General features: G+C 73.0%; 49 protein-coding genes, 1 tRNA gene and 2 pseudogenes (1 of these 52 only partly in view). 20 read left to right on the forward strand and 32 right to left on the reverse strand.

What is annotated here, in order from left to right:
* Both IF61_RS0126915 and IF61_RS0126920 read right to left on the reverse strand, forming a co-directional pair.
* A pseudogene (locus tag IF61_RS0126915) lies at positions 1-286 on the reverse strand (N-acetyl-gamma-glutamyl-phosphate reductase); the annotation flags it as partial.
* Positions 287-576: 290 nt separating this feature from the next.
* A complete protein-coding gene (locus IF61_RS0126920) occupies positions 577-1,338 on the reverse strand; it encodes a PLL family lectin (protein ID WP_030369119.1) in 762 nt (253 codons plus the stop codon).
* Between the two features lie 837 nt (positions 1,339-2,175).
* Here IF61_RS0126920 and IF61_RS0126925 point away from each other — a divergent pair.
* From IF61_RS0126925 to IF61_RS0126945, 5 genes are all read left to right on the forward strand, one after another.
* Complete coding sequence (locus IF61_RS0126925; protein ID WP_030369120.1) at positions 2,176-2,373, forward strand: hypothetical protein; 198 nt, start codon at positions 2,176-2,178, stop codon at positions 2,371-2,373.
* A 184-nt stretch (positions 2,374-2,557) separates the two neighbouring features.
* Entirely contained in the window at positions 2,558-3,109 is a 552-nt protein-coding gene (locus IF61_RS0126930) for a MauE/DoxX family redox-associated membrane protein (protein WP_043190919.1), read from the forward strand.
* Between the two features lie 41 nt (positions 3,110-3,150).
* Positions 3,151-3,705: a TlpA family protein disulfide reductase gene (locus tag IF61_RS0126935; RefSeq protein WP_030369122.1), complete on the forward strand. Its 555-nt coding sequence runs from the start codon at positions 3,151-3,153 to the stop codon at positions 3,703-3,705.
* Entirely contained in the window at positions 3,702-5,576 is a 1,875-nt protein-coding gene (locus IF61_RS0126940; RefSeq protein WP_052393085.1) for an ABC transporter ATP-binding protein, read from the forward strand. The genes IF61_RS0126935 and IF61_RS0126940 overlap by 4 nt, the downstream gene beginning before the upstream one ends.
* Positions 5,573-6,082 carry a S26 family signal peptidase gene (locus IF61_RS0126945; RefSeq protein ID WP_107043143.1) on the forward strand — a complete coding sequence of 170 codons (510 nt, stop codon included), beginning with the start codon at positions 5,573-5,575 and terminating at the stop codon, positions 6,080-6,082. Before IF61_RS0126940 ends, IF61_RS0126945 begins: the two co-directional genes overlap by 4 nt.
* On the opposite strand, the gene IF61_RS0126950 is transcribed toward IF61_RS0126945, so the two are convergent.
* Positions 6,051-6,563, reverse strand: coding sequence for a DUF3515 domain-containing protein (locus IF61_RS0126950; protein ID WP_030369125.1), 513 nt, complete (start codon positions 6,561-6,563; stop codon positions 6,051-6,053). The two genes, IF61_RS0126945 and IF61_RS0126950, sit on opposite strands and share 32 nt — an antisense overlap.
* Before the next feature lie 131 nt (positions 6,564-6,694).
* Here IF61_RS0126950 and bla point away from each other — a divergent pair, with 131 nt between their 5' ends.
* Positions 6,695-7,612 carry a class A beta-lactamase gene (gene bla / locus IF61_RS0126955; RefSeq protein WP_030369126.1) on the forward strand — a complete coding sequence of 306 codons (918 nt, stop codon included), beginning with the start codon at positions 6,695-6,697 and terminating at the stop codon, positions 7,610-7,612.
* Between the two features lie 50 nt (positions 7,613-7,662).
* Here bla and IF61_RS0126960 read toward each other — a convergent pair whose 3' ends face one another.
* From IF61_RS0126960 to IF61_RS0127015, 12 genes are all read right to left on the reverse strand, one after another.
* Entirely contained in the window at positions 7,663-8,529 is an 867-nt protein-coding gene (locus IF61_RS0126960; RefSeq protein WP_030369127.1) for a universal stress protein, read from the reverse strand.
* 132 nt (positions 8,530-8,661) lie between these two features.
* The gene (locus tag IF61_RS0126965; protein ID WP_078660527.1) at positions 8,662-11,925 is read right to left on the reverse strand and encodes a DEAD/DEAH box helicase; all 3,264 of its coding nucleotides are present in this window, start codon (positions 11,923-11,925) and stop codon (positions 8,662-8,664) included.
* A 43-nt stretch (positions 11,926-11,968) separates the two neighbouring features.
* On the reverse strand, positions 11,969-13,996 hold the full coding sequence (locus IF61_RS0126970; protein ID WP_052393086.1) for a M6 family metalloprotease domain-containing protein: 2,028 nt from the start codon (positions 13,994-13,996) through the stop codon (positions 11,969-11,971).
* A 155-nt stretch (positions 13,997-14,151) separates the two neighbouring features.
* Positions 14,152-14,622, reverse strand: a complete 471-nt coding sequence (locus tag IF61_RS0126975; RefSeq protein ID WP_030369130.1) for a hypothetical protein — start codon at positions 14,620-14,622, stop codon at positions 14,152-14,154.
* 50 nt (positions 14,623-14,672) lie between these two features.
* A complete protein-coding gene (locus tag IF61_RS0126980) occupies positions 14,673-15,218 on the reverse strand; it encodes a flavin reductase family protein (protein WP_078660528.1) in 546 nt (181 codons plus the stop codon).
* 6 nt (positions 15,219-15,224) lie between these two features.
* On the reverse strand, positions 15,225-16,103 hold the full coding sequence (locus tag IF61_RS0126985) for a DODA-type extradiol aromatic ring-opening family dioxygenase (RefSeq protein WP_030369132.1): 879 nt from the start codon (positions 16,101-16,103) through the stop codon (positions 15,225-15,227).
* A gap of 12 nt (positions 16,104-16,115) precedes the next feature.
* Positions 16,116-17,090: a quinone oxidoreductase family protein gene (locus IF61_RS0126990; RefSeq protein WP_030369133.1), complete on the reverse strand. Its 975-nt coding sequence runs from the start codon at positions 17,088-17,090 to the stop codon at positions 16,116-16,118.
* Positions 17,090-18,967: an asparagine synthase (glutamine-hydrolyzing) gene (asnB, locus tag IF61_RS0126995; RefSeq protein ID WP_030369134.1), complete on the reverse strand. Its 1,878-nt coding sequence runs from the start codon at positions 18,965-18,967 to the stop codon at positions 17,090-17,092. The genes IF61_RS0126990 and asnB overlap by 1 nt, the downstream gene beginning before the upstream one ends.
* Before the next feature lies 1 nt (position 18,968).
* Positions 18,969-20,480, reverse strand: coding sequence for a 4-hydroxyphenylacetate 3-hydroxylase family protein (locus tag IF61_RS0127000; RefSeq protein ID WP_030369135.1), 1,512 nt, complete (start codon positions 20,478-20,480; stop codon positions 18,969-18,971).
* Positions 20,477-21,364, reverse strand: coding sequence for a TauD/TfdA dioxygenase family protein (locus tag IF61_RS0127005; RefSeq protein WP_052393087.1), 888 nt, complete (start codon positions 21,362-21,364; stop codon positions 20,477-20,479). The genes IF61_RS0127000 and IF61_RS0127005 overlap by 4 nt, the downstream gene beginning before the upstream one ends.
* A gap of 54 nt (positions 21,365-21,418) precedes the next feature.
* Positions 21,419-22,405 (reverse strand): L-tyrosine/L-tryptophan isonitrile synthase family protein, encoded by a 987-nt coding sequence (locus IF61_RS32785; RefSeq protein WP_211264942.1) that lies wholly within the window; start codon positions 22,403-22,405, stop codon positions 21,419-21,421.
* A gap of 257 nt (positions 22,406-22,662) precedes the next feature.
* Complete coding sequence (locus tag IF61_RS0127015) at positions 22,663-25,662, reverse strand: AfsR/SARP family transcriptional regulator (RefSeq protein WP_052393088.1); 3,000 nt, start codon at positions 25,660-25,662, stop codon at positions 22,663-22,665.
* A 133-nt stretch (positions 25,663-25,795) separates the two neighbouring features.
* On the opposite strand from IF61_RS0127015, the gene IF61_RS36050 reads away from it, so the two are divergent.
* Positions 25,796-26,206 carry a hypothetical protein gene (locus IF61_RS36050; protein ID WP_157848684.1) on the forward strand — a complete coding sequence of 137 codons (411 nt, stop codon included), beginning with the start codon at positions 25,796-25,798 and terminating at the stop codon, positions 26,204-26,206.
* Here IF61_RS36050 and IF61_RS0127025 read toward each other — a convergent pair.
* Positions 26,142-27,215, reverse strand: a complete 1,074-nt coding sequence (locus tag IF61_RS0127025; protein WP_030369140.1) for a chitinase — start codon at positions 27,213-27,215, stop codon at positions 26,142-26,144. The genes IF61_RS36050 and IF61_RS0127025 overlap by 65 nt on opposite strands.
* A 175-nt stretch (positions 27,216-27,390) precedes the next feature.
* On the opposite strand from IF61_RS0127025, the gene IF61_RS37635 reads away from it, so the two are divergent.
* Positions 27,391-28,161 (forward strand): Rieske 2Fe-2S domain-containing protein, encoded by a 771-nt coding sequence (locus IF61_RS37635; protein ID WP_052393089.1) that lies wholly within the window; start codon positions 27,391-27,393, stop codon positions 28,159-28,161.
* Here IF61_RS37635 and IF61_RS0127035 read toward each other — a convergent pair.
* The 4 genes from IF61_RS0127035 to IF61_RS0127050 all read right to left on the reverse strand — a co-directional run bounded on the left by IF61_RS0127035 (position 28,080) and on the right by IF61_RS0127050 (position 31,874).
* Positions 28,080-29,141, reverse strand: a complete 1,062-nt coding sequence (locus IF61_RS0127035) for a terpene synthase family protein (protein WP_030369142.1) — start codon at positions 29,139-29,141, stop codon at positions 28,080-28,082. The two genes, IF61_RS37635 and IF61_RS0127035, sit on opposite strands and share 82 nt — an antisense overlap.
* Before the next feature lie 11 nt (positions 29,142-29,152).
* Positions 29,153-29,878 (reverse strand): hypothetical protein, encoded by a 726-nt coding sequence (locus tag IF61_RS0127040; RefSeq protein ID WP_030369143.1) that lies wholly within the window; start codon positions 29,876-29,878, stop codon positions 29,153-29,155.
* Between the two features lie 532 nt (positions 29,879-30,410).
* Positions 30,411-31,514 (reverse strand): calcium:cation antiporter, encoded by a 1,104-nt coding sequence (locus tag IF61_RS0127045; RefSeq protein WP_030369144.1) that lies wholly within the window; start codon positions 31,512-31,514, stop codon positions 30,411-30,413.
* 287 nt (positions 31,515-31,801) lie between these two features.
* Positions 31,802-31,874, reverse strand: a tRNA-Ala gene (locus IF61_RS0127050).
* 473 nt (positions 31,875-32,347) lie between these two features.
* Here IF61_RS0127050 and IF61_RS0127055 point away from each other — a divergent pair.
* Positions 32,348-33,469 carry a PP2C family protein-serine/threonine phosphatase gene (locus IF61_RS0127055; RefSeq protein WP_030369145.1) on the forward strand — a complete coding sequence of 374 codons (1,122 nt, stop codon included), beginning with the start codon at positions 32,348-32,350 and terminating at the stop codon, positions 33,467-33,469.
* A gap of 329 nt (positions 33,470-33,798) precedes the next feature.
* Here IF61_RS0127055 and IF61_RS0127065 read toward each other — a convergent pair whose 3' ends face one another.
* Positions 33,799-35,094, reverse strand: coding sequence for an MFS transporter (locus IF61_RS0127065; RefSeq protein WP_245684640.1), 1,296 nt, complete (start codon positions 35,092-35,094; stop codon positions 33,799-33,801).
* A 102-nt stretch (positions 35,095-35,196) separates the two neighbouring features.
* Here IF61_RS0127065 and IF61_RS0127070 point away from each other — a divergent pair, with 102 nt between their 5' ends.
* Positions 35,197-36,105, forward strand: coding sequence for a LysR family transcriptional regulator (locus IF61_RS0127070; protein WP_030369147.1), 909 nt, complete (start codon positions 35,197-35,199; stop codon positions 36,103-36,105).
* A 167-nt stretch (positions 36,106-36,272) separates the two neighbouring features.
* Positions 36,273-36,974, forward strand: coding sequence for a lipoprotein (locus IF61_RS0127075; RefSeq protein ID WP_030369148.1), 702 nt, complete (start codon positions 36,273-36,275; stop codon positions 36,972-36,974).
* Between the two features lie 11 nt (positions 36,975-36,985).
* Here the strand turns inward: IF61_RS0127075 and IF61_RS0127080 are convergent, their stop codons facing one another.
* Both IF61_RS0127080 and IF61_RS0127085 read right to left on the reverse strand, forming a co-directional pair.
* Complete coding sequence (locus IF61_RS0127080) at positions 36,986-38,119, reverse strand: permease (RefSeq protein ID WP_030369149.1); 1,134 nt, start codon at positions 38,117-38,119, stop codon at positions 36,986-36,988.
* Between the two features lie 156 nt (positions 38,120-38,275).
* Positions 38,276-38,707, reverse strand: coding sequence for a hypothetical protein (locus IF61_RS0127085; RefSeq protein ID WP_030369150.1), 432 nt, complete (start codon positions 38,705-38,707; stop codon positions 38,276-38,278).
* Between the two features lie 178 nt (positions 38,708-38,885).
* Between IF61_RS0127085 and IF61_RS0127090 the strand changes: the two genes are divergently transcribed.
* Positions 38,886-40,106, forward strand: coding sequence for a beta-ketoacyl-[acyl-carrier-protein] synthase family protein (locus tag IF61_RS0127090; protein WP_030369151.1), 1,221 nt, complete (start codon positions 38,886-38,888; stop codon positions 40,104-40,106).
* A 58-nt stretch (positions 40,107-40,164) separates the two neighbouring features.
* Here IF61_RS0127090 and IF61_RS32790 read toward each other — a convergent pair whose 3' ends face one another.
* The gene (locus tag IF61_RS32790) at positions 40,165-42,168 is read right to left on the reverse strand and encodes a glycosyltransferase family 2 protein (RefSeq protein ID WP_030369152.1); all 2,004 of its coding nucleotides are present in this window, start codon (positions 42,166-42,168) and stop codon (positions 40,165-40,167) included.
* 151 nt (positions 42,169-42,319) lie between these two features.
* On the opposite strand from IF61_RS32790, the gene IF61_RS0127100 reads away from it, so the two are divergent.
* Both IF61_RS0127100 and IF61_RS37860 read left to right on the forward strand, forming a co-directional pair.
* Complete coding sequence (locus IF61_RS0127100) at positions 42,320-43,285, forward strand: alpha/beta fold hydrolase (protein ID WP_078660529.1); 966 nt, start codon at positions 42,320-42,322, stop codon at positions 43,283-43,285.
* 39 nt (positions 43,286-43,324) lie between these two features.
* Positions 43,325-43,402, forward strand: a complete 78-nt coding sequence (locus IF61_RS37860) for a 50S ribosomal protein bL37 (protein WP_483855231.1) — start codon at positions 43,325-43,327, stop codon at positions 43,400-43,402.
* A 61-nt stretch (positions 43,403-43,463) separates the two neighbouring features.
* Here IF61_RS37860 and IF61_RS0127105 read toward each other — a convergent pair whose 3' ends face one another.
* A complete protein-coding gene (locus IF61_RS0127105) occupies positions 43,464-44,666 on the reverse strand; it encodes a saccharopine dehydrogenase family protein (protein ID WP_030369154.1) in 1,203 nt (400 codons plus the stop codon).
* Between the two features lie 348 nt (positions 44,667-45,014).
* Here IF61_RS0127105 and IF61_RS0127110 point away from each other — a divergent pair, with 348 nt between their 5' ends.
* On the forward strand, positions 45,015-45,557 hold the full coding sequence (locus tag IF61_RS0127110; RefSeq protein WP_157848685.1) for an RICIN domain-containing protein: 543 nt from the start codon (positions 45,015-45,017) through the stop codon (positions 45,555-45,557).
* 101 nt (positions 45,558-45,658) lie between these two features.
* Here the strand turns inward: IF61_RS0127110 and IF61_RS0127115 are convergent.
* Positions 45,659-46,270 (reverse strand): annotated as a pseudogene (locus IF61_RS0127115) (saccharopine dehydrogenase); the annotation flags it as partial.
* A 66-nt stretch (positions 46,271-46,336) separates the two neighbouring features.
* On the opposite strand from IF61_RS0127115, the gene IF61_RS0127120 reads away from it, so the two are divergent.
* Positions 46,337-47,002 (forward strand): LysE family translocator, encoded by a 666-nt coding sequence (locus IF61_RS0127120; RefSeq protein ID WP_030369156.1) that lies wholly within the window; start codon positions 46,337-46,339, stop codon positions 47,000-47,002.
* Between the two features lie 21 nt (positions 47,003-47,023).
* Here the strand turns inward: IF61_RS0127120 and IF61_RS0127125 are convergent, their stop codons facing one another.
* The 4 genes from IF61_RS0127125 to IF61_RS0127140 all read right to left on the reverse strand — a co-directional run bounded on the left by IF61_RS0127125 (position 47,024) and on the right by IF61_RS0127140 (position 50,808).
* Entirely contained in the window at positions 47,024-47,839 is an 816-nt protein-coding gene (locus tag IF61_RS0127125) for a hypothetical protein (protein ID WP_030369157.1), read from the reverse strand.
* A gap of 79 nt (positions 47,840-47,918) precedes the next feature.
* A complete protein-coding gene (locus IF61_RS0127130) occupies positions 47,919-48,314 on the reverse strand; it encodes a hypothetical protein (protein WP_157848686.1) in 396 nt (131 codons plus the stop codon).
* Positions 48,315-48,580: 266 nt separating this feature from the next.
* Positions 48,581-49,912 carry an alpha/beta hydrolase gene (locus tag IF61_RS0127135; RefSeq protein WP_052393090.1) on the reverse strand — a complete coding sequence of 444 codons (1,332 nt, stop codon included), beginning with the start codon at positions 49,910-49,912 and terminating at the stop codon, positions 48,581-48,583.
* 281 nt (positions 49,913-50,193) lie between these two features.
* On the reverse strand, positions 50,194-50,808 hold the full coding sequence (locus IF61_RS0127140) for a TIGR00645 family protein (protein WP_030369160.1): 615 nt from the start codon (positions 50,806-50,808) through the stop codon (positions 50,194-50,196).
* Positions 50,809-50,976: 168 nt separating this feature from the next.
* Between IF61_RS0127140 and IF61_RS0127145 the strand changes: the two genes are divergently transcribed.
* The 3 genes from IF61_RS0127145 (at position 50,977) to IF61_RS0127155 (ending at position 54,266) form a co-directional block, all read left to right on the forward strand.
* The gene (locus tag IF61_RS0127145) at positions 50,977-52,326 is read left to right on the forward strand and encodes an erythromycin esterase family protein (protein WP_052393091.1); all 1,350 of its coding nucleotides are present in this window, start codon (positions 50,977-50,979) and stop codon (positions 52,324-52,326) included.
* A 109-nt stretch (positions 52,327-52,435) separates the two neighbouring features.
* Positions 52,436-53,755: an aminotransferase-like domain-containing protein gene (locus IF61_RS0127150; RefSeq protein WP_030369162.1), complete on the forward strand. Its 1,320-nt coding sequence runs from the start codon at positions 52,436-52,438 to the stop codon at positions 53,753-53,755.
* Positions 53,756-54,032: 277 nt separating this feature from the next.
* Positions 54,033-54,266 (forward strand): hypothetical protein, encoded by a 234-nt coding sequence (locus IF61_RS0127155; protein WP_052393092.1) that lies wholly within the window; start codon positions 54,033-54,035, stop codon positions 54,264-54,266.
* 72 nt (positions 54,267-54,338) lie between these two features.
* On the opposite strand, the gene IF61_RS0127160 is transcribed toward IF61_RS0127155, so the two are convergent.
* Both IF61_RS0127160 and IF61_RS37790 read right to left on the reverse strand, forming a co-directional pair.
* Positions 54,339-54,866: a hypothetical protein gene (locus IF61_RS0127160; protein ID WP_245684641.1), complete on the reverse strand. Its 528-nt coding sequence runs from the start codon at positions 54,864-54,866 to the stop codon at positions 54,339-54,341.
* Positions 54,812-55,342, reverse strand: a complete 531-nt coding sequence (locus IF61_RS37790; RefSeq protein WP_157848687.1) for an MFS transporter — start codon at positions 55,340-55,342, stop codon at positions 54,812-54,814. Before IF61_RS37790 ends, IF61_RS0127160 begins: the two co-directional genes overlap by 55 nt.
* Before the next feature lie 977 nt (positions 55,343-56,319).
* On the opposite strand from IF61_RS37790, the gene IF61_RS0127165 reads away from it, so the two are divergent.
* Positions 56,320-56,730 carry the 5' portion of a beta/alpha barrel domain-containing protein gene (locus tag IF61_RS0127165; protein WP_281178050.1) on the forward strand. It continues 573 nt past the right edge of the window, so the window shows 411 of its 984 coding nt (coding positions 1-411); it begins with the start codon at positions 56,320-56,322; its stop codon lies beyond the right edge, outside the window.

Consider the following 56,730-nt stretch of genomic DNA (forward strand, 5'->3'; position numbering starts at 1 on the left):
AGTCCACCACCAGCACGCCCTCACCCAGCTCAGCAGCCACCGCCGCCGACTGACCGTGCGGCAACGCCAGGAACACCACGTCATGCCCGGCGAGCACGTGCGGAGTGGTCTCCTCGAAGACCCGCCCGGCCAGCGGGGCGAGGTGGGGCTGGAGTTCGGCCACGGGCCGGCCGGCGTTGGAGGCGGCCGTCACCGCGCCGATCTCGACGCCGGGATGCCCCAGCAGCAGCCTCAGCAACTCACCGCCCGCGTAACCACTCGCGCCTGCCACTGCTGTGCGCACCATGTTCCGTCCTTGCGTCGTTCCGTGCCGGGGCAGGCCGGACCGGCGCGAGAGCGCGCGCGTCCGTCCGCCGGAGAAAGGCCGAGGCCGGCATCGGATTCCGCGCAGCACTACCACCGCCCTGCAGGAGGCAGGGCGGTCACGGGGAGTGCGTCACGACACCCGAGGCGGGACTTAGCTTAGGCTAACCTAACCTGCCTCGGGCGAGAAGATCGACTCGTCCCTTCAGTCGTCTCTCCGGTCGTCTCTCCGGCAAGATCGCGCAAGGGCACGACGGGGATGATTCCCGCCCGTCAGGCGCACTCGCGCGTCGCGCAGAGCTGCCACTGCGCGGGCCACCAGCCGCTCGGCAGGCCGTCGTTCGGCGCGACTTCGGTGATCTGCCAGTAGCGGTCGCGGTTCCACTCGCGGGCCGTCACCTTGAGCCGATGGTCGGCCAGTTCGGTGACGGTGTCCGGCTGGCTCAGGCCCACGAGCTCGTCGGGGACCTTGCCCAGGCTGTCCGCGGGGCGCCAGACGCCGTCGGAGCTCAGCTGGGTGCGCGACTCCATGGAGCGGTCCGGCTTGCCCGACGACGCCATGGCTATGAGGGTCCCGTTCGACCTTTTGAACAGGACGAGGAAGCCGTGGTACGGCGACGGCCGGAGACCGAAGTCCTCCGGAGCGGACCACGGCCCGCCCGCCGGCCCCTGCACGGAGTGGCAGAAGCCGCCGTGGTCGAGCCAGAAGACCTCCAGTCCGCCGGCGGCGTTCTCCACGGCGGTCACGAAGCTCGCCTTGGGGCCGACCGTGCCCGCGCTGACGCGCTCCCAGGCGCCGTAGGACCCGCCGGGCGCCGCCTGGGCCCGGTGCCACACGAACGGCAGCCCTTGCGTCGCGGTGGAGTCGTAGAACACCTGGAACTGATCGACCCGGCCGTCCGCGCGCGGCACGGAGACCGGGCTTCCGGACGGGGCCGTGGCGATGCCCCGGGCGGCGGTGTCCACGCTGCAGGCACCCGCGGTCACCGCGCTCTGCGCGGCGGGCGCCGCCGGCGCGGCGGCGAAGGTTCCCACACAGGCGATGGCGAGTGCGGCAGCAGCACGAGTGACTCTCCGGAAGGCTCTCCCCATGAGCCAACACCTACCCCAGCAAGGCCGGTTCATACACGAGTTCGCGTCTCGCTCACGCGGCACGGCAGTACCTCGGAACGCGGACGTCCGCTACGGCGGAACCGCCTGAACCGGCCGACGCGCCCCCGGCTCCCGGGGCGGAAGCCGCCGCACCGGGGCATGACAACGGCACGTGCGTCTGTAATGCAGCCTCCACACGCTCGCAACAAACCCGCACGGCCTACGAGGAACGGATGCCGGACGTCGACATGCGGTCCGCCGCCGACCGCCCCGCGGGGGGCGAGGGCGGCCACGAAGTCCTGAACCGCGTCTGGGCGCCGGGCTCTACCATGCCCCGCCCCGAAACGGAACCATGCCGTCGGTCCCTTGCGCGTGATCGGGGAACCACAGGCCGGAAAGCACCTCCACCGCTCCTTCACCCGTTCTGCACCGATGGCGAGAAGCGCGACGGCCACCGGCCTGGCCAGTGTGCGGACCTCGCAGCCGTACGGAGGCACGTATTCACCTTCGGCGGAGGAATCCGCCGGTCCGCGCAGTGCCGGGCGGGGCCCGTACGGCCGCCCGCCCCAGGGCCGCACTCCCGCATCCCTCGCCCGCCGCACCCGCAAGGGCCGCTTCCCGCCACCCGCGGACCTGCCCCGACGCCCCCGCCCGTCCGCCCTCTCGACCGGAACTGCACTGTCCGGGCCGCCGCGGCGCCGTGAGACTCGACCAGCGTGAGCACCGGATGCCGGCCCGGTTCACCGACCCACCCGTTCCGACCACGTGAGGAGCGTGCCGATGTACGCAAAGTTCGCGGAACTGGGCAGCCGCCTTCTCGGGAAGTTCGTGCCCGAGATCGACGCGGCCGCCGCAGAGCTCCTGTCCTGCGGCAACTACCCCGCCTGCTGGCAGTGCAGTGGGAAGTGCGGCTACAACGCCCCCTGCTGGGCCTGCTGCAACTCCAACGGCTGCCCGACGATCGTCTGTCAGTGCTAGCAACCGTCAGGGCTGGTGACCGTCACTGCTCGCGACCGATCAGTACGCGCAACCCCTCGGTGCTCGCGATCGCCAGTGATCACGAGAGCTGAGCACACCCGATAGCAACACCGGAACGAACGCCCCGACCGGGAACGTCACGCAACCACCGGACGTCACGCGAACGCTGGAGGAGGAGAACCGGATGGGCTGTCTGGCCATCGGAATCCAGTGCCTGATCGGCGCGGTGTTCCTCGCCTCGTCGGCCGGGAAGCTGACCGGGCGAAGAGCCTTCGACCGGTTCGTGTCCTCGGTGGCGGGCATGCGGGTCGTGCCCTTCCGCTCGGCCCGGTCGGTGGCGCGGGCCGTGGTGGCGGCCGAAGGCGCGGTGTGCGTGAGCCTCGCCGTGCCCGTGCCGGCCGCCACGGTCGTGGGGCTGGCGATCGCGGCGGGCCTGCTGGCGGTCTTCACCGCCGGCATCGCGCTCTCCGTGCGGCGCGGCGTGCGGACGCCCTGCCGGTGTTTCGGCGCCTCGCAGGCCCCTCTCGGCCCGAGGCACATCATCCGCAACCTCGCGCTCACGGCCGCGGCGGTCACCGGCGCCGCGGCCGTGACCGCGGGCGGCACGGCCACCCCGGGCGGGGTGGCCGTCGCCGTGCTCGGCGGCCTGCTCCTGGGCGCGCTGGTCGCCGCGCTCGACGACATCCTCGACCTGTTCCGGCCCGTCGAGGCGCGCACGCACCCGTACGGAACCTGAGCGAACACGGATTCCGAGCGAACCCGGAGGAGACGACTCCCATGCCCGTCCTGATCGCGGCGGTGGTCCTGGTGGGACTGCTCTGTACGCTGGACCTTCTCCTCACCCTGGGGGTGATCAAGCGGTTGCGGGAACACACCGCGCTGCTGGCCAAGGCGGCCGAGGGCTCGCCTCCCGGCAGACCGCCCGTCATCAAGGTCGGCGAGGAGGTCGGCGAGTTCAGCGCCGTCTGCGTCGACGGCGAGGCGCTGACCCGCGAGTCGCTGTCCGGCGACACCCTGGTGGCGTTCTTCTCCCCCAGCTGCGGCCCGTGCCACGAGATGCTGCCGAAGTTCGCGGAGTACGCGCGGACGGTGCCCGGCGGCCGGAAGCAGGTGCTGGCCGTGGTGGTCGGCACGCCCGAGCGCACCAAGGGGCAGGTCGCCGGGCTGAGCGAGGTCGCCCGCGTCGTGGTGCAGGACACCGACCTGGCCCTGACCGACGCGTTCCAGGTCTTCGGCTTCCCGACGCTGCTGCAGGTCACGATGGACGGCGCGGGCAGGCCCGTGATCGCGCGCAACAGCGTGAACCTGGATGTGCCCGTCGTGGCGGCATGAGCGGGCTCCCGGCCACGGCCCGGCGCACCGCCGCGGCCGCCGCGCTGGTCGCGAGCGCGGCGCCCGCGGCGCTCGGGTGCTATCTGGCGCTGACCCTGGTGGCCGGCGCCCTGCCCGTGGTCACCGCCTGGCTGACCAAGCTGCTGCTCGACGGGCTGGGCTCGGGCGCCTCCTTCGGCGCGCTCGCGGGCCTGGCGGCCGGGCTCGCCGCGGCCGGGGTCGTCATCGCCGTGGCGCCCCAGAGCAGCCAGTACCTGCGGCGCGAACTCGACCGCAGGGTCGGGCTCCTCGCCGACGACCGGCTGTTCACGGCCGTGGAGGGCTTCAACGGCCTGGGGCGCTTCGAGGACCCGCGCTTCCTGGACCGGCTCCGGCTCGCGCAGAGCTCCGGCGGCGGCACACCCAACCAGGCCGTCGACGGCGCCGTCGGCATCGCCCGCAGCGCCATCACCATCGGCGGCTTCCTCGGCTCCCTGTCGCTGCTCAGCCCGTGGATGACCGCCCTGGTCCTGGGCGCCGCCGTGCCGACCCTGGTGTCCGAGGTCGCCATGGCGCGCCGCAAGGCGCGCACCCTCTGGGACATCGGGCCCGTGGAGCGGCGGCAGATGTTCTACAGCGAGCTGCTGTCGAGCGTCGAAGCCGCCAAGGAGATCCGGCTGTTCGGCACCGGCGCGTTCCTGCGGGGGCGGATGCTGGCCGACCGGCGCACGGCCGACGCGGCGAAGCGCGCGGTCGACCGGCGGGAGGCCCTCGTGCAGTCGGGGCTCGGGCTGCTGGCCGCGCTCGTCTCGGGCGGCGGCCTGCTGTGGGCGGTGGGCGCCGCGCACGCGGGCACCCTGTCGGCCGGCGACGTCGTCATGTTCGTGGCCGCGGTCGCCGGCATCCAGGGCGCGCTGGCCACGCTGGCGAGCGAGGTGGCCCGCTCGCACCAGGCGCTGCTGATGTTCGACCACTACCTCGCGGTCGCGGGCGCCGGGCCGGACCTGCCCGTGCCCGCCGCGCCCGCCGCGCTGCCGCCGCTGGCCCGCGGCATCGAACTGCGCGACGTGTGGTTCCGCTACTCCCCCGAGCACCCGTGGGTACTGCGCGGCGCCTGCCTGCGCCTGCAGCACGGCCGGGCGCTCGCCCTGGTCGGGCTGAACGGCGCCGGCAAGTCCACCCTGGTGAAGCTGTTGTGCCGCTTCTACGACCCCGAGCGGGGCGCGATCCTGTGGGACGGCGTGGACATCCGCACCGTCGACGTCGCCGCACTGCGGCGGCGCATCGGCGCGGTGTTCCAGGACTACATGCACTACGACATGACGGCCGCGGAAAACATCTCCCTCGGCGACCTCACCGCACTCGGCGACCGTCCGCGCGTCGAGGCGGCGGCGGAGCGCGCCGGCATCCACGCCAAGGTCGCGGCCCTGCCCCACGGGTACGACACGCTGCTGTCGCGGAGATTCTTCATGGAGGCCGACAAGGACAACCCGGAGACCGGTGTGGTCCTCTCCGGCGGGCAGCGGCAGCGGCTCGCGCTCGCCCGCGCGTTCCTCCGGGACCGGCGCGACCTGATGATCCTCGACGAGCCCTCGGCCGGGCTCGACGCCGAGGCGGAACACGAGATCCACACCGCGCTGCGGCAGCACCGCGGCGAGCGGACCAGCCTCCTCATCTCCCACCGCCTCGGCGCGGTGCGCGACGCGGACGTCATCGCCGTCCTGGAGGACGGCCGCGTCGTCGAACAGGGCCCGCACGCCGAGCTCATCGGCTCCGGCGGCCGCTACGCCCGCCTGTTCGCCCTCCAGGCCGCCGGCTACCGGCCCGGCGAGGAGGCCGGCCCCGCCGGCGGGCCGGCGAACGCGCCCACGTTCACGGGAGAGCCCCGGTGACGGGCGGGCCCGCGCCCCGGCCCCGGCTGCGCCGCGCGGCGGCGGTCGCGGCCGGCCTGGCGCTGGGCACGGCCGTATCGCTGGCGCGCGGCCTGGTCGTGGTCACCGTCCGCGGCACGAGCATGGCGCCGGCCTTCCGTGACGGCGACCGCGTGCTCGTACGGCGCGGCCCGCGCCCGGCCGTCGGCCAGGTGGTGGTGGCCGAGCGGCCGGCGGGCGGCGGCACCTGGCCGGCCCCGCCGGTGCGCCCCGGGGCCGGCACGGCCGGCGTCCGCGGCCGCGACTGGCTCATCAAGCGCGTGGCCGCCCTCCCCGGCGACCCCGTCCCCCGCGACCGTGTCCGCTCCCTGGCCGCGGCGCCGGAGCAGCGCGTGCCGCCGGGGAAGGTCGTCCTCCTCGGGGACAACGGGAGGGTCAGCTTCGACTCCCGGGACGTGGGCTACTTCCCGCTGGACCGCGTCCTGGGCACGGTCGTCACACGTAGCCCTCGGGGATCGTCTTCCTGATGCGGGCGGCGAGTTCGGCGAGGACAGCGGGGCCGTCGGTGTCGCCGCCCCCGCCCGCGTACTCCTTCGGCAGGGTCACCTCGACCCATGCGGCGCGGTGCGTGGCGAGAAAGCGGACGCCACCGTCGGACTGCGGCTCCGCGAACCACTCGATGCCGCCGATGTCCCACGCGGGCGCATAGCGGTCGTAGCTCTTGGAGCCGTACGTGAGCGCCTCGGGCCGGGGCACACCGCAGCGCAGGACGACCGCCGGTGCGCCCCACTGCGCGGTGAACTCCGATACGGGCCGGGGCGTGCCCCGCTCCAGGCCCGCCACGGTGGCGGGCAGTTCCGTGTGCAGGGCACGGCAGTGGGCGGCCTCCTGCGCCGGCGGCCGGGGCACGGCGCGGGCCGCGGCGCCGCCCGTCGAGGCCGATCCGGCGAGGGCGAGGAGCGCCGCGGCGGCGGGCAGGGCGCGTAACCGGCGGGGCCAGGTCTTCACCGGATGATCATACGGGGGCGCCGTAAGCACAAATGAGGCCCGATCGCACTCAAGTGGAACCAGTCGGCCCATTGAGGGCGTAGTACATAGCGTCAAGATCACACAGGACGAGACGCAAGGAGAATACGATCTTGGAACGCACAGGCGCACGTCCCTCCCGCCGCACGGTCCTCACCCTCGGCGCCGGCACGGCCCTGGCCGCCGCCATGGCCACCGGCGGGACGGCCCGCGCGGCGACGCCCGGCGGGGACCGGATCTCCGGCCGGCTGCGCGAGCTGGAGCAGGAGCACTCCGCCCGGCTCGGGGTGTTCGCCCACAACACGGTGACGGGCAGGACGGTGGCCCACCGGGCCGACGAGCTCTTCCCGATGTGCTCGACGTTCAAGACGCTCGCCGTCGCCGCCGTCCTGCGGGACCTCGACCGCAAGGGCGAGTTCCTCGCCAAGCGCATCCACTACACCAAGAAGGAGGTCGAGGACTCGGGCTACGACAAGATCACGGGCACGGATGAGCACGTCGCGGGCGGCATGACCGTCGAGGAGCTGTGCGCCGCGGCCGTCTCCTACAGCGACAACGGCGCGGCCAACCTCCTCCTGCGCGAACTGGGCGGCCCCGACGCCGTCACCCGCTTCTGCCGCTCGATCGGGGACGGGAAGACCCGCCTCGACCGGTGGGAGCCCGCACTGAACTCGGCGGAGCCGGACCGCATCACCGACACCACCACCCCCCGGGCCATAGGCCGCACCTACGCGCACCTCGTCCTGGGCAACGCCCTCGCCCCCGAGGACCGCAAGCGGCTGACCGGCTGGCTGCTCGCCAACACGACCAGCGACCAGAGGATCCGGAAGGGCATCCCCGCGGGCTGGACCGTCGCGGACAAGACCGGCGCCGGCTCGTACGGCACCAACAACGACGTGGCCGTCACCTGGTCCCCGAAGGGGGCGCCGGTCGTCATGTCCATCCTCACGACCAAGCACGAGGCCACGGCGAAGGGGGACGACGCCCTCGTCGCCGGGACGGCGAAGATCCTGGCGTCGGCGCTCGGCTGATCCTCCCTTCCGCAAGCGGCTTCTGACGGGCCGGCACTTCCACCGGCCCGTCAGGGGTGCGGCACCACCGCCACGGGGCACGGTGCGTGGTGCAGGACCGCGTGGGCCACGTGACCGATGCGCGGCAGGCCGTGCGGGCCGGACGCATGGCGCCCGACGACCATGAGGGCGGCGCTCCCGCAGGAGGACAGCAGCACCTGCGCCGCGCTCCCCATCTCCACCTGCTCGGCGACCTCGACCTGCGGATGGCGGGCGCGCCACGGCTCCAGCGCGTCGCCCAGCCGCTTCTGTTCGAGCGCGGCGAGCCCGCCGGTCTCGTCGGCCAGCCGCATGGAGCCGGGCCCCCAGTCGACGACCGGGGGCAGCGACCAGGCGCGTACAGCCCGCAGTCCGGCCCCGCGCGCGGCGGCGGCCCCGAAGGCGAACCCCAGGACTCCGTCCGGCTCCTCGCCCACACCGGCCAGCACCTCGCCGGCCTCCCCCACCTGCTCCTGCCCCTGCTCGGGGCTGCGGACGAGGACGACCGGCCCCTTGGCCTGCCGCAGCACGTGCAGGGCGATGGAACCGATCAGGTACCCGACGAACGCCCCGTGGCCGCGCGAGCCGAGGACGAGCACGTCCGCCTCGGCGGACTCGGCCACGAGCGCGGGCACCGGGTCGGCGTGCAGCAGCCGGGCCGTGACCGGAAGGTCTGGGTGACGCCCCGTCACCCGGGCCCGGGTCTCGCGCAGCAGGTCCCCGGCCCAGCGCTGCTGCGCCTCGGTGTCCACGGTGACCGGGAGGTCCAGGGGCTGCTGGGTCCAGGCGTGGACGAGGCGCAGCTCCATGCCCCGGCGCACGGCCTCGGCCGCCGCCCAGTCCGCCGCGGCACTGCCGTGCTCGCTGCCGTCCACACCAACGGTGATCACGCCGGACACAGGGCCTCCATGGTGCGCGGGGAAGTCTTCTCCTTGTGGCCACTGTCCGGCCGTGGCCGCCCCCGGGGCGGGGGCCGCAGGGGCCGGCCACACGGACGAGTGACTCCAGCTGGACTCGTGGCGCCGGCCGGGTCAGACGACGCTACGGGCCCCGATCGCGTTGTACGCCGCCGCCCAGCCCAGGGCCAGCCGGTCGCCCCGCGTGAAGACGACCGCTCCGAGGCCCGCGGCGTCCGGGGAGCGGTCCTGCGGGCGCGCGACCTCGGCCGGGCTGCCGTCGGAGAAGTGCTCCGTGGTCGTCTTCCCGTTCCAGGCGCGCACAACCGCGCCGGGCGGCGCGAGCACGTGCACGGCGTCGCCGCCGGGCTCCTCGGTGAAGACCGTGCCCGTGGCCCGGTCGGCGAGGAGGGCGCGGTAGCGGTCCGCGGAGAGCATGCAGGACGCGGGCGGGGTGGTGCCCGGCCAGTCGGGGGCGTCGACGCCGCGGTCCCGGGCGGCGCGCCACATCTGCGGTACGAGGCGGCGGGCCGGCGGCGGCGTGGCCATCTGCTCGCACATCCACAGCAGCCGCCCGGCGCCGCGCGGGGGCCCGAGCGTCCGCCAGCGGATGCGGGCAGCGAGGTCAAAGGCGGCGACGGCCGCCCACGGGTGGACGCTGCCGAGCGGGCCCTGGGCGCCGAGCCAGGCGAGGTAGCGCTCGGCCTCGTCCAGGATGTTCGTCATGCTCTCCAGGGGGATGCCGAGCACGTAGGCGCTGCGCGTGCGGAAGGCGTGCGGGCTGTGGGCGACCAGGAGCAGGACGGCGCGGGACAGGTCGCCGGCCGCGGGCTTGGCGCCGTCGTCCTGCGGGCCCGTCCCGTCGAGCTGATCGGTGCGGCCACCGGTGCGCAGGACCCGCAGCAGTGCGGCGCGGGCCCGTTCGGTGAAGGGGGCCTGTTCCAGGACGGGCAGGACGGCGCTCAGCAGGGTGGCCAGCATGTCCTCGGCGGTGTCGGGGTCCTGCGGGACGGGGAGGCCGCGCAGGGCGCTCGTGAGGGTGTCCGCGAGGTCGGAGTCGACCATGAAGCGGCTGGTGAGCTTGCCGAGTTCGGTCGGCACGAGGAGCGCGGGGGCGTCGTCGCCCTCGGGGCCGGGGGTGCGGCGCAGGAAGCGGGAGTCCGCGAGGAAGTCCACGGCGTCGTGGAGGGAGTCGAAGCTCTCCTGGCCCTGGTGGAAGGCGAGGGTCCGCGTCCACCAGGCCTCCGCCTGCGGCAGGGTGCGCAGGCGGCCCTGGACGGCCTCGGCGAGCAGGTGGTCGGGCAGGCGGTCGCGGATGCGGGAGCGGACGGTGTAGCCGGCGGCCAGCCGGGCCTGCCACTCGGCGCGCTCCGCCCCGTCGGCGAGCAGGAAGGCCCAGCCCTCGCGCTCGCCCGCGCCGACGCGGCCGGCGCGCCCGAACATCTGCTGGACCATGGACACTTCGATGCGGTCGAGCCCGATCTGCGTGTCGCGCACGACGACGGTCCGGGCGGGGAGGTTGACCCCCGCGGCGACGGTGGAGGTGGCCACGAGGACGTCGGCCTGCCGGGTGCGGAAGGCGTGTTCGGCCTCGCGCTTGTACGGCCAGTCGCGGTAGTGCAGCCGCACCCCGGCCTCGGAGCAGAGCCGCTCGACGAGTTCGGCGTCGTCCGCGTCGGCTCCGGCGGTGGGCACGCCGCGGTCCGCGGCGAGGGCGAGCGCGGTCGCCCGTACGCCCCGTTTGCTGCCGCAGAAGACCAGCACGCTGCCGCCTTCGCCGGTGACGGTACGGGCGAGGCGTACGGCGGTCTCCGTGCGCGAGGCCGACCGTGCGGACCAGTCGGCGTCGGGCGCGGCGGGGAGGACGGGGATCTGCCAGGTCAGGCGCGTGGGCCGCCAGGGGGTGCGGATCAGACGCGCGCCGAGCCATGCGGCGACCTCGTCCGCGTTGGCGACCGTGGCGGAGAGGCCGACGATGCGCACCTGCCCGCTGTCCTCGCGTACGCGCGCGAGGAGGGCTTCGAGGACGGGGCCGCGCGTGGGGTCGCCGAGCAGGTGGATCTCGTCCACGACCAGGCAGCCGACCTCGGCGAGGGCGTCGCGCAGCGAGCCGGCGCGGCAGATCGCCTCGAACTTCTCGGTGGTGGCGATCCAGACGTCCGCCTTGCGGACGAGCTCGGCGTCGACGGCGGACTCGCCGGTGAGCCGGACCACTTCGAGGCCGTTGCGGCGCCACGTCTCCAGTTCGCGGTCGAGCTCGTCGGTCAGGGAGCGCTGCGGCACGAGCCAGGCCGCCTTGCGGCCGCGGTGGTGGGCGTGCAGGGCGGCGACCATGCCGACGGGCGTCTTGCCGGCTCCGGTGGGGGCGACGACGACCAGGTGGTCGTCCCCGTCGAGAACGGCCGGGACGGCCGCGGCCTGGGCCGGGTTGAAGGACGGGTGGCTCAGGAGCCCGGCCCAGGGCTGCGGGACGAGGTCGGTCACCGGCACGTACGCGTCGGGGTCGCCGGACGGGAGCTCCTCCAGGGCGTCCCACTGGGCCGCGAAGGCGTCGCGGGCGGCGTGGGCGCCGGGGCCGGCCACGGGGGCCGCGTCCCGCGCCGGGTGGGCGACCAGGTCCGTGGGGCTCCCCAAGTCTCCGATGGTGCCGACCTGTTCGCTCTCCTGCCAGTGGCGGACGCTGCGGCAGGGTATGCCCTGCGCCGCGAGCTCCTCGCGCAGGGCGTCGAACGCGGGGGTGTCGGGGACGATGACCCGGACGTCCTCGGCCGCCGCCACGGCCGCCGCGGCGGGCCGCCAGGCCGGGTCGGTGACCTTGCACCACAGCAGGCGGCGCTTCTCCTCCTCCGCGGGCAGCGGCAGGTCCTCGGGCCAGGCGGGCCGCGGCTGCCGCGTGAGGGCGGCGGGACGCAGGGGGACGGCAGGGGCGGCGGAGCGCGGCACCCGGATCGCCGTGACGCCAGCTCCGGCTCCGGCTCCGGCGCGACAGGGCCCGAGGCCCATCCGCTCCAGGACGGCGGAGAGCGCGACGGGCTCGGCCGCGGGCGACGGCCCCGAAGCCGTCGCCGCCCGCCGCGGCGCGCACAGCTTGTCGTAGGTCTTCACCCCGAGGTCGGCCAGGGTGTACGCGGCGGGGCAGGAGGGGCAGACGACGGCGACGTAGCGGTAGACACGGCCCTGGGACTCGTACGGTTTGCGCAGCGCGTGGAGCGCACGTTCGCAGACGGGGCACGTGCGGGGCACCTGCTCCTGGTAGCTCCAGCCGGGTTCCAGGAACCGGGGAAGAAGCGTCCCGGTCAGCCGGGTGCCCCACCGTTCCCGCACCAGTTCCACGACGGTCGGCCCGGTCTCCGTACCGCCGGCCGTCACCGCTTGCGCATCGTCAACGTCACCGTGCATTCCGCAACTGTCTCAGAGGGCCGCGGCTCCGGGGGCGGAACGATCACCTCCCCTTCGGCAGCGAGCACGTGGCCTCGGCGGTCTTGCCGGGATCGCTCTCCGAGCGCGCGGTCAGGGTGACGGTGCCCTTGCGGTCGGCGCCCGGCTTGGAGGCGACGGCGACATCGACGGGGACCGAGGTGCCGGAGGCGGCGGTGGTGAGGCGGTTGGGGAGCCAGGCGGACCAGCCGCGGCCCGAGGCGGTGGCGGACAGGCGGTAGACGTCGGACGACAGGCGGGGGTCGCTCTGCGGCGCGGCCTTCCCGGTGTTGGCGAGGTCGAAGGTGCACACGGCCCGGCCCCGGGCGGGCCCGCTCTTCACCGTGCCCTTGCCGAGGGCGAGTCCGCGGGCCTGCGGCCCCGACCCGTCGAGGGACTTGACGCCGATGTCGTAGGAGAGGACGCCGGTGGCGTCGCGCTGCACGTTCAGGACGTAGAAGTGCAGCCGGTTGGCCTCGTCGACGTACTCGTACGAGCTGCCGGAGTCGGCCCCCGCGTGGAAGAGGGCGTCGCTGAGCTGCCGGTAGTCCCCGATGGTGATCTTCTGAGGGGTGCCGTCAGGACGGGTGAAGTCGGTCAGGCGGATGTCCTCGGGGTGGGCGTCGACCACCCACGCGAAGGGGGCCCGGTCCGCGTTCTTGGTCTTGCTGAGGAGGACGCCGTTGTCCGGGGTGAACGAGTCGGCGCCCATGCGGTCGACGACCTCGACGGTGTAGTTGTCGTAGCCGCCGCCGTCGCAGAGCGGGTCGGTGGTGCGGTCGCACGCCGGGGACAGGTCGCGGCCCATGGTGATGTTGACGCCGGTCAGCCCCTTCTCGCCGGGCGGGGCGGAGCGGGCGGTGACGCGGGCGACGACGGGGCCGGAGTCCTTGAGGGCGTCGCGGTCGAGGCGCAGGACGTTCTTCTCGTCGACGATGCCGAGTTTGAGCTTGTCCCGCAGGACGTGCTGGGCGCCCATGGAGCCGCCGGCGGTGGCGGGTATCTGCCAGCGGGTGTGCGGTCCGCCGGGGCCGTTGAAGGAGCCGCGCGAGAGCATGCCCCAGATGCCGGTGTAGGAGCGGCTGAGCGGTGTCCCGTAGGGGTTGTTGTAGTTGTCGCCGATGCCCAGGATGTGGCTGAGCTCGTGGGCGAAGGTGGCCATGCCGGAGCTCTCGGCCTGGGTGGAGGAGCCGTCCGCGGCGTTGGGCCAGATGCGGGCGGCCGCCTGCCAGGACGTCCACGGCACGTAGCGGGTCTGCGCGGCGTTGAGGCCGGAGGCGATGGGCGAGGGCGGTCCCCAGGCGGCCGGCACGTCCTGCGCGGACCGGAACTTCATCTGCCCGAACTCCTGCCAGGCGGAGGACTCGTCGACGCCGGCGGTCAGGTAGAAGACGAAGTCGAACTCGCGTGTTTTGCCGGCGCCCACGTCGGCGGTCCAGGCCCGCTTGCCGTCGGCGCGGATGTCCTTGCCGCAGGTGTCGCCCACGGGGCAGGCGCCGGGGTTCATGCCGGGCTCGATGCCGTACTGGTGGGACTTCCCCGGCATGCGGTAGACGCCGAAGGCGGTCAGGCCGACGCCGAAGCGGCCCCCGGAGTCCTCCATCCAGTACTCGTTGATGGTGTGCCCGTGGTTGAGCGCGCCGGGCTTGTTGAGGAAGTCCTCGTAGAACTGCGGCACCTGCGCGCGCGGGATGCCGGACGCGCTGGGCAGCGGGTTGCCGAACTTGGCGGCTCCGGCGGGCTTCGTGACCGAGAACTCCTCGTCGGCGTAGTCCAGGAGCACGAGCGCGCCCTTGAACTTGCGCTGCGTGGGCGTGCGGCCGGGGTTCGCCCAGTCCGTTCCGGGCACGGAGCGGTACTCGGCCCAGGTCATGTCGTCGGGGTTGCGCCAGTGCTGCGGATCGATCGGCCGGACGAGGGGCAGCGGGCCCCGGGAAGCGGCGTCGGGCGTCGCCCGGGCGGGCCCGGCGGCGACGGCGGCCACGACGCCGAGGAGCAGGGCGACGACGCCGAGCCGGCGCAGCCGGCGGACGCGTCTGCGGCGCAGGAACACGGCTCACCTCTCAGGAGTGAGTGCGATATGCCAGGTCCATGACAAGCCATGTCGTGCAAGCGTGCCTACCGGGGCCACGGTAGGGCCGGGGCCAGGTGCGACGCCAGAGCGCGTACGTGACCCCGGTGGCGCGCGGCGCGCCCGGCCGCCCGCGTTCAGCCGCCGTGCACCACGATCCGGTAGGCGCAGAGACCGACCACGCCCAGGACACAGGCGATCACCACCCAGGACCCGAGGCCCGTGTGGCGGCCCTTGCGCCCGTGCCGCGCCTTCGCGGCCTTCGCGGTCTTCTCAGCGCGACCGCCCCTCGCCGCACCCGGGTCGCGGGGCGCGGGAGCGGCGGCGGTCTCGGCGAGGAGCCGGCGGCAGGCCGCGGCGAGGTCGCCCATGCCCGCCGACAGCGGTACGACGGTCTCCGAGCGCGCCGGGGCGGTGGTCCCGCCGTCCAGGATGCGGCCCGCGCGGACGAGGACCTCGTCGCTGCCGCCCGCGGGGGCGAGGCTGATCCACCGCTGCACGTGCTCGCCGCGGATGACCACCTCCCCGGCCCGGTCCCGGTAGACGATGTACTCGCGCCACAGCAGCCCGGCCAGCTCTTCCGCGGTCTCTCTCAGTCTCGCCCTCATGTGGTCCCCCCACGGTTCATCACGCCAACGAATCGAACAAACGCCGCATTCTAACGGCGGTCTGACGGTTCGACGGCCCAGGGGCGCCGCACGGGACCGGAGGCAATGATTCCGGTCCTACCCAGGGCCTGCAGCCCCCGGAACTCCCCTTCGTAGAAGACCAGCGGCCGGCCGCCCTCGCGGTACTCGGCCTCCTCGACGCTCCCCACGAAGAGCACGTGGTCTCCCCCGTCGTACGCGGCCCACGGCGTGCAGGAGAGCGTCGCGAGGGAGCCCGCGAGGCGGGGGGCGAGGCCGGCGGGCGGCCGGGCCGCCCAGCGGGGCGGCGCCTGCGTGCGCCGGCCGGCGAAGCGCTCGGCGAGGTCCCGCTGGTCCTCGCCGAGCACGTTCACCGTGAACGGCCTGCCGGCGAGGTGCCGTCCGGCCCTGCTCCGGCGGTGGAGCGAGACCAGGACCAGCGCCGGGTCCAGCGAGACCGCCGTGAAGGCGTTGACGGTCGCGCCGTGCGGGACGCCGTCGACCTCGCACGTCACCACGGTGACGCCGGTGGCGAAGTGCCCCAGGCAGGCCCGCAGCAGCCGTTCATCGGTGATCAACGCCCGTCACCTCCCCCCGCCGGCCGGCAGGTCGAACCAGAGGTGCACCTGCCCGGTGCCGATCCCGTTCTCGTACGCGCTGAACAGCCGTCCCCGCGCCCGGCACGCCTCCCCGCCCAGCGCGCCCGCCAGCATCAGGTAGTGGCCGAAGCGGGCCTCGGGCGCGTACCGCAGGTACTCCGGCATGGACCGGATCACCTCGTCGTGCCGGCCCGCCTCCAGCCAGGCGATCCGCCGCTCGTCCGCGGCCCGGGCCTCGGGGGTGACGATGTTGGCCGGGTCGCCGGCCATGCGGTCGCGCAGTTCGCCGAGCGGCCGGAAGCGGTGGGACAGGCCGCCCGAGGCGAGCAGCAGCACGCGGCGGCCGGCGAGCCCGGCGATCGCCTCCCCCATGACCTCGCCGATCCTGAGGAAGTCCTCGGTGGTCGCCGTCTGGCAGACGGAGACGGACACCCACGGCTTGCCGGTCCGCCCGAGGTACGTCCAGAGGTTGAGCGTCGCGTAATGGATCGGCAGGTGCGGTTCGTCGTTGGCCTCGATCCACACCTTCCGCTCCGCCGCCAGGCCGGCGACCGCGTGCGCGAGCGCGGGGTCGCCGGGCAGGTCGTACGGCAGCCGGCTGATCGCCGACGGCATCTCGTCGGAGGTGAACAGGCCCCGGCGGCGCGGATGGGCCGTGATCACCGCTTCGGTCGTGGTGGCCCAGTGGGAGTCGAACACCACGACGGTGTCGTACCCGGCCGTGTCGGTCACCTCGCGGCGGAGCCGTTCCAGGCCGGTCGCGAGCGTGAAGTCGCTGCCTCCGTTGGCCTCGGTGCGGGCGGGCTCGGGGAACATGATGGCGGGCGCGTGCGAGAGCAGGCCCGCACCGACGATGTCGCCCATGGCGAGTCTCCTTTACGGGACGAGGAGGAGCTTTCCGGACGTGGCGCGGGAGGCCAGGTCGGTGTGCGCGCGGTGCGCCTCGGCGAGGGGGTACGTCCCGGCGACGGTGAACGTGAGCGTGCCGTCAAGCAGGCCCCGGAACACCTCGCCCGCCCGCGCCTCGAACTCCTCGACGGTGGCCCGGAAGTGCTCCAGATAGGGCCGGGTCAGGGTGAGCGAGCCGCCCCACAGCAGCCGCATCACGTCGACGGGCGGCACCGCGCCGCTCGCCCCGCCGAAGAGGACCAGCGTGCCGCGCGTGCGCAGCGAGGCGAGGCTCGCGTCGAAGGTGGCCGCGCCCACGCCGTCGTAGACCGCGTGGACGCCTTCCCCGCCGGTGAGCGCGCGGACCCCGGCGGCCAGGTCGCCGGTCTCGGTGTAGCGGATGACCTCGTCGCAGCCGTTGGCGCGGGCGGTGCGCTCCTTCTCCTCGGTGGAGACCGTGCCGATGACGCGGGCGCCGCGCCGCGTCAGCATCTGGGTGAGCAGGAGGCCCACGCCACCGGCTGCGGCGTGCACGAGCACGGTCTCGCCCGCGCGGGCCGGGTAGGAGTCGTGGGCGAGGAAGTGGGCGGTCATGCCGTGGACGAGCACCCCGCCGGCCGTCCGCAGGTCGATGGCGTCGGGCACGACGACGGCCTTGTCCTCGGGCACGAGCACCCGCTCCGCGTAGCTGCCGAGCACGGTCGTCCAGGCGACCCGGTCACCGGTCTTGAAGCGGGTGACTCCGGGGCCGGTGGCGAGGACGACGCCGGAGCCCTCCTCGCCGGGCACGCAGGGAACGGGCAGCGGATAGCGCCCCTCGCGCCGGTACAGGTCGATGAAGTTCACTCCGGCCGCGGCGAGTTCGACGAGGATCTGTCCTTCGCCGGGCCGCCCGGGGGCGGGCTTCTCGACGTAGAGCTGGACTTCGGGCCCGCCGGTCTCCCGGATCTCGATCGCGTGCATCAGTGCGCTCCCTTCACATCGGTCAGTCCGACGCCGTACGTGCGCAGCCAGTCGTCGAGCCGGACCGTGGACTCCACGAGGATCCGCTCGAATTCGGACAGGCTTCCGGCCGCGGTCCGGGCCGTCATCCGCCGTACCGCGTCGCCGTCGAGGAACGGGTGGAGCGGTGCGTCCCCGTCGCCCGCCGCGGCGGCCAGGCCGGTGATGAGGGACCGGTCGTAGGCGGGGTCCTGGATGGACGGGTAGGCGGCCTTCTTGCGGCGCAGCACCGATTCCGGCAGCAGGTCGGATGCGGCCTCGCGGAGCAGCGCCTTCTCCTGGCCGCTGAAGGTCTTCATCTCCCAGGGGACGTTGAAGACGTACTCGACGAGGCGGTGGTCGCAGAACGGCACCCGGCCCTCCAGGCCGCTCGCCATGCCCATGCGGTCCTTCTTGTCGAGGAGGATGGGCAGCCAGCGGGTGAGGGTGAGGTGGCCGAGCTCGCGGGTCCGCCGGTCCGCAGCGTTCTCGGTGTCTTCGCCCTCCAGTCGCGGCACCTCGGCCAAAGCGGTCCGGTAGAGGTCGGCCTCGTATTCCGCGAGGTCGATGCCGTCCACGAACCACGGGTGGAACAGGGACCGCGGGTCGAGGCCACGGTGGGCGCCCAGTTTGAGCCAGGGGAAGGTCTCGGCGCGGCGCGCCTTTGGGTCGGAGAACCACAGGTAGCCGCCGAAGACCTCGTCGGCGCCCTCGCCGGACAGCGCGACCGTGGCGTGCTGCCGGACGGCGGCGAAGAGCAGGTACAGCGAGACGTCGAGGTCGGCGAAGTTGAACGGCAGGTCCCAGGCGCCGAGGACGGTGCGGCGCACGGCCGGGTCGAGGAGCCGGGCGCGGTCGAGGACGATCGCGTGGTGCTCGGTGCCGGCGTGCCGGGCGACTTCGAGGGCGTACGGGCCGTCCGGCGTGGGCCGGATGGCGTCGGCGCGGAAGTTCTCGGTGTGGCCGGTGAAGTCGACGGAGAAGGTGGCGAGGCGGTCGCCGCCGGCGGCGCGGGCCCGTGCCGCGAGGGCGGTCACCGTGCTGGAGTCGAGGCCGCCGGAGAGCAGCGAGACGAGGGGGACGTCCGCGGTCATCTGCCGGGGGACGATGTCGTCGAGCAGCTCGCGGACGCGGGCGACGGTGGTGGAGAGGTCGTCGGTGTGCGGGCGGGCCTCCAGCGCCCAGTAGCGCTCTTCCTTGATGCCGTCGCGGCCGGCCCGCACGAGGTGTCCGGGCTTGACCTCGCGCATGCCGCGGAAGGGGACGTGTCCGGGGGTGCGCAGGAAGAGCAGGGCGTCGCAGAGCTCCTCCGCCCCGGCTTCGGCGCGCGCCAGGGGGTTGGCGAGGATCGCCTTGGGCTCGGAGCCGAAGAGGACCCCGTCGTCCGTCGGGTAGTAGAAGAGCGGCTTGACGCCCAGCCGGTCGCGGACGAGCAGCAGCTCTTCGCGGACGGTGTCCCAGATGGCGATGGAGTACATGCCGTTGAGGCGGTGGACGAAGTCCGTGCCCCACTGCAGGTAGGCGCGGAGCGCCACTTCGGTGTCGCTGCGGGTCGCGAAGCGGTGCCCGAGCAGGACGAGTTCCTCGCGCAGCTCGCGGAAGTTGTAGATCTCGCCGCCGTAGGAGATGACGGCGCGCGGCCGGTCTCCGCGGCCCTGTTCCGGGGTGCGCATCGGCTGCGTGCCGTGTTCCAGGTCGATGACGGCCAGCCGCCGGTGCCCCAGGGCGGCGTGGGTGTCCAGCCATACGCCGCCGGCGTCGGGCCCGCGGGCGGCGAGCGTGCCGGTCATGGCCTGGACGGTTGCGTGTTCGGTGGTCAGGTCGCGGGTGAAGCCGGTCCATCCGGTGATGCCGCACATGTCACGCGTCCTCGCTTCCGGTCCAGGGTCCCCGGCGCCAGCCGTCGAGGTCGTAGTCGTCGAGGCACTGCTGCACGAGCGACTCGTAGCGGGCGAGGCTGCCGCGCCCCGTGGCCCAGCGGAGCGCGTCCAGCCGGACCTGTTCGCCGTTGCCGGAATAGTTGCGCTCGTAGAGCTCGTGCCGGCCGCCGAACTCGGTGCCGATCGCGTCCCAGACCAGCTTCAGCAGCTTGATCCGGTCGTGGGCGGAGGCGTCGGCGCCGCGGTAGAAGCGGTCGATCAGCGGCCGCAGTTCGGGGTTGGCGAGGTCGCGGGCGCTGGAGGGCACGGCGAGGGGCGCGCCGCCGAGGGTGGTCTCGAACAGCTCGTGGACGCGGTCCCACACCTGGGCGTTGTACATGCGCATGGCGGAGGCGTGCTCCAGGCGCGGTACGACCGTCCCGCCGCTGCCCGGCTCCGGGTCGTAGGCCATGGCCGAGGTCAGCGCCCACACCATGTCGCGCATGGTGACGACCTCGCCGACGGCGGCCTGGACGCCGCGGAAGGCGTCGGTGCCGTTGGCCTTGGTGCCCCGGGAGAGGAGCCCGGCCATGAGCTCCAGCTTGACGCTCAGGCGGATGCCGGACTGGAAGTTGTAGAGGTTCGGGAAGCCGGACGTGGCGTAGAAGCCGGTGGCGCGCTCGATGTCGCGGTGGACGAGGACGTCCTCCCAGGGGATCAGTGCCTCGTCGAGCAGGAGCACGCTGTCGTTCTCGTCGAAGCGGCTGCTGAGCGGGGCGTCGAAGGGGCTGGCGGCGGCTTGCGCGTAGGGCGTGCGGCAGACGAGCTTCACGCCGGGGTTGTCCATGCGGACGAAGAAGATGAGGGCGAAGGCCTCGGCCTTGCCGGGGGCGAGGGCCGCCGAGCCGACCGGGGCGACGAAGCCCGCGTTGGTGATCGCCGATCCCGTCGCCAGCATCTTCGCGCCGCTGACCACGACCCCGGCGTCGGTCTCGCGCACGGCGTGCACGAACACGTCCTCCATGTCGTGGATCGCGCGCTTGCGGTCCACGGGCGGGTTGATGATGACGTGGTTGAGGTACAGCGCCTTGCGGGCGAACTCCTCGTACCAGGCAGTGGCGTTGGCGGCGTACGGGCCGTAGTAGCCGGCGTTGACGCCGAGGCCCGCCATGAAGGACGCCTTGTACTCGGGGGTGCGGCCGAGGAATCCGTAGCTCATCCGCGCCCAGGCGGCGATGGCCTCGCGGGCCTCGGCCAGCTCGGCCGCCGACCGGCTCGGCTTGAAGAACTTGTGCGTGCGGATGCCCGTCGGCTCGTCGACGCCGGTCAGCACCCCGGCGGTCACCGGGTCGTGCAGGGCGTCGTAGAGGCGGGCCACGGACAGCGCGGAGTTACGGAAGGCCGGGTGGCGGGTGACGTCCTTGACGCGCTCGCCGCCGACGTAGACCTGCCGGCCGTCGCGCAGGCTCTCCAGGTAGTCGTCGCCCGTCATGAGGCGGTTGTCGTGGGTCACCGGACCAGCCCCGGGTTGTCGAGCGGCGGCGTGCCGAGCACCTGGACGCGGCGCAGGTGGCGCGGGGACCCGCTGGTGAAGGCGTTACGGCCGTGCAGCAGCGTGTAGTTGTCGGTGACGACCAGGTCGCCGGTCTCCCAGACGTGGGCGTAGAGGTGCGCGGGGTCGTACAGCGCGGCGCGCAGGCTTCGGTGGACCTCGGCGATCTCGTCCTCGGGCAGGCCGGTGAAGCGCAGGTCGGGGTGGTTGACGAAGCTGTCGCCGACGGCGGCGGTGGGCTCGTTGTAGCGGATGACGGGCGCGCCGTGGACGGGGTGGGCGGTCACGACGGGCGAGACGGTGACGCTGTCGTAGAACTCCATCGTGCGCTGGTAGGTGCCGGTGACCTGCGCCCAGCGGGCGACGGTCCGCGGGTCGGTGCGTTGCAGGACGGCGGTGGTGTGGGAGAACGTGGTCTCGCCGCCGTTGCCTTCTCCGGGGGCGTGCACGCACTGGAACACCTGGAACTCGGGGATCTGCTCGCGGTACATGCCGTCCCAGTGCATGGGCATGTAGCTGGAGTCGAAGATGTGGTCCTCGGGCTGTTCCCGCTCGACGAGTTCGAGCACGGTCCCGAAGGGCCAGACACTGGGCTGTCCCCAGCGCTCGCAGTAGGCGGAGAGCGCTTCGGGGCCGTCGAAGGCGCCGAAGCCGCGGAGCAGCACGACGTGGTGCTCGCGGACGAGGGAGCGCAGCGGGGCGACGGGGATGTCCTCGACGCGCAGTCCGGGCTCCAGGGCCCGTATCGCCAGCCCGAAGGGGGTGACCGGGGCGACGTCGTAGCGGAGGTCGGTGAGGATGCCGACGGCTGCGTCCGCGTCTGCAGTTGCTTCTGCGTGTGTCATGGGTGCCTCTCTCGTGCGGGGAGGGTGTGGGGGGACGGGCGGCCGGCCCGGTGTTCAGGCGCAGGCCCGGTTCCACGGGCCGCGGGGCGCGCCGGCCTGTTCCAGGACGTAGTGGCTGGGGCGTCCGTGGGCGTGGACCAGCCGGGCGCCCGCCTCCTCGGCTTCCGCGCGCTTCATGAGGGTGAAGCGGCCTCCGGTCCCGACCGCGACGCTGTGCCAGGGCGTCAGCCAGGTGTCCGAGGTGTCGGCGAGCAGGATGCCGATCTTGTCCGTGCTGCAGGGCTGCGGGTGGATCGACAGGCGGACGGCCGTGGGGAAGAGCTGGTCGAGGAGGTTTCCCCAGGCCCGGCTGCGCTGGATGACGCGGTAGGCGAGGTCACGGCACTTGCGCTGCAGGGCGGAGCGGGTGCCGGTCCAGGCGGGGCCGGACAGGTCCTCCAGCATGAAGCGGGTGATGCCGCGGTACATGGCGAGCGGAGCGCCCCCGCCGCGCACCTCCTCGCGCAGCTCTTCCGTCGTGGGGGCGTAGCCGGCGGAGAGCATGGTGCGCATGTCCTCGTGGCCGGCGCCGCTGTAGACGTCGTCCAGGCTGAACTGTTCGAGCCGGTCGGCGCCGATCCTGGTGATCATGGCGTCGAGGGCCTGTGCGTAGGCGGTGACGTCCTCGTCGCGCACGCCCAGCAGGTCGTTGAAGACCCTTCCGTCGGAGCAGATCAGGATGGCCGCTCCGGGCGCGTACACCTCGCTGATGCGTTCGCACAGCTCGTTGAGGAACCGCAGTGCGAGCTCCTCGGCCAGGTCGGGCAGGGGGCCGAGGACCTTGGCCGGGTTGGGGGACTTCGTGGGGAAGGCAGGCAGGACGAATTCGATCCGCCGGCCGTCCCGCATGGCGCCGTGCACCGCGTCCAGGTGGTGCCGTACGCAGCGCAGGCAGACGCGTCCGGCGCATCCGCCCTCGCGCATTCTGCGCTGGTGGGACAGGACTTCCCGGACGACTTCTACGGCGGCCAGGTCGATATCGGGTGCGGCCGTTTCGGACACCGCGCCTCCCTTCGTGGACTGCGTCCCACCGTGCTCGGCGGGCGCATGAAAGGCGCATGAGAAGCGCACAAGCCCCTCCGGACCGGCAGCCCCGGGCCCTCGCGCAGGGCGGCGGGCCGGCGTCCGGGCAGGCCCGGGCCGGTGGTTGCGTCCGGCACCCCGTGCGGCGCTGCCGGCCGGTGGGATGGTGGCTGGACGTCCCGGGCCGGCTCGCACGTGCGTCGCCCGGCGCGCCCCCGTTCAGGGGGCGGTGCAGGTCACCGTCCGGCGGGCCCGGCGGTCCGCCGGAGGCGGTCGAGTTCCTGCCGGGCGCGGGCGGCCCAGAACGGCATGCGCAGGCTGCGGAACCCGTTCAGCGCCGTCGTGAGGTGGTGGACGGCCTGGTCACCGTCGCCGAGGGCCGCGCGCGTGCTGCCCAGCCAGAGGGCGGTGAGGGCTTCGCCCCGCCGTTCGCCGAGCTCGGTGAAGATCGCGGCGGCCTGGCCGAGCGGGGCGAGGGCCCACGCGGCCTGGCCGGGGCTGCGGGTCTCGGCGTGCATGCGGCCGAGGGCCAGCAGGGCGTACGCCTCGCCGGGCCGGTGCCGCAGGGACCGGTACTCGGCCAGGGCCCGGTGCAGGTGGCGGGCGGCCCGTTCGGCGCGGCCGTGGCCGATCTCGGCCCAGGCCAGGAGCTGCAGGACGTCGGCGAGGGCGAGCGGGTGGCCGAGGCGCTCGGCCGTGGCCACGGCCGGTTCGAGCGCGGCGACGGCCTCGGCCTCGCGCCCCTGGCAGGAGAGCGCGAAGCCCAGGCTGCGCAGGGCCATGACGTGGCCGTGCTTGTCGCCCAGCCGGTTCATGACGGCGGCCGCGGAGGCGGCGTCGTCGTGGGCGAGCTCCGCCATGCCGCGGTCGGCGATCGCGAAGCCGCGGTGGATGCGCAGGCGGGCGGCGTGGTGCTCCTCGCCGAGCGCGTCCAGTTGGGCGATGGCGCCGGCGTAGCGGGTCAGGGCGTCGTCCACCCGCCCGCGGACGGCGCGGGCCCGGGCCAGGGAGCCCTGGGCGACCGCGACGGCGACGGGGTCGCCGTCGGCCGCGGCGCGGTCGAGTGCGGCGCGGGCGACGTGCTCCCACTCGTCCCACCAGTTGCGCAGGTGGCAGACGTCCTCCAGGGCGGCGGCGAGCCCGGCCGTCTGCGGTCCGTAGCCGGCGCCGGCGGCGAAGCCGACCGCGGTGACCAGACTCGTGCGCTCGCTCTCCAGCCATCCGACGAGATCGCCCGCCGCGCCGGGGGCGTGCCCGCCGGTGCCTCTTCGGATGAGCTGGTCGCCCGCCGCGCGGACGCGGGCGAGCCAGCCGTCCAGGACCCGGGCGACCGCGGCCCGCCGCCACGACTCCGGCTCGTCGGCGAGGGCGCGCTCGGCGGCGTAGGCGTGCAGCAGGTCGTGCATGCGGTAGCGCGGCTGCCGCTGCCCGGCCGGGGACTCGATCTGTACGAGGTTGGCGTCGATGAGCGCGTCGGTGGCGCGGTCCGCGGCGAGTTCGTGGCCGGTGCCGGGGACGGTGGGGTCGGCCAGGGCGGCGGCGAGGGCCCAGCCGGGGAACTCCGGTGCGGGGAGCAGCCCGATGGCCCGGAAGGCGCGGGCGGCGTCGGGGGCCAGGCCGTGGTAGCTGGCGGCGACGCACGTGCGGACGGCGAGGTCGCCGACGGTGAGCTCGGCGAGCACCCCGCGCTCGTCGGCCAGCCGGTCGGCCAGGCGGCGGACCTGCCAGTCGGGGCGGCCGGCGAGCCGCGCCGCGGCCACGCGCAGCGCCAGGGGCAGGCCGGCGCAGGCGGCCAGGATCCGCCCGGTCGCCTCGGGCTCCGCCGCGAGCCGCTGCGGGCCGGCGATGCGCCGCAGCAGGTCCTGCGACTCCTCGTCGTCGAAGGGGTCGACGTCGATGAGGTGCGCGTCCGTGAGGCCGGCGAGCCGTGCCCTGCTGGTGACGAGGGCGGCGCTGCCGGGGGTGCCGGGGAGCAGCATCCGGATCTGGGCCTCGTCGCGCGCGTCGTCGAGGAGGACGAGCACCTTGCGGTCGGCGAGCAGCGAGCGGTAGAGCGCGGCCCGCTCCTCGGTGGCCTCGGGGATGGACGAGCCGGGGACGCCGAGGCTGAGCAGCAGGTTGGCGAGGATCGCGCCGGGCGTGCGCTGGGGGCCGCGGGTGCCGTCGAGGTGCAGGAAGAGCCGGCCGTCGGGGAAGTCGCCCCGGAGGTGGTGGGCGAGCCGGGTGGCCAGGGCGGTCTTGCCGACGCCGGGAAGGCCGGTGAGGATCACGACGGGCACGGCGCAGGGCGTGGTGCTGCCGGGCCGTCTCGCGGAGGGCCCGATCAGGGCGGCGACGCGCTCCAGCAGCCGGCTCCGGCCGACGAAGTCCGCGTCGTCGGAGGGCACTTGGACGGTGGGCTGCCAGGCGTCGGCCGGCCGTGCGGGCTGCGCCGCGGCGGGCGGCGCGCCCAGCTCCGGGTCCCTGGTGAGGATCGCGTGGTGGAGCCTGCGCAGTGCGTCGCCGGGGTCGATGCCGAGTTCGTCGCGGAGGGCGGTGCGGGCGAGGGCGTAGGACTGCAGGGCGTCGCCCGGCTGGTGGCTGCGGTACTGCGCGGTCATCAGCTTGGCCCACAGCGATTCGCGCAGCGGGTAGCGGGCCGTCTCCGCGCGCAGCGGGCCCACCAGTTCGCGGGGCTCGCCGAGGGCGAGGCGGGCCTCGGCGTGGTCCTCGAAGGCCGCGAGCCGCGCCTCCTCCAGGCGGGCGACCTCGCCGAGCAGGGCGTCGTGGTGCGCCACCCCTTCGAACGGGCTGCCGCGCCACAGCGCCAGCGCCTCCTCCAGGGCGTCGGCCGCGGCCCGGTGCTCGCCGGCGGCCAGGGCGGTGCGGCCGCGTGCGGCGAGGACCTCGAAGCGGTGCAGGTCGGCCTCGCCGGGGAACACCTGCAGGCGGTAGCCGCCGTTGCCCTGGCTCAGCCGCTCCTCGCCGGAGCCCTGGCCGGTCCCCGGTCCGGCGGCCGGGCTCAGAACCTTGCGCAGGACGGCGGCGTAGCTGCGGATGTTGGCCTGGGCCGAGGCCGGCGGGGCCTCGCCCCACACGGCGTCGCACAGCCGCTCGCCGGAGACGGCGGTGTTGGCGTTGACGAGCAGCATGGCGAGCAGGGTCCGCTGCTTCGGTCCCCCGAGCGGGAGGACCCGGCCGTCCGCGACGGCCGCGAGGGGCCCCAGCACCTTGAACTCGACACGCGTGTGCACCACCGCATGACCGCCCTTCCGCTGTGCAAGATTCGAACATCGGCGAATCCGACAACCATAGGCGTCATACGGGGATTGATCTTCCGCTTACCTCGAGCCCCGGTCGCGAAGCTCCAGCCGTGACGAGGGGTCACAGGTGCCGGGCTATGCAGTCCTGAAAGTCCTGATGAAGGGCGGCTATTTCCGTGCGCAGCGCTTCGAGACGCTTCCTGATGTCCGCCCGCCGTGCCTTCAGCTCGTCGATCCGAGCCTGGTCGACCGGATTCGCGGCCTGCAGCTGCGCGATGTGGCCGTCAACTGCTTTGCCCTCCCCGAGGAGGTGAGCCGCCTCGTTCTGCTTCTTGACAACATCGTGCAGTATGTCGGTGCACGGCATCATGCATCACCCGCTCCGGGCCGGCCGCACGGCCGGCTTTCCATGAAGCGTCCGGACACTTTCATTGTCCGCCGGACCCCGGACGGCGCAACCTCACTCGCGCTTCTCATCGCCCTTGCAGGGCCTTCGCATTGTCGCCGAAGCTCCACCCCCTCGATCCGTCCCAGTTGACCGACCAGGTCATGAGCCCCTTCAGCGCGCCGCGGTACGTGTTCCAGGCCTGCGCCACCAGGCCCGGCGACATGTAGCCGCCCCCGGCACCGGGCTGGGCCGGCAGCCCCGGCACCTGTTTGTCGTAGGGGACCCGGATGGTCGTGCCCTGGACGACGAGCCCCTTGTCGAGGCAGTCGGTCTGCGCGGTGAATCCCTGGACGGTTCCCGCGGAGTACGAGTCCCCTGAGCACCCGTACATGCTGCCGTTGTAGTACTGCATGTTCAGCCACCAGAGCCGGCCGTTGTCGGCGTACTTCTTCACGATCGGCAGATACGCGCCCCAGATCGAGCCGTACGTCACGCTGCCGCCGGTGACGTACGCCGTCTCCGGCGCCATGGTCAGGCCGAAGCCCGCGGGCATCCGCGCGAGCACGCCGTCGATGATGCGGATGAGGTTGGCCTGCGAGGCCGAGAGCGTGGTGATGCTGCCGCTGCCGGTGAGGCCGGTCTCGATGTCGATGTCGATGCCGTCGAAGTTGTACGCCTTCAGGATCGGCACGACGGTCTCCACGAACCGGTCGGCGACGGCGCTGGAACCGAGGTCGATACCGGCTGCCGCACCGCCGATCGACATCAGGATCGTGGCCCCCGCGGCCTTGGCCCCGCACATCTCGGCCGGCGTCGCGACCTTCACGGTCGCGTCCATGCCGTCCTCCCACAGCACCGTGCCGTCGGACCGGATGACCGGGAACGCCGCGTTGATCACGCTGTAGCCGTGGTCGCGGATGCGGGAGTCGGTGACCGGCACCCAGCCGAAGGGCGGGTGCACGCCGTTCGCCGCGCCGTCCCAGTTCTCCCAGTAGCCCTGGAGCACCTTGCCCGCGGGCCGCGGCTTGACGGGACAGGTGTCGGCGGCGGGCGCGCCCGCCGTCCGCCCTTGCGCGAGGACGCCCTGCGGCGCCTGCCCGAGGAGGGCGACGGCCACCAGCAGGCCGGCTCCCAGCCAACGCGCCGTCCGACCAGTCATGCCCGACCTCCTCGGCGAGGACCCTCGAAAGGAGTCGAACGCTAGAACCGCTCCACCCGGCCGTCAATATGTCTGGACCAAGTCGGGGGCCGGGGGCCGCCGTCCGCCGGGTGTGCTTCCGTGCACCCCGGAGGCGCTGACCCGTCCACCGGGCCGAGCGGACAGCATGGGTAGGGTGACGACGCCCACGACGCCGTACCCCGAAGGCTGGTTCTGCATCGGTTTCTCCCGGGAGTGGAAGGCCGGCAGCGTCGGCACCCGGCGGTTCGCGGGCGGCGACGCCGTCGTCTACCGCACCCGGCGCGGGGTGCTCCGGGTCACCCGGCCCTACTGCCCCCACCTGGGGGCCCACCTCGGCGCCGGCGGCACCGTCGACGGCGAGTACCTGGTCTGCCCCTTCCACAGGTTCGCCTTCGCCCCGGACGGCACGTGCGCGAGGACGCCGTACGGGACGCCCCCCAGGGCTTCGCTCACCCTGCTGCCCTCCCGCGAGGCGTACGGCATCGTCTGGACGTGGCACTCCCCCGACGGCGCCCCGCCGTCCCGGAAACTGCCTTCCCTGCCCGAACCCCTCGCCGGCCCCCGCGCGTTCCGCGCCACGGAAGAGGCGGGCACTCCCCAGGAAGTGACGGAGCGCGTCACCGGCCGGATCCTGTCCCGCTCCGGCTCCCGGCACGTCAGCCTCCGGGCCCTGGGCCCCGGAGCCGCGCTCGTCGTGATCGAGCCGGTGCGGCGTCCCCTGCACGCAGCGCCGTGGGGCCTCGTCCTGTGGGTCCTCGCCACCCCCGTCTCCCCGGGCCGGGTCCGCCGTTGGACGGCCTGCAGCGCCGCGGTCGCCCCGGCCCGCCTCCCCCCGCCGCTCCCTCACCGCGCCCGGCAGAACGACCCGGCCCTCCGCGGCGGCAGGGGCACCGGCTCCCCCACCCCCTCGGACCCGGGGTCGTAGGCGATGACGGAGGTGATGTCGGGATCGAGGCGCACCCACGCCCCCCGCAGCAGGTTCCCGCGGAAAGCGGCCCCGTTGTAGCGCGTCCCGGAGGCGTGCACGACCAGGTTCCCCTGGAACAGCATCCTGAGCGCTTCCGCATAGGACGCCATTCCCGGTTCCCCGGAGACGAGTTCACTTTCCATGGCCACATAATCCGCTTCGACGGCGCGGACCAGTTCGCACGCCCTGTAGACGGCCCGCTGGAGCGAAATGCCGTCCCGCCGCATCCAGAGGGTCAGAATGCTGGCGGCGGCGCAGCCCTTGGCCAGTTCCCTCCGGTAGGAGTACACGTCATTGATGACCAGCACGTGCTCGACGGCCTTCACCTTGAGGGCCCGGAGCGCCTCCTCGTGGCCGGACACGTCACAGCCGACCGCGTATTCGGCGATGCCGATGTTGGCCTCGTACCCCACGTCGCTCACCCGCCAGGCCAGGAATTCCTCATCGGTCATGCGGTGCGTCTCGTGCGGGGCGGAGCCGGTCGTGCGGGAGTCGATCCAATCCCCGAGCGCCGCGTTGATCCTGCTGCGGAACGTCCTTCCCAGTCCGTCCAGGAAGGGGTTGATGATGGCGGCCAGGGTCTCCTCGACGGCGGTCTCGGGCCGCTTCTCCTGGGCGATGACCCGCTTCAGGCCGGCCACCATCTCCTTCGCCCCGATTCCCGTCCAGCCCTCGTCGATCATGTCGTCGATCAGGTACGTGATCATCACGTATTTCGCCGCCGCCAGGATCCGCTCCATGTCGGCCGACTGCGGGGCCCACAGGCAGACGAGGCGGGCGGACTGATCCTGCCGGATCTTCGCCGCATAGCGATTCAGGACGGGGTGCCCAGCGACGTACTCGGCCAGCAGGGCCTCCGCTTCCGCCACGCGCGGATGGACGTGAATAGGCAGGCGGGTCCCGATCTGCGGGAAGTGGATGATCTCACGCAGTTCCATCTTCCCTCCGGTCAGTCGGGCGCCACCGGGTAGAACTGGCGGGCCCAGTGCCGGTAGGCACCGATCGGCCCATCCTCATTGTTCAGCCGCGGGTGGGGCAGATAGGCCTTGTGGTGGAATACGGGCCAGTCCGCGCGGGAGTCGTGAAAGGACCAGTGGTTCATCCCGGCGGCCACCGCGCGTTCGAGGGCGCGGCGGGCTGCGGGAGGAATGCGGAGCAGGGGGTCGAGCACCGCACTGGCCGCGAGGCAGTACCGGATGCGGCCCGGTCCGACGGGGGTGACCAGCACCCACTGGGCGGCGCGCAGGTGACAGCGCGGCAGGTCGATCGTCATGAGCGCCGCCCCCAGACCGAAATACCGGATGCTGACGTCCTGGACGGTGGAGAAGAACGGAAGGCTGCGCCCGACGCGGACCGTGAGGGAGTAGAACGGCCCGTCGCCCTCGGGCGCCGTCAGGATGTCGAGGAAATCGACGCCGTGGAGTTCGACGACGTGCCGGTGGTCGATGAAGTTCTCCATCACCTCCTGCGGGTGGCCCGCCAGTTCGACCGCACGGAAGGTTCGGGGGGCGGCGAAGTCACCGGTGGGCGGCGGGACTTCCCACGAGGGCGGCGTGCGGTCGTGAGAATGCCCTGCCCAGACGATGCCGTGCGCTTCCCGTACGGGCAGCGCGGACCGCAGCGCTCCGCCGCGGGTGCGCTGGATGAGCAGGCCGGTTCCCATGAAGCGGCACATGCGGACGGTTCCCGGTTTCCACTGCCACGAGAATCCCGCACAAAACCATCCGTTCGGGTAAGGCAATGGCTCCGGGAAGGCCTCGTCCGCCGCTTGTGCCCGGTACGGAGAGACATATGTACGCGCCCGCATATCACCCTCGCATGGTAGGAGTTGGTGCGGCAGAGGCCATCGGAGAACGATAAGTGACGACTCACGGGTTCCTCCCCGGTACGCGCACAGTGCCTGTACGCATGCTGGCGAAGAATGCGAAGTCCGCCAAGGCGCGCACTGCCGGCGCTTGAAGCACGCACACTCCGCGGTGGTGCGCAGTAGCACTACCGGATGGCCGATGCACCGGCTTTTGTGGCCATTGGGAAAGCCTGCTGCGGAAAGAGGCTCTCACATGGATACCGGAGGCGTTTGACACGGGCAAGAGAATCGGTTTTTCACCAGGCTACCGAGGATGGGTACGACGTGTCCCCGGTTCGGTTGACGCCGGTTGACGCCGTGTCCCGTTTCTCCGTTCCCCGGCCTCCCCTGCGGCGGCGGTTCAGGGGCTGACCGCCAGCACCACGTACGCCGCCAGGAGCGAGAGGTGGAGCCCGCCCTGCAGCGGGGTGGCGCGCCCGGGGATCACCGTCAGGGTGCCGACGGCGACCGTGAGGGCGAGGAGCACCATGTGCGTGGCGCCGAGGCCGAGGACGAGCGGGCCCTCCAGCCAGACGGAGGCGACCGCGACCGCGGGGATGGTCAGGCCGATGCTGGCCATGGCCGAGCCGAGGCCGAGGTTGAGGCTGGTCTGGACGCGGTCGCGGCGGGCGGCGCGCAGGGCCGCGATGGTCTCGGGGAGGAGGACCAGCAGGGCGATGACGACGCCGACGACCGAGGCAGGCAGGCCGGCGGCGGCCACCGCGGACTCGATGGTCGGCGAGACCCCCTTGGCGAGGCCGACCACCGAGACCAGGGCGACCCCGAGCAGGCCAAGGCTGGTCAGGGCGGCCCGGGCCGAGGGCGGTGCGGCGTGGTGGTCGTCGGTGTCGATGACCTCGCCCTCGGCGGTCACCGGCAGGAAGTAGTCGCGGTGCCGTACGGTCTGCGTCGCGACGAAGAGCCCGTAGAGGATGAGCGAGGCGGCCGCGGCGAAGACGAGCTGGGCGGTGGAGAACCGCGGGCCGGGCGTGCTGGTGGTGAAGGTCGGCAGGGCCAGGCTCAGCCCGGCCAGGGTCGCCACCGTCCCGAAGGCGGCGCCGGTGCCCTCCGCGTTGAAGACGGCGACCCGGCGTCTGAGCGCACCCACCAGGAGGGACAGGCCGACGATCCCGTTGCAGGTGATCATGACGGCGGCGAAGACCGTGTCGCGCGCCAGGGAACTGCTCTTGTCACCGCCGTCGGCCATGAGCGTCACGATGAGGGCCACCTCGATGATCGTCACCGCGACGGCGAGGACGAGCGAGCCGAACGGTTCGCCGACCCGGTGGGCGATCACCTCCGCATGGTGCACGGCGGAGAGCACCGCACCGGCCAGGCAGCAGCTCACCAAGGTCACCGCCGCCGGGGACAGCGACCGCCCCCAGGTGAGGACCAGCACGACGGCGGCGAGCACCGGCACCAGGACGGGCCAGCGCGCGGCAAGCAAACGGAACCGACGGTTCATGGGGACAAGCTTCGCAGATCGCCCGTCAGATGCCCGTTCACCGGAGGCGCGTCCGGATTCCCCGCTCACCGGGGCGCGTCTGTCCTCGCCCCCGCCCAGACCGCGGCTGGTAGGGCTGGACGGGAGCGGCGTGCGGCCTCACCCGAAGATCTGCACCGTCGGATGATCGGAGAAACACCCGTCACCCGGACGAGGCACAACGGAAAAGACCGGACGAGGCGCGACGGAGAAGGCGGGACACGACGAAGGAGGGGCCGTCCGCGTGGACGACCCCTCCCTCTCGCGTGTGGAGCTAAGGAGAATTGAACTCCTGACCTCCTGCATGCCATGCAGGCGCTCTACCAACTGAGCTATAGCCCCTTGTTCAGATGTTCCGCTTTCCGCCCGGTTCCCCTGGCGACGCAGACAATATTACACGACAGCAGCAGTGCCATTGACGCCGCTCTTCGCACCGTTCCGGACTGCGCAACACCGCGCGAGCCGGGAGTGCGGCACCCATATCGTCGCCCGTTCCGTCGCCCGGGCTACCTCGTCGCCCTGTTCACCCGGGACGACGTCGGCAACCGGCCGTTCGACACCGCCGCGCTCACCGTCAACTGCCTCAATGAGTACGGCGGTTTCATGTCCGTCCTGACGAACAATCTGACCGACTCCCACCCGGTTTCGCGCGAGCGGGCCGGCGTCCCGGCACTGTACGACCCGGACCCGCTACGGGTGCTGGATCGTCCCGGCGCTGACTGCTGCTCCGTAAGCGTGACAGCACCCGGCGCCGGGGCCCGGGTGACCGTTGTGGCAGGTGTGCGGGGAAGTCACCGAGAAGGTAAGCAGGACACATGCCCCTTCAGCGCAGGCGGTCCGGCTCCGGACGACGCCGGCGGCGCCCCGGCCGCCCGCTCGTCGCCGTGCCCCTGGGGCTCATCGCCCTGGTCGTGGTGGTCGACCTCCTGACACCGCCCGACATCCACCTGGGCCCGCTCCTGGTCGCCGCCCCGGCCATCACCGCGGCCATCGGCGGCCCCATGCTCACCGGCGTCATCGGAGCCCTCGCGGTGGCCGCCCAGGTCGTGATCGGCATCTTCCACGGGGGCCTGACGACGCCGAATCACCAGGCCCAGATCGCCGCGCTGCTCCTCATCTCGGCCTTCCTCGTGATCTTCCGCCACACCCGGGCCCAGCACGAGCAGCAGCTGATCCGGGCGCGCTGGGTGGCCGAGGTGGCCCAGCGGGTGCTGCTGCGGCCGGTCCCGCCGCGGCTGGGCCCGCTGCGGATCGCGACGCTCTACGTCCCCGCCGAGGCCGAGGCCCGGATGGGCGGCGACCTCTACGCCGCCGCGCGGACCGAGCACGGCACCCGGGTCATGATCGGCGACGTGCGCGGCAAGGGCCTCCCGACGATCGGCGACGCCGCCTCCCTCCTCGGCGCTTTCCGCGCGGCGGCCCACCGCAATCCGCCCTTGCCGCGGCTGGTGGCGCACCTGCAGAACGCCACGTACTGGGACATGGCCGAGCCGCAGGAGGGGCCGGCGGCGGGAGAGGGCTTCATCACCGCCGCGATCCTCGACATCCCCGACCACCAGCCGGTGCTCCGGCTGATCAACTGCGGGCACCCGCCCCCGCTCGTCCTCAGCCGCGGCGAGGTGACCACCCTGACGGTCGCCGACCCCGCCCTGCCGCTCGGCCTCACCGGCGGCCTGACGGAGGAGGACTACGCGTCGGAATCCTTCCCCTATCGCCCGGGCGACGTCCTCCTCCTCTACACGGACGGCGTCATCGAGACCAGGGACACCGGCGGGCGCTTCTACCCCCTGGCCGACCGGGTCGCCGACTGGCAGGAGACCGACCCGGACGGGCTCGTCCAGCACCTCCACCGTGACCTGCTCGCTTACGCTGGCGGATCGCTGGACGACGACGTCGCCGTCATGGCCATCGAGCGGCTGCCGCAGGAGTCCGCGTGACGTGTGCGGGATGACCGTAGGGCTGCCATCGGGCCAAGGCCCGTCCGACCGATCTCCGCTGATCCTGCGGCTGGTCCGACACCGCCGGTCACCCGCGCTGTCGGTTTCTCGCCGTTGCGGCGGAAGAAGACCGCCCGCCGCAACCGCGGCGAACCACCACGGTGAGGGTCCGGCGCGGCACACGCGGCCACAGCAACCGGCGTTCGCCGTGATCCGCCGGACCGGCCCTAACGGCAACGGCGCCGGTAGTAGGCGTACGTCAGGGCCGGCACCAGCGGGCCCCAGCTGGTCGCCATTGACGACTGTCCCGGCCGCGCGCCGCAAAAGGATCATGCGGGAGTACGGTCCGCCTCCGCCGTGCGGTGGAGCGCGGCGAGCGCGCCGCAGGTCAGCGCCGCCAGTACCGCTCCCGTGGCGAGCAGCACCGGCATGCTCCACCAGCGGGACAGCAGGGCGAGGGCGTACGGCGTGAGCATGCCGAGGTAAGCCGCCGTCCAGAACAGCGACGTCACCATGGCCAGCCGCTCCGGCGGCGCGGCCGCGGCGGCCTCGGTCAGGCCGAAGGACAGGGCGAGACCGTAGCCGGCGCCCAGCAGGGCCGCCGCCACGAGTGCGAGCCCCGGCCGGGCCCCCGCCGCCGCGGGCACGGCGAGCCCGAGCCCGGCCGTGATCACCCCGAGGCCGGCCGCCCCGGTGGCCGGGCGGTGCCGGGCGGCCAGCCGCCGGGCCAGCGGCTGCACGAGCAGGCCGCTGCCGGGGACGACGGCAGTCGCGATGCCCGCGTAGACAGTGCGCCACCCGGCCAGACCGCCGTCCACGAGGCCGGGCAGGGTCGCGAACCCGACGGCCGGGGCGGCGAAGACCCACGGCGCCAGCGGCAGGACGGCACGCCGGAAGCGGCGCCAGTCGGGGGCGGCGGCGCGTGCGGGTGCGCCGGCGCCGGTCCCGGAGCGCCTCCGGTCCGCCCGGCGGCCCGTCTCCGGCGCACCGTAGGCGACCGCCCAGGCGACCGCGGCCAGGGCCACGTGCGGAAGGTAGGCGGTCGCCATCGGATGCGGCAGCCACTGGGCGATCAGCGCGGCCACCAGCCCGCCCGAGGCGAAGCCCGCGGAGACGAACAGCCCGGCGCGCCGCGCGGCCGTCCCCGCCGCCGCGTCCGGTGCGTACGGCGGGCAGGACAGCTCCTTGACCCAGGCACTGCCGGCCGCCAGGAGCGCGCCCGCGCTGATGCCGGTCAGGAACCGGCCGGGCAGGAGCCAGCCCGTGGCGGCCGAGCCCGCCATCAGCAGGCAGGACGAGAGCAGGTTGACGGCCAGGGCGGTGAGCGCCACCGGGCGGCGCCCGCGCCGGTCGGCCAGCGGCCCGCCGAGCAGCAGGCCCGGGACCAGGCCCACGACGTACACCGCGAACAGGCCGGTGACCGTGGACTCGGACAGGCCGAGTTCGGAGCGGTAGGCGCCGAGCAGCGCGGAAAACTGGTTCGCGCTCCAGCCGGACGCGGTCATCATCCAGCCGGTGCGCAGCCAGGGGCGGTTCCCGGCCGCCGGGCGGGCATCGGGTCCGGGCGGGCGGGAAGCGGACGTGCGCTGCTCCTTTGCCGCATTCTTTGTCACAGAAGTACTCACGCCACCCAGTCCTACGGGCCCCGGCCCGGCCGCCGCCGCCCGCATTCACAACTCGTGAACGCGCGCACGAGCCGGCCGGTGGTCATGTCTATCGTGGCCGTCATGGATCTCCGCCTGCTGTCGTCCTTCCTGGCGGTGGTCGAGGAAGGGCACTTCGGACGGGCCGCCGCACGGCTCTTCCTCTCCCCGCCCGCCGTCACCCAGCACGTCCGGCGGCTGGAGACCGACCTCGGCACCCGTCTGCTGCACCGCACCCCCGTGTCGCCCACGCCCGCCGGCGAACGGCTGGCCCGCCACGCCCGCACGCTGCTCGCCGCCGCCAACGCCGCGCTGGACGACGTGGCCGAGGCGGCGGACCGGGCGCCGTTCGCCGCCGACCGGCCGCTGCGCGTCGGCATCATGGGCCACGGCTCGGCGGAGCTGACCCCGGCCTCGGTCAACGCCTACCGCAGGGCCCGCCCGCACATCGCCGTCGAACTGCGGCAGCTCGACTTCACCGAACACGTCTCGGCGCTCGTCGAGGACCGCGTCGACATCGCGTTCGTCCGCCCCGACCCGGCGGACGACCGCGTCACCGCTGACGTCCTCACGACCGAGCAGCGCATCGTGGTGGTCCCCGGGGCGTCCGCCCTCGCGGACGCCCGCGACACCGGCGCCCTGCTCGCCGACGTCACCGACCTGCCCTTCTTCCGCGTACCGGGCCACACGCCGCGCCCCTTCACCGAGTACTTGTACTTCGGCTGCACGGACCGGCGCCGCAGCACGGACTTCGCCCTCACACCGCAGGAGGTGCTCACCGGGGTGGTCACCGGCCGTGCGGCCGGCTCCGGACTGAAGTCCTTCGCCCGCTACTACGCCTGGCCCGGCGCGGTCTTCGTCCCCGTCCTGGACGCTCCCCGCGAGAGCAGCTACCTGGCGGTCCGCGCCGCGGACCGCAACCCCGAGGTCCAGATCTTCCGCGCACTGACCCTGGCCCTGGCGAAGGAACTGGGCCCGCGGATCAGCGAGTGAGCGCCGTATGCCTGCCGCCGGGCGCGCGGGCCTCACCGCCCGCGCGCGAACAGGCCGCGCCGCGGTGAGCGCGGCTCGGCAACGGTCCTGGACCGATATCGGTTTGGGCGGACAGCACACGTAGAGCTAGGTTTTGCCTCGTTAGTTCGATTAGCGAGGAAAACTTCATGCTCAAGCTCACGTCGGGCGCGGTGGCCGCCGTCGTCACCATCGGCATGCTCACCGGCTGCTCGTCCGCTGCCGGGAAGGGCAGCGACACCGCCGAGGAGACCCGGGCCCCCGCCTCGGCCAAGGCGGCGAACGAGAGCGAGAAGTCGAAGGACGAGGCCGGTACGGGCGGCACGGCCGGCAAGCCGGGCAAGAAGGCCGAGTGGAAGGACGGCGGCCGGATCGGCGGCGCCGGAGCCGTCTGCGAGTTCCCGGTGTCGTTCGAGGTGGCGAAGGCGTGGCAGCCCAAGGGGCTCGACGCGAAGGGCGCGGCGTTCCTCAGCAAGTGGCTGGGCCACCCGTCGTTCAAGGGCGCCTGCGAGATCGACGCGAAGCCCGCGGGCATGATCGGCTACATCCGCGTGTGGACGTCGGAGCGGACGGACATGTCGCCGCTTCAGGCGCTGGAGACGTTCGTGGCCGAGGAGAAGAACGTCACCGGCAAGGAGTTCAGCGACACGAAGGCCGGTGACCTTCCCGCCGCGGAGGTCGTCTACAAGCAGAAGAGCCCTCTTCTGGACGAGCCGAAGCAGGAACAGGCCTTCGCCGTGACGACACCGAAGGGCGTGACCGTCGTCCACCTCGGCGGGTTCGACGACAGCGAGCAGAAGGAGATGCTCCCGGCCTACGAACTCGCCAAGAAGACCACGAAGCTCCCCTGACCGTCCGGTCCTCAGTGCGGGCCGCCGCCCATCGCCCCCAGCATGGCCTTCCCTCCCGTGCGGAGGAAGCGCACGAGCAGCGCGGCGGCCAGGCCGAGGAAGGCGAGGTTGAGCCAGGTCGTGTAGTTCCAGCTCACCCCCTCCTCGGGAATCACGGCGTGCCCGCGGCCGGGTACGAGCCCCAGGCCGCCGAAGACGAATTCGACGGCATACCCGGCGACGACCACGGCCACGTAGAAGGTGACCAGCAGGAAGAGCGCCGTCCTCGCGCCGTAGTACTTCCGGTAGATGTTCAGGATCGGCAGGATCAGCAGGTCGGCGAAGATGAAGGCGACCACGCCGCCGAAGCTGATGCCGCCCTTCCACAGGACGACGGCGAGCGGCACGTTCCCGATGGAGCACACGAACGAGGCGATCGCCACCAGCGGGCCGACGAGCGGGCCCCACCACTTCGCGAGCCCGGGGTCGTCGGTGAGGAAGAACGCCTGCCAGAACGACTCCGGGACCCAGGCCGCGATGGCGCCGGCGATCAGCAGGCCGGCCACGAGGTCGCGTAGGATCGCCGCCCACTCCATGACGAAGACGTGCGCCGTGGCCGTGTAGCCCTCGCCGGAGAACAGCCGCCGGGCGAACGTCCCCTCGCGCCGTACGGACATGTCCATACTCGCGTGCCCCTCCATGGAGCCGGCCACCCCGCGCGCGGCCTGCGCACGGGCCTCGTCCAGCAGCCGCGGCCGGAGGAACAGCCGGAAGAGCACCGCCAAGGCGATGATCATGAGGGGTCCGCCCGTGAACTCCGCGAGCGTGAACTGCCAGCCCATGAGCAGCGCCAGAATCACCCCGAGCTCGACCACCAGGTTGGTGGAGGCGATTTCGAAGGCCATCGCCGCGGTGAAGTCCGCCCCCTTCCGGAACAGGGCGCGGGCCAGCGCCACGGCCGCGTAGGAGCAGGACGAGGAGGCCGCGCCCAGGCCCGCGGCGCGCGCCAGCGTACGGGGCCGGGCGTCACCGAGCAGGGCGACGACGGTCGCCTTGCGCACCACCGCCTGGACCACCGCGGACAGGGCGAACCCCAGGATCAGCGCCCAGGTGATCTCCCAGGTCATGGACCCGGCGATGGACAGCGCGTGCACGATCGCCTGCATCCGCCCGACCCTTCTTCCGGCACACGGCACGTCACCACGGGGCACATCGCCCCGCGCGTCCCCGTATACCTCTACCCCCCGCGCCCCGCGCACGGAATGAGGAACGCCCGGATCAGCCCCTGCGTAACACCGGCAGCCCCGCTCGACGCCGCCCGGCTAGGGCAGATCCGTACGACCCAGCCACGCCGGCTTCACCGGCACGCCGTCCGCGTCCCGTTCCTCGGCGGGCCCGGCGGGCGGCGGCTGCACGGAGTCCGCAGGCGCGGGCGGTTCCGCAGGCTCAGGCGCGGGCGGTTCCGCGGGCTCAGGCGCGGCCGCGCTGTCCTCCAGCAGTTCCGCGAGCGTGAACCGGGTGCTGTAGGACTGCTGCCAGGAGCCGTCGAGCACCAGCAGGAAGCCGTCACCGTGCCGGAAGAACCGGCGGCGCTTCGGGTTCCACGGATGCTGGGGCACAAAGTCCCGGGCGCGCCTTTCGAGCTCCGCCAGAGCCTCTTCGCGCTCGCCCTCCACATGCGCCAGCACGGACGTCTTCGTACGTTTGTGCTCGCCGCCCACGGTCGTTTCGACGATGAGTCCCCACGTGGCCATGCGCCCCCCTCTCACGTCATTGTCTTGATCTTACAGATTCCCGCCTCCGTTTCGGTGGGCTGAATCAAGCAGGGTTACCGGTATCAAGCTGGCAGTGTCGTCTTTGTGCCGTACGGATCAGCTGCGCGAATCACCGCAGCGGCTTGTTGATTTCCTACTTGTGCATGGAGGGGCGAGGATGAGCAGCAACACCGAGGTGCTCGTGACGGGCGTCGGCGGGATCACCCCGCTGGGCGCCGGCATGGCGCGGTCGTGGAAGGGGATGGTCGCCGGCGAGTCCGGCGTGACGCGGCTCGGCGAGGAGTGGCCGGCGGACCTGCCGGTACGGGTGGCCGGTTCGCTCCCCGTGGATCCGCTGTCGCTGCTGGAGCGCGTGGAGGCCCGCAAGTGGGACCGGTGCGAGCAGCTCGCGATGATCGGCTCGCGTGAGGCGTGGCAGGACGCCGGGCAGCCGCGGGTGGAGCCCGAACGGCTCGCCGTCGTCATCGGCACGGGGACCGGCGGCATCCTCACCACCCTCGGCCAGGACGACGTCTACGAGCGGTCGGGGCCGCGCCGGCTCTCCCCGTACGCCGTGCCCATGCTGATGCCGAACGGCCCGGCCGCCTGGGTCAGCATGGAGCTGGGTGCGCGGGGCGGCGCGAGGACGCCGGTGAGCGCGTGCGCTTCCGGGGCGGAGGCGATCGCCATGGGCCTCGACCTGATCCGGGCCGGGCGCGCCGACGTCGTGGTCGCGGGAGGTGTTGAGGCGTCCCTGCACCCGTTCTGCATCGCCGCGTTCGCGCAGATGAAGGCCCTCTCCACGGACGACGGCGACCCGGCGGCGGTCTCCCGCCCCTTCGACGCCGCCCGCAGCGGCTTCGTCATGGCCGAGGGGTCGGGCGTGGTGGTCCTGGAGCGCGCCGGGTTCGCCCGGGCCCGCTCGGCCCGCGCGTACGGGAAGCTGGCCGGTGCCGCGGTGTCCTCCAGCGCGCACCACATCACCGCTTCGGACGCGGAGGGCCAGGTGCACGCCGTCCGGACGGCCCTGCGCGACGCGGGCCTCGGGCCGCGGGACATCGACAACGTCCACGCGCACGCCACGTCCACGGAGTCCGGGGACCTGGCCGAGGCGCAGGCGATCACGAGCGCGCTCGGCGGGCACGTGGCGGTCACGGCCACGAAGTCGATGACCGGTCACATGCTGGGCGCGTCCGGCGCGGTGGCCGCGATCGCCGCCCTCCTCACGCTCCGGGACGGCGTGCTGCCCGCGACCCGCAACTTCGAGAAGCCCGGCCCGGGAATCGACCTGGACGTGGTCCACGGCGAGAGCCGCGCCGGCGACTGGTCGGCGGGGCTGGTGAACTCCTTCGGTTTCGGCGGGCACAACGTCAGCCTCGTGGTGACCCGCGAGGGCTAGCCGGCTGCCGTCCACTCGTTCCGCTCGTCGCCGTCACAGTAACGGCACACGAACGATCTCAGCGCTTCGTCAGTCGCCTGCGCACCGCCTTCAGCAGTTCCACCCGGCCGACGCGCAGGGTCAGTGCGTCACGTCCCGGCAGGGGCTTCGCGTACCAGGGGAGGCCGAGTCGCCGCCAGCGGGCCGGTTTCAGAGACGGCTGGGGCGGTACGGGGACGGACCACTGTCCGGTGGTCGTGGTGAGGCGGAGGGTCAGTTCCCGTTCGCCGGGGGTCGTGCAAGGGATCCGTACGGTGAAAGCGCCGTCGGAAGGGGCGGGTTCGACCGGGGTGTGCTCTGTCCTGCCGTCCGGGCCCTCGGCGGCGATCGTCAACGCGCCCCGGGGCAGGCTCGCCAGGCTGCAGCGGCCCTTCACGACGAGGGTGGCGGGGGTGCCGGCCGACCACTGCGCGCCGGTGACGCGCAGGTGCGGCTGTACGCGGTGGCGGTTCTCGCCCACGTCCAGGGTGAGGTTGCCGTAGGGCTTGGTGGTGAAGAGGGCGATCGCCGTCCCCGCGTCGGTGACGAGCGTGGTCGTCGCGGTGGTCACGGAATCCGCACGGCTGCTGCCGAGGCGGACTTCCTTCACGATGCCCTGGGCGCCGACGGCGAGCGAGAGGTCCCACAAGCCGGGCGTCAGGGAGGCGAGGCCGACCGTCACGTCGTAGCCGGCCAGGTCGTACACGTAGAGGCCGCCGTCCTCGTCGGCGCCCAGGCCCGGCGTCGGGGTGTGGCGGACCGGGAGGCGGCGCTCCGTGGCCGTCCCGCGCTTGCGGAGGATGAGCTCGGTCGTGACGTCGCGCGTGGATACGCGGTGGATGCGGGCGTGGCCCGCGAGGCGCAGACCGGCGCCGTCGATGTCGGCGGAGTCGACGCGGTGGCGGGCACGCAGCTCGGTGGTGATGTCGTAGCGGTCGTCGGGGATGCCGAGTGCGGAGTCGCGGAAGTACGGGTAGAGGGCGTAGGCCCGGCCGTCCTGGACCTGTATCTCAGGGCCCGCGGCGGCGGTGGCGGCGAGGGTGGTGATCCCGTAGCTCGCGGCACCCCGGTCGAGCTCCCAGCGGACGAGAGTGAGGAGTTCGCCGAGGAGCCGGCGGCGGATGAGGTGGCACCGCAGGCGGACCACGGCGGGCAGGCGGGCGGCCAGGCCCTCGGTCCAGTGCAGGGCGACCAGGTCGGCCAGCTCGTACAGCAGCTTGCCCTGGACCTCGCGCCGCGGTTCGCGGCTCAGCTGGAGTACGGCGTCGCGTAGTTCGATCGCGTAGTGGCGGTGCATCAGCGTGTCGCGGCCGGGGCCGGCCGGGACGTGCGCGGCGACGAGCCCGGTCATCTTCCGGAAGAGGTCCACGCGCGTCCGCGCGCTGTGCTCCTGCGCGGTGATGTTGTTGCCGTCCTCGCGGGCGACCCAGTGGACGCAGTCGTGGTCGGCGACGACGGAGATCGCGGCGGCCTCGAGATAGGCGGTGGCGACGAACGGCTGGTCCTCGCCGATCGACAGGCCGGTGTCGAAGCGGAGCCGGAGCCGGTCGACCAGCTCGCGGCGGAACAGCTTCATCGGGTTGAGCGTCCAGTAGACCCGGGAGGCGAACACGTCGGTCCTGGGCTGGTTCCGGCGGAACATCGACCCGGGCGCGCGGCGGCCGCCCTCCCCCACGATCCGCCCGAGGACGACGTCGGAGCCGTTCTCGTCCGCCGCCGCGACCATGCGCTCCAGGGCCTCGGACCCCAGGTGGTCGTCCGCGTCGAGGAAGAAGACGTAGCGCCCGGTCGCGCGGTCCAGCCCGAGGTTGCGCGGGCCCGCCGGACCGCCGGAGTTCGGCTGGTGGATCACGTGCATCCGCGGCGCCCGCTCCGCCAGGCGGTCCAGTTCGCCCGCCGTGCCGTCCGTGGAGCCGTCGTCGACCGCTATCAGCTCGATCCGGTCCGCCCCCAGGGACTGGCCGAGGACGGAGCCGACGCTGCGGGTCACGTACGGCATGGCGTCGAACGCGGCGATGATGACCGTGACTTCGGGCGCAGGCACAGCAACAGGCTCCGCCCGCGGGCCCCGCGGACTCCACAGTTCCGCAGTTTCCGCAATTCGGATTGGGTTTTTCAAGGAAAAGGCGACACCGGGACCACCTCACACGTAACTTAGGCTAACCTAAGTTCCCCCTTCGCCGAGGACGGTCACGATGCAGCGACTGCAGCACAGCCAGGGCATGCCCGGTACCGCACGGACCCGTGACGGCCGGGAGTTGCACTTCATGGAGCTCGCAGGCCCGGCCGGCGGCGCCCCCGCGACGGTGGTGTTCGAGGGCGGCCTGGCGTCGGTCCGCTCGTACTGGGCTCTCGTCCAGCAGGCCGTGGCGGGCTCGGCGCGGGCAGTGGTCTACGACCGCAGCGGCCTCGGCCGCAGCGCCCCCGACCCGTCGGGACAGCGCCGTCTCGCCCGGCTCGCCGACGACTTGGGCGAGCTGCTCGACCACCTCGGCCCGGGCCCGTACGTACTGGTCGGGCACAGCTGGGGCGGCCCCGTCGTACGGCTCGCCGCGGCGGCCCGGCCCGGGCGGATCGCCGGCCTGGTATTGGTCGACCCCACGGACGAGGCCTGCGACCTGCTCTTCGATCGTTCCATCCGCCGCCTGGAGAAGATCCGGTACGGGGCCGCCCTGCTGCTGGCGCGCCTGGGGCTGCTCGGCCTGCTCTTCCGCAAGGTGACCGCCGCCCTGCCGCCCGACGCCGCCGCCGACATGCGCGCGGAGGCGTTCACCGTCGCGACGATGCGCACGATGGGCGCCGAACAGGCCGGCATCGCGGCGGACCTGCGCGCCCTGCGCGACCACCCGCCGGCCCTCGGCGACATCCCCGTCACGGTCATCTCCGCGACCCTGCCCACCCCGGGCATGAGCGCGCAGGCCCGCGCGTCCGTGAACGCGGCGCACGCCCACCGGGCCGGTCAGTCGCCCCGCGGGCGGCACGTCCTCGCGCGGCACGCGGACCACATGGTGCCGACGGCGGAACCCGGCATCGTGGTGGCGGAAGTCGAGCGCCTGCTGGGAGCGGCGGCCGCTGTTCCGGAGGAGCCAGCCGTCCCGGAGGAGGCAGCCGTCCCGGAGAAAGCAGGGCAGCAGGATCAGAACGGGCAGGTCGCGTCATAGCGGGATAGATTGGGCGGAGGTCCACGAGAGGAGACCCGCATGTCCTCCAAGCGACGCCGCAAGAAGAAGGCCCGCGCCCGCAAGGCCGCCAACCACGGCAGGCGCCCCCAGTGCTGAGCACACGGGCCTGAGCCCTCAGCGCTGAGGGCGGCCCGTCAGCCGCTATGCACGTCGGTCGCTATGCACGTCGGTCGCTATGCCGGACACGGAACCGGATCCCGGCCGTCTCCAACCGCCCGATCAGCGCGTCCCCCATGGCCGTGGCCGTCGTGACCTGCCCCGACGTCTTCGGCAGGTCGTCCAGGGCGAGGCACAGCGACGCCTCCGCGAGGATCTTCGCCGTCTCTCCGTAGCCCGGGTCGCCGCCCGCGACCTCGGTGAACACGCGCCGCCCGCCCCCTTCGCCCACGGCCCGCACCTGGAACCAGGCGCGGGCCCGCTGCTCCGCGCTCGGCCCACGGCCCGGCTCGTAGCGGCGGGAGATCCAGGAGCGGACGGGAGCGACCTGCGCGGCGGCCGCCAGCGCGCCCACGCCGACCGGCCCGGCCAGCGCCATGGGCAGCGTCTTCACGGACGCGTAGTGCCGGTAGCGGAAATCGGGGCCGTAGCGTTCCAGCGCCGCGGCCGAACGGCGTACGACCTGGGGATCGAGCGTGGGCAGCGGCAGCGCCCACGTGCCCGTCTCCTTGCTGAACCGCGGCGCTCCCAGCGGAGCCCTGACCCGGCGCCCGGCCGGGCGCGGCTCGTACCGGCTCCGCTCCTCCGCCGCGGCCTTCGCCTGCCGCTGCCGCGAGGCGATCAGCATCGACGTGGCCAGCGTCCCGCCGGAGACGAGCCCCGACGCCCGAACGAAGCCGTCGACCGTCAGCGGCACTCCCTCCGGCAACCGCCCGACGGTGAAGTACGCGAGGAGGTCGTGCGGCGCCGAGTCGAAGCCGCAGGCGTGCACGATCCGGGCGCCGGTCCTGCGGGCCTCGGCATCGTGACGTACGTAGGTGAGGTCCACGAACTCCGGCTCGCCCGTGAGGTCGGTGTAGTCGGTGCCGGCTTCCGCGCAGGCCGCCACCAGCTCCCGGCCGTAGCGGATGTACGGGCCCACGGTCGAGGCGACGACGTGCGCGGACCCGGCCAGTTCACGCATGGCGGCCGGGTCGGCCGCATCCGCGGTGACGAGGGCCGGCTCGGCGGCCCGTACGGGGTCGAGCGCGGCCAGCCGCTCGCGGAGCTGCTCCAGCTTCACCCGGCTGCGCCCGGCGAGCGCCCACCGGAACCCCTCCGGGGCGTTCTCCAGCAGGTATTCGGCGGTCAGCTGCCCGACGAACCCCGTGGCACCGAAGAGCACAAGGTCGTACGGCCGTTCAGAGCCGTCCCGCCGGTTCATGGAGCCTCCGGCCGAGTCCGCTGCGATCGAAGTCACCGGGCATACGTCCCTTCTCACGTCCGAACAGCATCGAACCCATTGTCCACATCCGGCTGACGCGTGCTCAGGAAACGCCGACGCCTCGCTTCCGGCCGGCCCCGGCCCCGGACGCACGCCCGGCGCCCCCGGACGCGCGGCGCCGCAGCCACGCACGCGGCGGAGCCGTATGCCCATGCACGAACCGGTGGTGGGGGCCGGTTCCGGTCGGTACGGCCGGCCGCCGGCCCCATGCTCATGTGCGGACAGCGCGGTTCTCAGGGGCGAACCGTTCGCCTCCCCGACACCACGCGCAGAAACGGCAGGACGACCATGCCAGTGCACCCGCTCCCGCTCGCCCGGCGGTCCGCGATCCTCGTAGCCGCCGCCACACTGGTGGTCCTGGCCCCCGGCACGGGCCGGGCCGACTCCCCGTCACCGGCACCGATCAAGAACGAGGGGGCCGGGTGGTACCTCGACAGCGGCAGTGACACCTCCTCCGCGAAGGCGCCCTCGCACACCTCCAAGTACACGGGCGAGCCGGCGTCGGCGCCCGGCAACCTGAAGTGGTCCTACGACGCCTCCACCAAGCTCATCAAGAACGAGGCGAACGGCTGGTACCTCGGCAGCGGCGGCGACTCCTCGTCCGCCAAGGCCCCCGCGTACACGACGAAGTACACGGGCGACCCGGCCTCCGCTCCCCCGCAGCTCAAGTGGTCCTACGACGCCTCCACGAAGCTCATCAAGAACGAGGGGAACGGCTGGTACCTCGGCAGCGGGGGCGACGACTACGGCAAGGCGCCCGCGTACACCACGAAGTACACCGGCAGCCCGGCGTCGGCGCCCGCGCAGCTGAAGTGGGCGATATCGTCCTAGGTTCCCCGGGGTCCCCCAAGTCCCAGGGGGACCCCGGCCGTCCGGCAGCTCCGCAGGGGACGCGGTTCAGTGCTGTCGTCCGCCGCCGCCTCGCCGCCCTGTTACGAGCGCAGTTCCAGGGTGATGTGCGGGGAGAGAGCGCGCAGGAAGCCGGGTGCGTCAAAGAGTTCGCCGGCGCTGGCGACGCCGACCGTGCGGGTCTGTCCGGTGAGGATGCGCCCGCCGGCCCGGTGGACCGCTTCGACTGCGAGGGGCGCGGTGACGGCGTAGATGTCCTGGCCGCGGGCTACGGCGCGTCGTTCGGTGTTACCGGATCGGACGACGACGTCGACGAGGAAGGTCTGCGCGGAGCGCCCGTGGTCGTCGACGGCGGTGGGAGCCGGGGTGTCCGGGGCCAGGACGCCACCGACCGCCTCGGTCGTCATGTAGGTGCGCACCTCGGGGATGGGCAGGTGGCTGGGGATCGTGACGACGTCGGCCATCGTGAACTCGCCGACGACCGTCCGCGGCCCCATCGGGTCGGAGAAGGTCCACTTCACGGTGGGCAGGTCGTCGTTGTGGTACTCCAGCTGCCCGTTCCTGAAGCGGACGCGGCGGCCACCACCCCGCTCCACGGAGACCTTGCCCGCGGCCCGCGTCCCCTCCGTGGGCTCCCAGCTGTTCAGCCCGTACGCGATGTGCGCCTCGTCGGCCTCGGTCCAGTCGCGCATCGCTGGATTTCTGCCCGATTCCGGGCAGGAAATAGGGAGTTTGCGGTTCCGGCAGTACAGTGGCCGCCCATGATCACACTCTCCGCCCTGGGATCCTTCGCCCTGATCGTGGGGCTCCTCACCCTCACGCCCGGCCTCGACACCGCCCTCATCCTGCGTACCGCTGCCCTCGGCCACCGCAGGCGCGCCTGGGGCGTGGTGCTCGGGATCCAGACCGGCACCCTCGCCTGGGGCGTGCTCAGCTCGCTCGGCATCACCGCCCTGCTGACCGCCTCCCACCTCGCCTACACGATCCTCCGCTGGGTGGGTGCCGCCTATCTGGTGTGGATGGGAGGCCGGATGCTCATACCGGCCCTGCGCCGGCGGGTCGCCGGTGCGGACTCCGGCGCCTCCGAGCCCGCCGAGTCCTCCGATGACGCCGACACGGTGGAAGTCGGCGGCTTCCGGGCCGGCTGGCGGCGGGGCGTCGTGACCAACCTGCTCAACCCCAAGATGGGCGCCTTCTACGTGGCCGTCCTGCCGCAGTTCATCCCGGCCGGTGCCCCGCACGTGGCGACCGGCACCCTGCTGGCCGGCGTGCACATCGTGTTCGCCTCGCTCTGGGCGGCCGTCCTGATCGCCTTCGCGCGGGCGCTCCGCACCACCCTCCGGAAGCCCTCGGCGCGCCGGGTCCTGGACCGGATCACCGGCACCGTCATCGCCGCCTTCGGGGTCCGGCTCGCCCTGGGCGACTGACCCGAGGTCCCGCCCGGCCGGTCACGCGCCCTTGTTGAGGCGGTCGTTGACGCGGTCCCCGTCGTCCGGGGCGATCCGTCCATCCCGCAGCGTGAGGCCGAACAGGCCGGCGATCAGCTCCTGGTTGACGTCCACGGCCGCCTCGGCCAGGTCGGCGAAGGCCGCGGCGCCGGCCCGCCCCTGCCGGACCCCGGTCACCACGGCCACCAGGCCGGCCAGGCCCGCCGGCCACCAGGCGAGCCCGAGGGACAGGTAGAGCAGGCCCCACGCGGTGAGGGCGGCCGCCTCGGCGAACGCCCTGCGCGCCGCGTCCACGGGAGCGCGCTGCTCGGGCGGGAGGACCAGCCACAGGCGGGGCCACAGCAGCGCGATGCGCAGCCCGTACTCGGCGTGCACCCGGTCGTCGACGAGCCGCAGGCGGTCGGCGATCCAGGTCGGGCGGGCGGGCAGGTAGCGGGTGATGGCCGGGGGCTCGGGCGACCGTGCGGCACGGTCGCGGCGGTTGCGGGTGATCGCCTGGGCCGGCGCCGCGGCCCAGGCGGGCCAAGGCCCGGTCCACACCCGCTGCACGACCGCGGCCAGGCAGCGCGCGGCCAGGCCCGCTCCGGCCGCGGTGAGCAGCACGCCCGTCAGCGCGAGGACGGCGGACGCCGGCTCGTGCAGCCGCGGCCCCGCGTGCCGCAGTGCCGCGGTCAGGGGCCGATGGTCGAAGGGGGCGCCGTGGTGCAGCAGTCGGGCGCAGGACGCCGCCGCGAGGAAGAGCAGGCCCGGCAGGACCAGCAGGCTGAGCCATTTCTCCGCCAGCTTGTCGGCCAGGTGGGTCAGGAAGCCGCCCACGGCCCGCCCCTCACCGGTCCCGCCGGGCCGCCCCTCATCCGTCCCGCCGGCCGGCTTCGCGCTGTCCTCGGCTCACGCGTCAGCCGCCGTTGCCGGTGGAGCCGGTGGAGCCGGTGCCGCCGGTCCGCAGCCGCAGGGGTTCCTCGAAGAGGACGCAAGCGGGAACCCTGCCGTCCGCGTCGCGCCCTTCACGCCGGCTGCACTGCCGCCGGGGACACGCGTACGTGCCGGCCGGGATGCGGGGCCGCTCCAGGCCGGGCAAGGGGCTGTAGACGTCAGGGGCGGGCGGCACGGTGCCGCGGGTGACGGGCGGGAGCGGGATCCCGGCCCGTGCGCACACCTCGAAGGCGGAGACGGTCCCGGCGCGCAGCCCTTCGATGCCCTCCTCCAAGAGGTCCAGCCGGGGCCCGCTCCAGCGCTCCCGCAGCTCCGGCAGCAGGCCGCACAACTCACCCAGCGCGCTTCGCTCGTCCATTCCCAGCCCCCCAACTGGCCCGGCATTATGCCGCGTTCAGCATAGACGTACGACATGCGCGTGCGAGGACGTCGCTCCGGGATCCGGCTGACGGCCCGGCACGGGGGGCGACCTGGACAAGGCCGTCGGCGCCCTGCGGCAGTGCGCTCCGACGGCTTCCGGCCGGGACGCGGCGCCCCCTCACGCCGTCCTGGAACTCCGTGCGGAGCATCCCTACCGGCCGAGCGTGTGGGCGCCGTTCCTGCACATGGGGCCGTGAAGGGGGCCTACGGGGCCGGGCAGGTGAGCTGTTCCGGGGTCTTCGTGCTGATCAGGTACGCGGTCTCGCGCTCCCGCGCGCAGGCGGAGTTGAAGTAGGACACGTGCCCGTTCACGTCCGTGACCAGCAGCCGGCTGCCGTCGATCTCCTGCTGGAGGCGGCGGCCGCCGGCCAGGGGCGTGGCCGGGTCGTGGGTGTTGGCGGCGATCAGGACGGGGGGCGCGCCGCGCACCGTCGTCGGCTGCCACGGGCTCGTCGCCTTGACGGGCCAGTCCGCGCAGCTGGCGGAGATGACCCAGCCCTCCACGGCCGCGCCGGTGCGCGGAGCGGTCTTGCGGGCCTGTGCGAGGCGGACCGCCGCGTCGGCGTAGCCGGTGAACTGCGGCGGGAGGTCCAGGCAGGAGACGGCGGTGTAGGCGCTGTCCTGCTTGCCGACGTAGCTTCCGCCTTCGACGAGGCCCGTGGCGTCGTTGTGCCGGTCCGCGGCGGCCAGCCGCTCGGCGAGCTTCGCCCACGCGTCGATGCCCACGGCGTCCTCCAGCAGGCGGATGCGTACGAGCTGGTCGGGCAGGGCCATACGGATCCAGTCGCCGTTGACGGCGGGCCGTCCCTTCGCGCCGGGCGCGGGGATCGGGGTGCGGTCGGCCCGGGCCACGACCCGGTCGTAGACCTTTCCGGCGTCCTCGCCGTGCAGGGCGCACGCGGTGTCCCGGGCGCACCATGCGGCGAACCGGTCGAACTCGCCCTCCATGACGGCGGCTTCCTCGAGCATGAAGCGGGTGGGGCCCGAGGCGTGGTCGACCGGGCCGTCCAGCACCATGGCCCGGATCCGCTGGGGGAACAGCTGGGCGTAGGTCGCGCCGAGGTAGGTTCCGTAGGACACGCCGAGGTAGTTGAGACGCCGCTCGCCGAGCGCGGCGCGGAAGGCGTCCATGTCGCGGGCGACCGAGGCGGTGTCGACGTGGCGGACGAGGTCGCCGTGCCGGGCCAGGCACCGCTCGCCCCGGGCCCGGCTGTTCCGCTTCATCTCCTCGTACTCGCGGGCGCTCTTGGGCAGGACGACCTGGCCGGGGTCGAGCACGGGCCCGCAGTCGAGCGGCCGGCTGCCTCCGGTTCCGCGCGGGTCGAGGCTGACGATGTCGAACCGGTCCCGCAGGGGCCCCTTGAACAGGGTGTCCGCGTACCCGTAGGCGAGCATGGAGGCGCCCTCCCCGCCGGGGCCGCCGGGGTTGAAGAACAGCGCTCCGACGCGGTGCTTCTGGTCACGGGCCGGTACGCGGGCGACCTTGACGTCGGTCCGCTCCCCGGCCGGCTTCTTCCAGTCGAGCGGAACGCGCATCGTGCCGCACTGGACGGGGTATCCGGCCGGCGCTTCGGCACATGGCTGCCACGCAACAGAAGACGTGGGATCGGGGGCTGCTTGAGCGGAGGCTGCTTGAGCGGCGGGAGCGACTGCGGTCGTCACCAGTAAGGTCAGGGCGCTGAGGGCCACGCGTCGGCGTACGGGGCGCGGGGCGTGCCGTAGTCCGGTCTTGTTCATGGGCCTATCCCAACCCGGTTGCGATCAGGCGAGCAAGCGGGATTTGCGACGACGCTTCCCTTGCGCGCCGGTGAGCGCGATCAGCCGGCCGGATGCGCGGGCTGCTGCTCCGGTACGGCGTGCGGCCCGTGGTGCAGGGAGGCGGCCCGGGCCTCCATCGGGCCCGCCATGAAGGCGAGGATGCAGGCGGAGACGATGAAGGCCATGTGGATCGTGGTGCCCCAGACGAGCTCCTGACGGGACGTGTGGTGGATGTTGACGAACATCTGCAGGAGGTGGATCGAGGAGATGCCGACGATGGCCATGGCGAGCTTGACCTTGAGCACGTTGGAGTTGACGTGCGAGAGCCATTCCGGCTGGTCCTTGTGGCCCTGCAGGCCGATGCGCGAGACGAACGTCTCGTAGCCCCCGACGATCACCATGATCAGGAGGTTGGCGATCATCACGACGTCGACGAGCTTGAGCACGGCCAGCATCACCGTGTTCTCGTCCGTCCGGCCGTTCAGCACGCCGTGGACCAGGCTCCACAGCTCGCCGAAGAACTCGTAGACGTACACGGCCTGCGCCGCCACCAGCCCGAAGTACAGCGGCGCCTGCAGCCACCGGGTGGCGAACAGGGCGTACCCCAGCGAGGGAACCGCCGCCCCGTCGGCCGGACCGTGGACCTCCGCTGCATACCCGCCGCGAGCCTTCACCCTGTCTCCCCTCGTCACGTGCGTGCCGCACCCAGAGCAGGCTTGCCCAGACGGGTGCGGTCTACAGGTGACAGGGGTGCGGTTCCCTCGTGTAGGTGAGGGAGTTGCGGCACCCTGTATAAAAGCTGCATGGCACACATATCACGACGGCGTTCCCTGGTACCGGCCATGACCGCGGCACTCGCCCTGACGGCCCTTCTGGGCCCGGCCGCCGGCGGTGCGGCGGCGGTCACGTCCGCGGCCGGGACCCGCACCACCCCGGCCGCCGCCGGTGACGACCGCGCCGTGGTGGCGGGTCTGGAGCGGTACGCCCACCCGCTGCGCGGCACCGAGCCCGGCGGGTCCGCGGACGACCTGCGGGCGTTCGGACGGATGACCCGGGGCGCGGACATCGTCGGCCTCGGCGAGGCCTCGCACGGTTCGAAGGACGTCTTCACCGTGAAGGAGCGGCTGTTCCGGCAACTGGCCGAGCGCGAGGGCTTCTCCGCGTACGCCATGGAGATCAGCTGGTCCGCGGCCGTCCGCCTGAACACGTACCTCCGCACCGGCGAGGGCGACGTCCGGCAGATCATGCGCGACGAGTTCCAGGACGGGTACTCCCTGCTGAACACGGAGGAACTCGCCCACCTCTTCAGCTGGATGCGCGAGTACAACCGCAGCGGCGCGCACCAGCTCCGGATCGTGGGCCTGGACTACTCCGACGCCGGCCCCGAGCAGTACGACCGCATCCTCACCTGGGCGGAGCACAACGAATCCGCCCTCCTGCCCGAACTCCGCCGCCGCTACGCCGCGCTGCGTGCCCTGCCCGCCGGCGTGGCCACGCGCATGGCGGCGTACAACGCCCTGCCGCTCGCCGAGAAGAAGACGATGGCGAAGGACGCGGAGGCCGCCTACCAGCTGCTGTCCAAGGCCGGGAAGCAGGACCCCTGGGTGCTGCAGGAGGCCCGGGTCCTCTCCCACATGGCCGCGGAGTACACCGTCGACTGGAGCGACCCGGCGCAGGCGAAGGCCGCGAGCCGCCTGCGCGACCGGACCATGGCGGAGACCGCCGTGTGGTGGCAGCGGCGGACCGGCGAGCGGATCGCCGTCTCGGCCCACGACGGTCACGTCTCGTACGAGACCGTGATGCCCGAGGCCTACCCCGTCACGATGGGCGCGGACCTGCGCGAGCTCGCCGGCCGCAAGTACCTCGCCGTCGGCACCTCCCTCTACGGCGGCGACTACCGCGCCCGGACGGCGACGGGCGGGACGGGGACGTACAGCGTCGGCCCGGCCGCCCCCGGCAGCAACGAGTACACCCTCGGCAAGGTGCGCCACCGCGACTTCTACGTCGACCTGCGAGCCGCCGGCCGCGACCCGGTCGTCAACGGCTGGCTGACCACGGCGCGCCCCACGTTCGTCATCCCCGGCCGCTACCCCAACGAGCCCACGCCGCCGCTCGCGCTGGGCCGCGCGTTCGACGTCGTGGTGCATCTGCACCACGTGCGGGCGTCCGTGCCGGTGCCTCCGGCACAGTAGCCGCGCCCCTCCGGCCCTTCACCCGCACGGGTGAAGGGCCGGTTCCGCCGCCCGCTCCGCTCACTACCCTCGGGGTCCGTTCCGAGGTCATGGTGAGGGAGCCCGGCCGATGCACACGCAGTCCGACGACCCGTCAGGTTCGCCAGGTTCGCACGGGAAACACCCGGCGCCCGACCCGTGGCGGGGGCGCTACGCCGCCCGTACGAGCGGGATGATCGCCTCCGAGGTGCGGGCCCTGTTCGCGGTCGCCGCCCGGCCCGAGGTGGTGTCGCTGGCCGGCGGGATGCCGAACGTCTCGGCGCTGCCGCTGGAGGCCGTCAGCGCCGTGACGGCCGACCTCGTGCTGCGGCAGGGGGCGGTCGCGCTCCAGTACGGGTCCGCGCAGGGCGTCGCGTCGTTACGGGAGAGCATCTGCGACGTCATGGCCCTGGAGGGCATCACCGCCCGCCCGGACGACGTCGTGGTCACCAGCGGCTCGCAGCAGGCCCTGGACCTGGTCGCCAGGGTCTTCCTCGACCCGGGCGACACGGTGGTCACCGAAGCGCCCACCTATGTGACGGCCATCAACACCTTCGCCGCGTACCAGGCCCGCATCGCGCACGTGCCGATGGACGGCGACGGCGTCGTCCCCGAGGCGCTGGCCGCCGTCTTCGCCCGGCTGCGCGCCGAAGGCCGCACCCCCAAGTTCTTCTACACGGTGCCCACCTTCCAGAACCCGGCCGGCGTGACGCTGCCGGCCGCGCGGCGGCCGCACGTCCTCGACGTCTGCCGGCGCGCCGGGGTGCTGGTCCTGGAGGACAACCCGTACGGGTTGCTGCGCTACGACGGCGAGCCGGTGCGCGCGCTGCGGGCCGACGCGGCCTGCGGTCACGACGTGGTCTACCTGGGCTCGTTCTCCAAGACCTTCGCCGCCGGGCTGCGCGTCGGCTGGGCCCTCGCCCCCGCGGCCGTGCGCGACAAGCTGGTGCTCGCGGCCGAGTCGGCGATCCTGTCCCAGTCGCCGTTCACCCAGCTCGCCGTCGACCGCTACCTGCGCACCCAGCCGTGGCCGGAACAGCTCAAGGCCTTCCGGGAGATGTACCGCGAACGGCGCGACGCGATGCTGGAGGCCCTCACCGCGTACATGCCCCCGGGCGTGACCTGGACGACCCCGGCCGGCGGGTTCTTCGTGTGGGCCACGCTGCCGGGCGCGCTGGACGCCAAGGCCATGCTGCCGCGGGCCCTCGCCGCGCGCGTCGCCTACGTGCCCGGCACCGGGTTCTTCGCCGACGGCGGCGGGCGGTCCCACATGCGCCTGTCGTTCTGCTACCCGCCGCCGGAGCGCATCCGCGAGGGCGTCCGGCGCCTCGGCGAAGTCGTCGCGGAGGCGACCAGGCTGCGCGACGCCTTCGGCGCGGCGGCCACCGCCGGGCGGTCAGCAGGTCCGTGACCGGCGGCCGGCTGTCGGCAGTCGGCAGTCGGCAGTCGGCAGTCGGCAGTCGGCTGCGGGAACGGTCATCTCCTCGGCCTCGTCTGCGGCGGCGGGCCCTTCTCCGCTGCCCTGTCCCGGAAGAGTTCAAGGTGACGGGCTCAAGGTGACGGGCTCAAGGAAGGGCTCACCAGCTCGCCGCGGACCAGCGCGGCCGGCATCCGCTCGGCGGTGTCCTCGGTGAGCGTGATGCCGACGCCGGGGTGAGGTCACCGTCGCGCCCGGCCTGGACCGGCAGGTGCCCGAGGACCGCCTGCGGGGGCTCCTGGACAGCGTGACGTACAAGGGCGCACGGTTCTTCGGCGCCGACCTGACCGGCCTTCAGCTGCGGGCCGACGAGCTCAACTGGCCCTTCAGCACCGGTGCGACCCTGACCGGCCCGGTGCAGGACCTGCTCCTGTTCGCGTTCGGTCGCAGGCTGCCGGAAGGCCGGCTCAAGGGCGCGGTGCCGCGGGCCGATGCTGCGGGCTGAGCCCGCCGGCCGTGCGGCGGCGTCAGCCCAGGCGGATGGGCGGCATCATCTCCCTGGCGCGGCGCCGCGCCCTCAGGCCACGGACGCGGCCCGGCGCCGTACCAGGAAGTCCTGCACGGTGAGGGTCACTGCCAGGTACAGGTAGACGGTCGAGGCCCCGAGCAGACCGGTCCGCGTGGTGTGATCGATCCACTTGTCGAGGCCGATGTGCACCGCGAGGGAGACGAGCCAAAGGGCCGTGGTGGCCGGCGCCCCCTTGCGCAGCATCTGTCCCCCGGGCGCCCGCCACACCGTGACCGTGCGGGCCCGCACCACGCCGAACCCGGCCGCGACGAGGAAGCACGCGGCCACGAGGGCGATGGTGGCGGCGCCCAGCGCGTGCTCCTTCACCACGGAGGCCACCCCGAAGGCGAACGCGAGCACCCCCATCACACCGAGGAATCCGAGCAGCGCCACACCGCCCTTGCCGTGCACGGGCCGGGTGCGCAGTTGTCTGCGTATCACCAGAGCGACGATCACGATCCCGATGACGATGCTGGCGTTGTTCACGGCCGGATCCCCCTTGTCCCGCCGTCTCGTGACGGCCGGCGTGCTGTGCATACGTAGAAGTATTCTGCGTACGTAGAAGCGCTGTGCGTACGTAGACGTATCAGAACATCACGAGGCGCGTGCCTCCGAATCAGTGAACCCCGAACGGGCGGGCCGGCGGGGGAGCATGGTGGCGATCGCCACGGACAGGGCCGCACAGACCACCGCGCTCGCCCACACGACCGCCGGCCCAGGGCGTCCGCCAGTGCCCCCGCCGCCATGGCCCCCAGAGCGAGCCCGCCGCCCGTCACGATGCCCACGGCGGCGAACACCCGCGTGCGCGCCGCGCCGTCGAAGGCCGCAGCCAGCAGGGAACTGCCGCCGGTCAGCAGGGCGGCAGCCGCGCCGGCCCCGGCCGCGCCGCGCGCCACGTCCAGCAGCACGACGCCGTCCGCCACCAGGGCGCTCACCCGCGACGCCGCCGCGAACAGCACGCCGCCCGCGGCGAACACGCGGCGTCGGCCGAAGCGGTCGGCCGGCTCCGGCACGCCGAGCAGCGCGGCCAGCCGCTCCCCGGCCCCCGTGCCCGGCGCCGGGGTGTGCAGCAGCAGAGGTCCCGGCCGGCCGCGGCGCCTGACGGGCGCGGCATTCCGCGGTCACGAACTTCCGCCATATGACGGCCAGTCTGCCGACTGCACTCGAAAACAGGCACCTGACCAGCAGTGACAGCGAACTACTACCGGAGTAAATATCGCCGGTCGTTGAAGGCGAAGAAGGCGGCGGTGAGTAAATTGTCCGCGATGCCCAGGACACATTCAGCCAGTGCACCGGCCGCGGCCGGACGGACTTCCGATGCGTTCACCGGGCCCCGCACGCCCGGCCGGAATCCCCCGCCACCGGGATGCTCTCGACGAAATCAGACGGCGGCGGACAGACGGCACATCGAGGGCCGGTAGGCAGCACCACCTCGGATAGCAAACCGCGTAAAGAACGTTTCAAGAAACCCAAAGGTAGTTGCGGGGTACACGGGCATCTTGCTTTAGTGATCACCGAGGCTGGCCACACGGGGCCGGCTCATACGATCCGCGCACTTCAACAGTCGTGACAGTCGGGGGAAGACTGCCGTGAGCATGCCTGAAGATTTAGACCGGAGTCTCAGCGGGACTCCGTCTTCGCCGAGTCAGTATCCATGCCGGCAGACGTCAATGCGGCCATGGCGACGCCCGCCTTGCTTCCCGGCTTCAACGCCGGCCTAAATATTACGGCACAACGATTTCACGCTGCCGTCCGCTGACTTTCCCTTCGCGAACTGCCCTGTCTCAGCACGGTCACATCGTGCTGCCCGCCTGCCGAGCATCTTCATCGCCGCCGAGGCCGATTTCAGTGATCGGCCGTAACGGCCTCTCCCCTGTTCCGGGCCTACTTGCCGCGCGCATCGCGTTGTCAATAGGTGACCAACAAGCAGAGAGTCATGCCAATGAACCAGAGGCGCACACCACTCCCGCAGCCGCACCAGCACACGATCATGGACTGCACGGTACGTGACGGTGCTTACTCCGTTAATTTCCAGTTCGATATGAAGACGATCGAGACCCTGCTCGCCGAGATCAGTTCGGCGGGTGTGGAATGGATTGAAGTCGGCCATGGCCTGGGCATCAGGGGCAACACGATCGCCGAATCAAACATCACCGATCTGGAGTGGTGCGGGATCGCTTCGCGGCTCCTGCCCGAGAACGTCAACTGGGGCATGTTCGCGGTGGCGGACTACACGTCCCCCGCGGATCTGGAACCGCTGGCCGACGCCGGGATGAAGTACACCCGCATCGGGTCCGACATGACGTCGTACGAGAATGTGTACGACCATGTCGCCCGTGCCAAAGATCTCGGTCTGACGGTTTTCGTCAACCTGATGAAGTCCCATGTCTACGACACCGAA

Source organism: Streptomyces roseoverticillatus, assembly GCF_000719265.1.
Classification (GTDB): Bacteria; Actinomycetota; Actinomycetes; order Streptomycetales; family Streptomycetaceae; genus Streptomyces; species Streptomyces roseoverticillatus.

What these genes read in the sequence shown, in the direction of transcription:
- IF61_RS0127100 (WP_078660529.1), top strand. Translation starts at nt 42,320, where the DNA reads ATGCAGCGACTGCAGCACAGCCAGGGCATGCCCGGTACCGCACGGACC.
- IF61_RS0126975 (WP_030369130.1), bottom strand. Translation starts at nt 14,622, where the DNA reads ATGAGGGCGAGACTGAGAGAGACCGCGGAAGAGCTGGCCGGGCTGCTG.
- IF61_RS0127070 (WP_030369147.1), top strand. Translation starts at nt 35,197, where the DNA reads ATGGATCTCCGCCTGCTGTCGTCCTTCCTGGCGGTGGTCGAGGAAGGG.
- IF61_RS0126935 (WP_030369122.1), top strand. Translation starts at nt 3,151, where the DNA reads ATGCCCGTCCTGATCGCGGCGGTGGTCCTGGTGGGACTGCTCTGTACG.
- IF61_RS0127075 (WP_030369148.1), top strand. Translation starts at nt 36,273, where the DNA reads ATGCTCAAGCTCACGTCGGGCGCGGTGGCCGCCGTCGTCACCATCGGC.
- IF61_RS0127025 (WP_030369140.1), bottom strand. Translation starts at nt 27,215, where the DNA reads ATGACTGGTCGGACGGCGCGTTGGCTGGGAGCCGGCCTGCTGGTGGCC.
- IF61_RS0126990 (WP_030369133.1), bottom strand. Translation starts at nt 17,090, where the DNA reads ATGCACGCGATCGAGATCCGGGAGACCGGCGGGCCCGAAGTCCAGCTC.
- IF61_RS0127055 (WP_030369145.1), top strand. Translation starts at nt 32,348, where the DNA reads ATGCCCCTTCAGCGCAGGCGGTCCGGCTCCGGACGACGCCGGCGGCGC.
- IF61_RS0127005 (WP_052393087.1), bottom strand. Translation starts at nt 21,364, where the DNA reads ATGACACACGCAGAAGCAACTGCAGACGCGGACGCAGCCGTCGGCATC.
- IF61_RS0127035 (WP_030369142.1), bottom strand. Translation starts at nt 29,141, where the DNA reads ATGGAACTGCGTGAGATCATCCACTTCCCGCAGATCGGGACCCGCCTG.
- IF61_RS0126925 (WP_030369120.1), top strand. Translation starts at nt 2,176, where the DNA reads ATGTACGCAAAGTTCGCGGAACTGGGCAGCCGCCTTCTCGGGAAGTTC.
- IF61_RS0127150 (WP_030369162.1), top strand. Translation starts at nt 52,436, where the DNA reads ATGCACACGCAGTCCGACGACCCGTCAGGTTCGCCAGGTTCGCACGGG.
- IF61_RS0127135 (WP_052393090.1), bottom strand. Translation starts at nt 49,912, where the DNA reads ATGCGCGTTCCGCTCGACTGGAAGAAGCCGGCCGGGGAGCGGACCGAC.
- IF61_RS0126940 (WP_052393085.1), top strand. Translation starts at nt 3,702, where the DNA reads ATGAGCGGGCTCCCGGCCACGGCCCGGCGCACCGCCGCGGCCGCCGCG.
- IF61_RS0127145 (WP_052393091.1), top strand. Translation starts at nt 50,977, where the DNA reads ATGACCGCGGCACTCGCCCTGACGGCCCTTCTGGGCCCGGCCGCCGGC.
- IF61_RS0127045 (WP_030369144.1), bottom strand. Translation starts at nt 31,514, where the DNA reads ATGAACCGTCGGTTCCGTTTGCTTGCCGCGCGCTGGCCCGTCCTGGTG.
- IF61_RS0127120 (WP_030369156.1), top strand. Translation starts at nt 46,337, where the DNA reads ATGATCACACTCTCCGCCCTGGGATCCTTCGCCCTGATCGTGGGGCTC.
- IF61_RS0126985 (WP_030369132.1), bottom strand. Translation starts at nt 16,103, where the DNA reads ATGGGCGACATCGTCGGTGCGGGCCTGCTCTCGCACGCGCCCGCCATC.
- IF61_RS0127090 (WP_030369151.1), top strand. Translation starts at nt 38,886, where the DNA reads ATGAGCAGCAACACCGAGGTGCTCGTGACGGGCGTCGGCGGGATCACC.
- IF61_RS37860 (WP_483855231.1), top strand. Translation starts at nt 43,325, where the DNA reads ATGTCCTCCAAGCGACGCCGCAAGAAGAAGGCCCGCGCCCGCAAGGCC.
- IF61_RS0126930 (WP_043190919.1), top strand. Translation starts at nt 2,558, where the DNA reads ATGGGCTGTCTGGCCATCGGAATCCAGTGCCTGATCGGCGCGGTGTTC.
- IF61_RS0127130 (WP_157848686.1), bottom strand. Translation starts at nt 48,314, where the DNA reads ATGGACGAGCGAAGCGCGCTGGGTGAGTTGTGCGGCCTGCTGCCGGAG.
- IF61_RS0126965 (WP_078660527.1), bottom strand. Translation starts at nt 11,925, where the DNA reads ATGCACGGTGACGTTGACGATGCGCAAGCGGTGACGGCCGGCGGTACG.
- IF61_RS0127085 (WP_030369150.1), bottom strand. Translation starts at nt 38,707, where the DNA reads ATGGCCACGTGGGGACTCATCGTCGAAACGACCGTGGGCGGCGAGCAC.
- IF61_RS0127040 (WP_030369143.1), bottom strand. Translation starts at nt 29,878, where the DNA reads ATGTGCCGCTTCATGGGAACCGGCCTGCTCATCCAGCGCACCCGCGGC.
- IF61_RS0127080 (WP_030369149.1), bottom strand. Translation starts at nt 38,119, where the DNA reads ATGCAGGCGATCGTGCACGCGCTGTCCATCGCCGGGTCCATGACCTGG.
- IF61_RS0127160 (WP_245684641.1), bottom strand. Translation starts at nt 54,866, where the DNA reads ATGCACAGCACGCCGGCCGTCACGAGACGGCGGGACAAGGGGGATCCG.
- IF61_RS0127110 (WP_157848685.1), top strand. Translation starts at nt 45,015, where the DNA reads ATGCCAGTGCACCCGCTCCCGCTCGCCCGGCGGTCCGCGATCCTCGTA.
- IF61_RS0127105 (WP_030369154.1), bottom strand. Translation starts at nt 44,666, where the DNA reads ATGAACCGGCGGGACGGCTCTGAACGGCCGTACGACCTTGTGCTCTTC.
- asnB (WP_030369134.1), bottom strand. Translation starts at nt 18,967, where the DNA reads ATGTGCGGCATCACCGGATGGACCGGCTTCACCCGCGACCTGACCACC.